Origin of the sequence: Marinimicrobium sp. ARAG 43.8, from assembly GCF_050113635.1 — a bacterium.
In the GTDB taxonomy this organism is placed as follows: Bacteria; Pseudomonadota; Gammaproteobacteria; order Pseudomonadales; family Cellvibrionaceae; genus Marinimicrobium.
This window is the reverse complement of the sequence record NZ_JBNJLT010000008.1, coordinates 1-54585: the sequence shown is the minus strand read 5'-3', so window position 1 is coordinate 54585 and position 54585 is coordinate 1. Positions and strand designations below refer to the sequence as shown.

The 54585-nt window shown below is 56.6% G+C and carries 58 protein-coding genes and 3 tRNA genes (1 of these 61 only partly in view); 43 read left to right on the top strand and 18 right to left on the bottom strand.

What is annotated here, in order from left to right; translation table 11 throughout:
- The 6 genes from rfbA to ACQCLF_RS14355 all read left to right on the top strand — a co-directional run.
- Positions 1-418, top strand: partial view of a glucose-1-phosphate thymidylyltransferase RfbA gene (gene rfbA / locus ACQCLF_RS14380; protein WP_426988480.1) — the 3' portion only. It extends 506 nt beyond the left edge of the window; only the last 418 of its 924 coding nucleotides appear in the window; its start codon lies beyond the left edge, outside the window; it ends in the stop codon at positions 416-418.
- A 1-nt stretch (position 419) separates the two neighbouring features.
- Positions 420-965 carry a dTDP-4-dehydrorhamnose 3,5-epimerase gene (gene rfbC, locus ACQCLF_RS14375; protein WP_426988478.1) on the top strand — a complete coding sequence of 182 codons (546 nt, stop codon included), beginning with the start codon at positions 420-422 and terminating at the stop codon, positions 963-965.
- Between the two features lie 8 nt (positions 966-973).
- Positions 974-2035 carry a dTDP-glucose 4,6-dehydratase gene (gene rfbB / locus ACQCLF_RS14370; protein WP_426988476.1) on the top strand — a complete coding sequence of 354 codons (1062 nt, stop codon included), beginning with the start codon at positions 974-976 and terminating at the stop codon, positions 2033-2035.
- Between the two features lie 22 nt (positions 2036-2057).
- Positions 2058-2843, top strand: coding sequence for a sulfotransferase (locus tag ACQCLF_RS14365; RefSeq protein ID WP_426988474.1), 786 nt, complete (start codon positions 2058-2060; stop codon positions 2841-2843).
- A 12-nt stretch (positions 2844-2855) separates the two neighbouring features.
- Positions 2856-3719 carry a dTDP-4-dehydrorhamnose reductase gene (rfbD, locus tag ACQCLF_RS14360; RefSeq protein ID WP_426988472.1) on the top strand — a complete coding sequence of 288 codons (864 nt, stop codon included), beginning with the start codon at positions 2856-2858 and terminating at the stop codon, positions 3717-3719.
- A gap of 90 nt (positions 3720-3809) precedes the next feature.
- Entirely contained in the window at positions 3810-4346 is a 537-nt protein-coding gene (locus ACQCLF_RS14355) for a hypothetical protein (protein WP_426988470.1), read from the top strand.
- 37 nt (positions 4347-4383) lie between these two features.
- On the opposite strand, the gene ACQCLF_RS14350 is transcribed toward ACQCLF_RS14355, so the two are convergent.
- Complete coding sequence (locus ACQCLF_RS14350) at positions 4384-5169, bottom strand: glycosyltransferase (RefSeq protein ID WP_426988468.1); 786 nt, start codon at positions 5167-5169, stop codon at positions 4384-4386.
- A complete protein-coding gene (locus tag ACQCLF_RS14345) occupies positions 5166-6116 on the bottom strand; it encodes a glycosyltransferase family 2 protein (RefSeq protein WP_426988466.1) in 951 nt (316 codons plus the stop codon). Before ACQCLF_RS14345 ends, ACQCLF_RS14350 begins: the two co-directional genes overlap by 4 nt.
- 121 nt (positions 6117-6237) lie before the next feature.
- Between ACQCLF_RS14345 and ACQCLF_RS14340 the strand changes: the two genes are divergently transcribed.
- Positions 6238-7140, top strand: coding sequence for an NAD-dependent epimerase/dehydratase family protein (locus tag ACQCLF_RS14340; RefSeq protein ID WP_426988465.1), 903 nt, complete (start codon positions 6238-6240; stop codon positions 7138-7140).
- A gap of 13 nt (positions 7141-7153) precedes the next feature.
- Here the strand turns inward: ACQCLF_RS14340 and ACQCLF_RS14335 are convergent, their stop codons facing one another.
- Positions 7154-7633 (bottom strand): hypothetical protein, encoded by a 480-nt coding sequence (locus ACQCLF_RS14335; RefSeq protein WP_426988463.1) that lies wholly within the window; start codon positions 7631-7633, stop codon positions 7154-7156.
- Between the two features lies 1 nt (position 7634).
- A complete protein-coding gene (locus tag ACQCLF_RS14330) occupies positions 7635-7934 on the bottom strand; it encodes a nucleotidyltransferase domain-containing protein (protein ID WP_426988585.1) in 300 nt (99 codons plus the stop codon).
- A gap of 471 nt (positions 7935-8405) precedes the next feature.
- On the opposite strand from ACQCLF_RS14330, the gene ACQCLF_RS14325 reads away from it, so the two are divergent.
- Both ACQCLF_RS14325 and ACQCLF_RS14320 read left to right on the top strand, forming a co-directional pair.
- Positions 8406-8678, top strand: coding sequence for a hypothetical protein (locus tag ACQCLF_RS14325; RefSeq protein WP_426988461.1), 273 nt, complete (start codon positions 8406-8408; stop codon positions 8676-8678).
- Between the two features lie 5 nt (positions 8679-8683).
- Positions 8684-9700 (top strand): MraY family glycosyltransferase, encoded by a 1017-nt coding sequence (locus ACQCLF_RS14320; RefSeq protein ID WP_426988459.1) that lies wholly within the window; start codon positions 8684-8686, stop codon positions 9698-9700.
- Here ACQCLF_RS14320 and ACQCLF_RS14315 read toward each other — a convergent pair.
- Both ACQCLF_RS14315 and rlmKL read right to left on the bottom strand, forming a co-directional pair.
- A complete protein-coding gene (locus ACQCLF_RS14315; protein WP_426988457.1) occupies positions 9697-11616 on the bottom strand; it encodes a polysaccharide biosynthesis protein in 1920 nt (639 codons plus the stop codon). The genes ACQCLF_RS14320 and ACQCLF_RS14315 overlap by 4 nt on opposite strands.
- A gap of 141 nt (positions 11617-11757) precedes the next feature.
- A complete protein-coding gene (gene rlmKL / locus ACQCLF_RS14310; RefSeq protein ID WP_426988583.1) occupies positions 11758-13941 on the bottom strand; it encodes a bifunctional 23S rRNA (guanine(2069)-N(7))-methyltransferase RlmK/23S rRNA (guanine(2445)-N(2))-methyltransferase RlmL in 2184 nt (727 codons plus the stop codon).
- A gap of 282 nt (positions 13942-14223) precedes the next feature.
- On the opposite strand from rlmKL, the gene rmf reads away from it, so the two are divergent.
- Positions 14224-14436 (top strand): ribosome modulation factor, encoded by a 213-nt coding sequence (gene rmf, locus ACQCLF_RS14305; protein WP_426988455.1) that lies wholly within the window; start codon positions 14224-14226, stop codon positions 14434-14436.
- A 118-nt stretch (positions 14437-14554) separates the two neighbouring features.
- On the opposite strand, the gene ACQCLF_RS14300 is transcribed toward rmf, so the two are convergent.
- Positions 14555-14631, bottom strand: a tRNA-Val gene (locus ACQCLF_RS14300).
- 176 nt (positions 14632-14807) lie between these two features.
- On the opposite strand from ACQCLF_RS14300, the gene ACQCLF_RS14295 reads away from it, so the two are divergent.
- Positions 14808-15245 carry a hypothetical protein gene (locus ACQCLF_RS14295; protein WP_426988453.1) on the top strand — a complete coding sequence of 146 codons (438 nt, stop codon included), beginning with the start codon at positions 14808-14810 and terminating at the stop codon, positions 15243-15245.
- Between the two features lie 6 nt (positions 15246-15251).
- Entirely contained in the window at positions 15252-15500 is a 249-nt protein-coding gene (locus ACQCLF_RS14290) for a hypothetical protein (protein WP_426988451.1), read from the top strand.
- A gap of 32 nt (positions 15501-15532) precedes the next feature.
- On the opposite strand, the gene ACQCLF_RS14285 is transcribed toward ACQCLF_RS14290, so the two are convergent.
- Positions 15533-17362 (bottom strand): ABC transporter ATP-binding protein, encoded by a 1830-nt coding sequence (locus ACQCLF_RS14285; protein WP_426988449.1) that lies wholly within the window; start codon positions 17360-17362, stop codon positions 15533-15535.
- A gap of 97 nt (positions 17363-17459) precedes the next feature.
- Between ACQCLF_RS14285 and ACQCLF_RS14280 the strand changes: the two genes are divergently transcribed.
- Positions 17460-17852, top strand: coding sequence for a hypothetical protein (locus ACQCLF_RS14280; protein ID WP_426988447.1), 393 nt, complete (start codon positions 17460-17462; stop codon positions 17850-17852).
- A 28-nt stretch (positions 17853-17880) separates the two neighbouring features.
- Here ACQCLF_RS14280 and ACQCLF_RS14275 read toward each other — a convergent pair whose 3' ends face one another.
- Complete coding sequence (locus tag ACQCLF_RS14275; RefSeq protein ID WP_426988445.1) at positions 17881-18732, bottom strand: pirin family protein; 852 nt, start codon at positions 18730-18732, stop codon at positions 17881-17883.
- Between the two features lie 49 nt (positions 18733-18781).
- Complete coding sequence (locus tag ACQCLF_RS14270; protein WP_426988443.1) at positions 18782-19387, bottom strand: FMN-dependent NADH-azoreductase; 606 nt, start codon at positions 19385-19387, stop codon at positions 18782-18784.
- Positions 19388-19538: 151 nt separating this feature from the next.
- On the opposite strand from ACQCLF_RS14270, the gene ACQCLF_RS14265 reads away from it, so the two are divergent.
- The gene (locus ACQCLF_RS14265) at positions 19539-20426 is read left to right on the top strand and encodes a LysR family transcriptional regulator (RefSeq protein WP_426988441.1); all 888 of its coding nucleotides are present in this window, start codon (positions 19539-19541) and stop codon (positions 20424-20426) included.
- Between the two features lie 13 nt (positions 20427-20439).
- Here the strand turns inward: ACQCLF_RS14265 and ACQCLF_RS14260 are convergent, their stop codons facing one another.
- Positions 20440-21828, bottom strand: coding sequence for a class II fumarate hydratase (locus ACQCLF_RS14260; RefSeq protein ID WP_426988439.1), 1389 nt, complete (start codon positions 21826-21828; stop codon positions 20440-20442).
- 65 nt (positions 21829-21893) lie between these two features.
- Complete coding sequence (locus tag ACQCLF_RS14255) at positions 21894-22739, bottom strand: fructosamine kinase family protein (RefSeq protein ID WP_426988437.1); 846 nt, start codon at positions 22737-22739, stop codon at positions 21894-21896.
- A 111-nt stretch (positions 22740-22850) separates the two neighbouring features.
- Between ACQCLF_RS14255 and uvrB the strand changes: the two genes are divergently transcribed.
- The 4 genes from uvrB to uvrC all read left to right on the top strand — a co-directional run bounded on the left by uvrB (position 22851) and on the right by uvrC (position 28114).
- Positions 22851-24854, top strand: coding sequence for an excinuclease ABC subunit UvrB (gene uvrB / locus ACQCLF_RS14250; RefSeq protein WP_426988435.1), 2004 nt, complete (start codon positions 22851-22853; stop codon positions 24852-24854).
- A 1-nt stretch (position 24855) separates the two neighbouring features.
- Positions 24856-25482 carry an alpha-ketoglutarate-dependent dioxygenase AlkB family protein gene (locus ACQCLF_RS14245; RefSeq protein WP_426988433.1) on the top strand — a complete coding sequence of 209 codons (627 nt, stop codon included), beginning with the start codon at positions 24856-24858 and terminating at the stop codon, positions 25480-25482.
- Positions 25483-25563: 81 nt separating this feature from the next.
- The gene (locus ACQCLF_RS14240; RefSeq protein WP_426988431.1) at positions 25564-26217 is read left to right on the top strand and encodes a response regulator; all 654 of its coding nucleotides are present in this window, start codon (positions 25564-25566) and stop codon (positions 26215-26217) included.
- Between the two features lie 67 nt (positions 26218-26284).
- On the top strand, positions 26285-28114 hold the full coding sequence (gene uvrC / locus ACQCLF_RS14235) for an excinuclease ABC subunit UvrC (RefSeq protein WP_426988429.1): 1830 nt from the start codon (positions 26285-26287) through the stop codon (positions 28112-28114).
- Positions 28115-28375: 261 nt separating this feature from the next.
- Here the strand turns inward: uvrC and ACQCLF_RS14230 are convergent.
- The 4 genes from ACQCLF_RS14230 to ACQCLF_RS14215 form a co-directional block, all read right to left on the bottom strand.
- Positions 28376-28463, bottom strand: a tRNA-Leu gene (locus tag ACQCLF_RS14230).
- A 29-nt stretch (positions 28464-28492) separates the two neighbouring features.
- Positions 28493-28566 (bottom strand) — tRNA-Cys (locus ACQCLF_RS14225).
- 89 nt (positions 28567-28655) lie between these two features.
- Complete coding sequence (pgsA, locus tag ACQCLF_RS14220) at positions 28656-29201, bottom strand: CDP-diacylglycerol--glycerol-3-phosphate 3-phosphatidyltransferase (RefSeq protein ID WP_426988428.1); 546 nt, start codon at positions 29199-29201, stop codon at positions 28656-28658.
- 79 nt (positions 29202-29280) lie between these two features.
- Positions 29281-29772, bottom strand: coding sequence for a MarR family winged helix-turn-helix transcriptional regulator (locus ACQCLF_RS14215; RefSeq protein ID WP_426988581.1), 492 nt, complete (start codon positions 29770-29772; stop codon positions 29281-29283).
- Positions 29773-30069: 297 nt separating this feature from the next.
- Here ACQCLF_RS14215 and ectA point away from each other — a divergent pair, with 297 nt between their 5' ends.
- The 18 genes from ectA to ACQCLF_RS14125 all read left to right on the top strand — a co-directional run bounded on the left by ectA (position 30070) and on the right by ACQCLF_RS14125 (position 47138).
- The gene (ectA, locus tag ACQCLF_RS14210) at positions 30070-30579 is read left to right on the top strand and encodes a diaminobutyrate acetyltransferase (RefSeq protein WP_426988426.1); all 510 of its coding nucleotides are present in this window, start codon (positions 30070-30072) and stop codon (positions 30577-30579) included.
- Positions 30580-30667: 88 nt separating this feature from the next.
- Complete coding sequence (locus ACQCLF_RS14205; RefSeq protein WP_426988424.1) at positions 30668-31066, top strand: ectoine synthase; 399 nt, start codon at positions 30668-30670, stop codon at positions 31064-31066.
- A 107-nt stretch (positions 31067-31173) separates the two neighbouring features.
- Complete coding sequence (locus ACQCLF_RS14200) at positions 31174-32622, top strand: aspartate kinase (RefSeq protein WP_426988422.1); 1449 nt, start codon at positions 31174-31176, stop codon at positions 32620-32622.
- A complete protein-coding gene (locus ACQCLF_RS14195; protein ID WP_426988420.1) occupies positions 32610-33503 on the top strand; it encodes a TPR end-of-group domain-containing protein in 894 nt (297 codons plus the stop codon). The genes ACQCLF_RS14200 and ACQCLF_RS14195 overlap by 13 nt, the downstream gene beginning before the upstream one ends.
- A gap of 1 nt (position 33504) precedes the next feature.
- Positions 33505-35139, top strand: coding sequence for a BCCT family transporter (locus ACQCLF_RS14190; RefSeq protein WP_426988418.1), 1635 nt, complete (start codon positions 33505-33507; stop codon positions 35137-35139).
- A complete protein-coding gene (locus tag ACQCLF_RS14185; protein ID WP_426988416.1) occupies positions 35136-36116 on the top strand; it encodes a quinone oxidoreductase family protein in 981 nt (326 codons plus the stop codon). Before ACQCLF_RS14190 ends, ACQCLF_RS14185 begins: the two co-directional genes overlap by 4 nt.
- 15 nt (positions 36117-36131) lie before the next feature.
- The gene (locus ACQCLF_RS14180; RefSeq protein WP_426988414.1) at positions 36132-37037 is read left to right on the top strand and encodes a 5'-nucleotidase; all 906 of its coding nucleotides are present in this window, start codon (positions 36132-36134) and stop codon (positions 37035-37037) included.
- A gap of 238 nt (positions 37038-37275) precedes the next feature.
- Positions 37276-38250 carry an HTH-type transcriptional regulator CysB gene (cysB, locus tag ACQCLF_RS14175; RefSeq protein ID WP_426988413.1) on the top strand — a complete coding sequence of 325 codons (975 nt, stop codon included), beginning with the start codon at positions 37276-37278 and terminating at the stop codon, positions 38248-38250.
- 397 nt (positions 38251-38647) lie between these two features.
- Positions 38648-39616, top strand: coding sequence for a YbgA family protein (locus tag ACQCLF_RS14170; protein ID WP_426988412.1), 969 nt, complete (start codon positions 38648-38650; stop codon positions 39614-39616).
- Positions 39617-39636: 20 nt separating this feature from the next.
- Positions 39637-40554: a MerR family transcriptional regulator gene (locus ACQCLF_RS14165; protein WP_426988411.1), complete on the top strand. Its 918-nt coding sequence runs from the start codon at positions 39637-39639 to the stop codon at positions 40552-40554.
- Positions 40551-40976, top strand: a complete 426-nt coding sequence (locus ACQCLF_RS14160) for a nuclear transport factor 2 family protein (RefSeq protein WP_426988409.1) — start codon at positions 40551-40553, stop codon at positions 40974-40976. Before ACQCLF_RS14165 ends, ACQCLF_RS14160 begins: the two co-directional genes overlap by 4 nt.
- A complete protein-coding gene (locus tag ACQCLF_RS14155; RefSeq protein ID WP_426988407.1) occupies positions 40976-42442 on the top strand; it encodes a cryptochrome/photolyase family protein in 1467 nt (488 codons plus the stop codon). Before ACQCLF_RS14160 ends, ACQCLF_RS14155 begins: the two co-directional genes overlap by 1 nt.
- Positions 42439-42807, top strand: coding sequence for an SDR family NAD(P)-dependent oxidoreductase (locus tag ACQCLF_RS14150; RefSeq protein WP_426988405.1), 369 nt, complete (start codon positions 42439-42441; stop codon positions 42805-42807). The genes ACQCLF_RS14155 and ACQCLF_RS14150 overlap by 4 nt, the downstream gene beginning before the upstream one ends.
- Positions 42807-44081: an NAD(P)/FAD-dependent oxidoreductase gene (locus ACQCLF_RS14145; RefSeq protein WP_426988404.1), complete on the top strand. Its 1275-nt coding sequence runs from the start codon at positions 42807-42809 to the stop codon at positions 44079-44081. The genes ACQCLF_RS14150 and ACQCLF_RS14145 overlap by 1 nt, the downstream gene beginning before the upstream one ends.
- Positions 44081-44857, top strand: a complete 777-nt coding sequence (locus ACQCLF_RS14140; RefSeq protein ID WP_426988403.1) for a DUF1365 domain-containing protein — start codon at positions 44081-44083, stop codon at positions 44855-44857. Before ACQCLF_RS14145 ends, ACQCLF_RS14140 begins: the two co-directional genes overlap by 1 nt.
- A gap of 16 nt (positions 44858-44873) precedes the next feature.
- On the top strand, positions 44874-46139 hold the full coding sequence (locus ACQCLF_RS14135) for a class I SAM-dependent methyltransferase (RefSeq protein WP_426988401.1): 1266 nt from the start codon (positions 44874-44876) through the stop codon (positions 46137-46139).
- Between the two features lies 1 nt (position 46140).
- A complete protein-coding gene (locus ACQCLF_RS14130; RefSeq protein ID WP_426988399.1) occupies positions 46141-46419 on the top strand; it encodes a DUF2878 family protein in 279 nt (92 codons plus the stop codon).
- Positions 46407-47138, top strand: coding sequence for a hypothetical protein (locus ACQCLF_RS14125; protein WP_426988397.1), 732 nt, complete (start codon positions 46407-46409; stop codon positions 47136-47138). The genes ACQCLF_RS14130 and ACQCLF_RS14125 overlap by 13 nt, the downstream gene beginning before the upstream one ends.
- On the opposite strand, the gene ACQCLF_RS14120 is transcribed toward ACQCLF_RS14125, so the two are convergent.
- Complete coding sequence (locus tag ACQCLF_RS14120; RefSeq protein ID WP_426988395.1) at positions 47139-47420, bottom strand: EscU/YscU/HrcU family type III secretion system export apparatus switch protein; 282 nt, start codon at positions 47418-47420, stop codon at positions 47139-47141.
- Entirely contained in the window at positions 47417-48913 is a 1497-nt protein-coding gene (locus tag ACQCLF_RS14115; RefSeq protein WP_426988393.1) for a flagellar hook-length control protein FliK, read from the bottom strand. Before ACQCLF_RS14115 ends, ACQCLF_RS14120 begins: the two co-directional genes overlap by 4 nt.
- A gap of 175 nt (positions 48914-49088) precedes the next feature.
- On the opposite strand from ACQCLF_RS14115, the gene ccmA reads away from it, so the two are divergent.
- The 7 genes from ccmA to ACQCLF_RS14080 are packed head-to-tail and all read left to right on the top strand — an operon-like array spanning position 49089 to position 54473.
- Entirely contained in the window at positions 49089-49745 is a 657-nt protein-coding gene (gene ccmA / locus ACQCLF_RS14110) for a cytochrome c biogenesis heme-transporting ATPase CcmA (protein ID WP_426988391.1), read from the top strand.
- Positions 49735-50427, top strand: coding sequence for a heme exporter protein CcmB (gene ccmB, locus ACQCLF_RS14105; protein ID WP_426988389.1), 693 nt, complete (start codon positions 49735-49737; stop codon positions 50425-50427). Before ccmA ends, ccmB begins: the two co-directional genes overlap by 11 nt.
- Before the next feature lie 43 nt (positions 50428-50470).
- Positions 50471-51229: a heme ABC transporter permease gene (locus tag ACQCLF_RS14100; protein ID WP_426988387.1), complete on the top strand. Its 759-nt coding sequence runs from the start codon at positions 50471-50473 to the stop codon at positions 51227-51229.
- On the top strand, positions 51229-51432 hold the full coding sequence (ccmD, locus tag ACQCLF_RS14095) for a heme exporter protein CcmD (protein WP_426988385.1): 204 nt from the start codon (positions 51229-51231) through the stop codon (positions 51430-51432). Before ACQCLF_RS14100 ends, ccmD begins: the two co-directional genes overlap by 1 nt.
- A gap of 59 nt (positions 51433-51491) precedes the next feature.
- Positions 51492-51962, top strand: coding sequence for a cytochrome c maturation protein CcmE (gene ccmE, locus ACQCLF_RS14090; protein ID WP_426988383.1), 471 nt, complete (start codon positions 51492-51494; stop codon positions 51960-51962).
- The gene (locus ACQCLF_RS14085; RefSeq protein WP_426988381.1) at positions 51952-53940 is read left to right on the top strand and encodes a heme lyase CcmF/NrfE family subunit; all 1989 of its coding nucleotides are present in this window, start codon (positions 51952-51954) and stop codon (positions 53938-53940) included. The genes ccmE and ACQCLF_RS14085 overlap by 11 nt, the downstream gene beginning before the upstream one ends.
- A complete protein-coding gene (locus tag ACQCLF_RS14080) occupies positions 53940-54473 on the top strand; it encodes a DsbE family thiol:disulfide interchange protein (protein WP_426988379.1) in 534 nt (177 codons plus the stop codon). Before ACQCLF_RS14085 ends, ACQCLF_RS14080 begins: the two co-directional genes overlap by 1 nt.
- Positions 54474-54585 lie beyond the last annotated feature (112 nt).

The window sequence follows — 54585 nt, the reverse complement described above, 5'->3', positions numbered from 1 at the left end:
TAAGTCCAACTATGCGGTAACCGGTCTTTATTTTTACGATAACAATGTGTGTGATATTGCGAAAACCATTAAGCCGTCTCCTCGCGGGGAGCTTGAGATTACTGACTTGAATATGGAGTATTTGCGAGCGGGGAAGCTCAATGTCGAAATCATGGGGCGGGGCTACACCTGGCTTGATACCGGTACTCATGCCAACTTGCTCAATGCCGCCCATTTCGTGCAGACCATTGAACAACGGCAGGGTTTACGTATTTCTTGCCCGGAAGAGACAGCGTATCGACAGGGCTTTATTGATGATGCCCAACTGGAAAAATTGGCGACCGAGCAAATGAAGAGCGGCTATGGCCAGTACCTGTTCAAAATTCTGAAAGACAGTCGTCGTCCATGCGGTGACTTGATGAAGCGGTTTAGTGATTGATATGAAGATTATTGAAACAGCCATTGCTGATGTCAAGCTTCTCGAGCCCAAAGTGTTTGGGGATGATCGAGGCTTTTTTATGGAAACCTTTCGCGATAGTTGGTTTCGTGAAACGGTGGCGAATGTGAGCTTTGTGCAGGACAACCACTCAAAATCCAAAAACGGCATTCTTCGGGGGCTTCACTACCAGGAGCTGCAGACTCAAGGCAAGTTGGTCCGCGTGGTGTCGGGTGAGGTTTTTGATGTGGCGGTGGATATTCGTAAAGGCTCGTCTACGTACGGCCAGTGGGTTGGTTATCACCTGAGCGCTGAAAACAAGCGCCAGTTGTGGGTGCCGGCCGGTTTTGCCCATGGGTTTTTGGTTACTTCTGAGTCGGCCGAGTTCGTGTATAAGTGCACGGACTACTACCACCCGCAGTCGGAGAAGTCGATTTTGTGGAATGACGAAACCCTGGGAGTTCGGTGGCCGCTGGAAAATGTGGCGAAGGTTCTCGTCTCAGAGAAAGATGAGCAAGGCCAGGCATTTAACAATATTTCTGGTTTATAGGGTACGGTATGAAAATTCTGGTAACAGGCGGTGCGGGGTTTATCGGTTCTGCCGTGGTGCGTCAGTTGATGGCAGCCAACGAACACGAGGTGTTGGTGCTCGATGCACTCACTTATGCGGGTAATCTGGAATCGATTCCGGGTTACGATCAACACAAGCGAGTTAGCTTTGCCAAAGTGGATCTGCGTGATGCGGACGCCACTCGTCAAACCGTGCTGGAGTTTCGGCCAGACGTGATCATGCATTTGGCGGCCGAGTCCCATGTGGACCGCTCCATTGATGGGCCGAGGGAATTCCTCGAAACCAATATCATGGGGACTTTTAATCTCCTTCAGGCGGCGCGTGAGCTGTTTGATTCGTTAGATGCTCCCAAAAAACAGCGTTTCCGTTTTCACCATATTTCAACCGACGAAGTCTATGGTGACCTCGAAGGCACCAGCGACATGTTCACTGAGCAGACCTCTTACGCCCCAAGCTCTCCATACTCCGCGTCGAAGGCGGCGTCTGACCACTTAGTCAGGGCTTGGGGCAGAACCTACGGGTTACCGGTGTTGCTGACGAACTGTTCCAATAATTATGGGCCCTACCACTTCCCGGAGAAGCTGGTTCCTCATATGATTCTGAATGCGTTGGCGGGCAAGCCGTTGCCCGTTTATGGCGACGGGTCGCAAATTCGGGACTGGTTATATGTAGAGGACCACGCCAAAGCGTTGATCCTTGTCGCTACCACCGCGTCGGCTGGTGAGACTTACAACATCGGTGGACACAACGAAGTTCGTAACTTGGACGTTGTTACCACGATTTGCGCTATATTGGAGGAGTTGGCGCCTGAAAAACCGGCTGGCGTTAACCGGTACGAGGACCTTATTACCTTCGTCAAGGACCGCCCGGGGCACGATATGCGTTATGCGATTGACGCATCCAAGATTGAGCGAGAGCTGGGGTGGAGCCCGGAGGAGACCTATGAGTCAGGGTTGCGCAAAACCGTGGAGTGGTATCTGAGTAGTCGCAACTGGTGGGAGCGTGTACTAAGCGGCGATTACCAGCTCACTCGTTTGGGTGGGGTTTAGGGTCGGTTACTCAGAGAGTGATATGAAGATATTTGTCATTGGTTTCAATAAGTCGGGGACGACATCGATACATGATTTCTTCCAGGAGAACGGTATCGAGTCTATTCATTGGGACCACAGTAACCTATCGAGAGCGATTGCGAAAAACCACAAGCAGGGAAATCGGTTACTTGAAGGTTATGAAGAGTGGCAAGCGTTTTCCGACCTGGAACATCCGGTAAAAGGGGGCGGTTATTACTATTCCGCCGAGAAGCATTTTCAGACCATTGATAAGCAGTATCCCGGGTCTTTATTCATTCTCAACTATAGGAGTTTCGACTCCTGGGCTAATAGCCGGCGCAACCACGGTAATTACCTGCTTAAAGCAATGCTTGGTGACGGTTTGTCTTCCTGGGAGGAGGTGAGGGAATTGTGGTTCAGGGAGTATAGTGACCACATTTCAAAGGCATCGGATTATTTTGAAGGGAAAGATAATTTTCTATTGTTGGAGATGGACAAGGAAGCAGGAACGAAACTTTCTGAGTTTCTCGAGCGCCACGGTTTCAACTTGTCAGTTAGGGATTTGCCAGTCGCCCATAGAACTCACAAGAACGCTGTGGATGACCAGCAAGCCGTGAATTATGCATTAGAACTAGCGAAATTCTTTGAAGTGGTAGATATCGTCAAAAGTATGAAGGTTCTTGAGGCTGTTCATCCGGCGGTGTCGCAGCTTGAGGGCGTCAGTGAAGCTCAGGCGCATGAGGTGAGTGACAGGCTTTCTTATTATTACAGCGTATTGGGTAAATCATTAGCCAAACGTAAGCAATAGAGCTCTGAACTTATGAATGTATTGGTAGTTGGTAGTGGTCAATTGGCGTCGGACCTGGTTCAAACGGCGCCTGCGGAGTTTGCTGTTCGAATGGTGGGGCGAGCCGAGCTGGATATTACTCAGTCTCAGGAGTGTTATGCGACCCTGGAGCGCATTAAGCCGAATGTCGTCATCAATGCTGCAGCCTACACGGCGGTGGATAAAGCTGAAAGTGAACCTGAAACCGCTTATGACGTCAATGAGCAGGGCGTGGCGAATTTAGCTGATGCTTGTAATGTGGTGAACGCAAAGCTGTTTCACGTATCCACTGACTTTGTGTTTGATGGTCAAGCAAGCTTTCCGTATAAGCCGGGTGATCCCACGAACCCGCAATCAGTTTACGGGGCTTCAAAGCGTGCTGGTGAAATTTTGCTACAACGCAAGATGGCTGATGCGGTGATTGTCCGAACGAGCTGGTTGTATTCTTGCACTGGGGCCAACTTTGTCAAAACCATGTTAAGGTTAATGACCGAAAAACCCCGGTTGAATGTGGTAGTTGATCAGCTGGGGACGCCAACATGGTCTGCGGGTTTGGCCCGTGCATTATGGGCAGGAGTTGGCAAGGAGGTGCCGGGTGGCGTGTATCACTGGTCTGACGCGGGTGTGGCTTCATGGTATGACTTTGCTGTCGCTATTCAGGATGTTGCTGTTGAGTTAGGTCTTTTAGAGACAGTGGTTCCGGTACGTCCCATTCCTGCTTCCGAGTTTCCCACGCCGGCTAAACGTCCTGCATACAGCGTGCTGGACAAGCGCGCCACGGAGGAGGTCTTTGGTGTCGAGTGTGTTCACTGGCGGAGGCAGTTACGTGCAATGCTCCGAAAGCTTTCGGAAATTTAGGTATTGTCGACTTGGCGGTGGCGGCACAATCAGGTCCGTATGATCCATGTCTTCGCACATTTCTAGTTTGAATTTACAGGTGCTCACTCAATGAAGTTACGACCTCCGGCATCAGCCGCCAGTACTCTTCAGAAGGGTTTTATCAGTTGCAGTCTTCCAGTGATCTCTTTGGGGTTGGTGTTGTTGCTGGGGATAGCCTACGCTGTGCTTCAGTATGTTGTTATCCCTAAAATTGGTGATGGAGTTGGTGAGGAGACTTCGTCATACACGTTAGGTCAATGGGAGGGTGTTATAGAGTGTGAGGCGACTGGACCCAGTTCAGCACTCGAGCAACCGAGAACCATTTTGGTTGAGGATGGCTCCATAGTAATGGAACGAGGAGATATTGAGGAATTTTACCGCGTAACCGATGATGGAACGACAATCCCCAGAGATATGTCGTTACGCTTTGAGTGGTGGCACGGCGTTGTTCGCGGCTCCAAGGTCATAGTGCAAGGATGGTATACCGAGGGAGGAGATCGTGTTAAACCGATTTCTTTTGACGGGGCGTTTGAAGAGGGAGGGCTGTACATGGAGGGCAAGCGCGGGCCCAGAAAATGTACGATATCAGCCCACCCTGTAGGTTAGGTGAGTCCCTCGAATCAGGGGTAAACATCCGGAGCGGTTAGCGAAGGGAGTCGGAGCCGAACAATGCGGTTTTCAACCTTACCGAAGAAAATCGGAAGGCACTTTTCAAATGCCACCACAAGTGGCGACTGTTAAGTGTGTGGCTTTTGCGTTTTCCGGGGTGGATGACTTTTGCCTCAGGGAAATAGTAAACCGTTTGACCTAGTAAATGCCTTGCGCGCCAGCAGATGTCAACATCCTCGTAATATAAAAAATAGCGTTTGTCGAACCCATTTAATGCTTCAAAAGTGTCTGTTTTGAACGCTAGGCACGCACCTGAAGCCCAGTCTACCTCGCAAGGGCGCAGTGTTGTTCGCTTAATACCGGTTCGATTTTTCTTGAACATAAAAGATGTCGCAAGCTCCCATATGTAAGGGAATTTCCTGACTGACTCTTCATGCACTTTCAAAGCGTGGTCTTTGAAGATGTTAGGTGCACCAATCGTTGCGTCCGTCTGAGTCATGCCCTCTATGAGAGCTTTTAGTGCGTCAGGAGTGCACTCAAGGTCCGGGTTGAGCACAACGAAATAGTCTTCCGATATGTCCATATCCAGGTTTGCTAGGCAGAACTCAAAAACCTGGTTGTGGTTCTCTCCAAATCCTTTGGTCTCTTTGTTGCTTAAATAGCTAAGTGTGTGAGAGCTTGCATAGGTGTGAAGCCTTGGGTCCGGAATATTATCCAGAATTACGATGTTTACATTCGAAGCCGTTAAAAGGTGAGGTTTGAGCCCCTCTATTATCTCTTTCGTGTTGTTGTGAGAAACGACTGAGCAGAAAATATTCATAGCGGGGGGGTATCAACTCTCTGCGCCATAATCATTCCCCATAGGGCGAGTGTGATAAAACAGTTTCGTTTGCGTGGGAAAAATTTGAGGATGAACCAAAACCGTCTGTGCGGGCCTTTTGTTAGGGAATGTGACAAAGCATTGAAGAACGGCCGATATTCCGTTTTTAATTGACCCTCAAATTGGTTCGCAAAAGCGACGGCTTGGCGAATACTTGCGAGAGAGGTTTTGAACTTTCTTAGTAGAGGGTTCCGTTGTTTACCTCCAAGCTGTTCTCGAGCTCCGACTTGGTTGTCGTTGTGCTGCCGGTATAGCAGAGTCGGTTCGGCAATAGGCTCAATAAGGCCGGTGCCGCTGGCTATTAAGGCGAGCCACCAATCATGCATTACAATATCGGAGTGGCACGCGGTATTCTGCATAGCCATAATCAACGCTCTGTTTACGCAGGCTGATGCTCCTTGCACAGTGTTATGGAAAGCAAGCCGACGCGGGTCAGAAGCATTTCTGGGGTTGAGTTGATCCAGTTTCCAGAATGATGTCTTTTCGTTGCTCTCCGGGTGCCACACCCAAGCATCGGAAAATATCAAGTGAGGCGCGTCGTCAGTGCGCATTTTTTCGTAAAAAAGAGAAGCTTTGTTGTCCAGCCAGATGTCATCCTGATCGGCAAGAAAGACGTAGGGAGCAGTCGTTTTCGGCAGGGCAGTGAGTACATTCTGAATTACGCCTTTGCCGGGGCCGTCGATAAGGGCGACAGAAATGGATGAGGAAGCCGCAATTTGCTTTACAATAGTCCGTGTCTGGTCAGTGGAGCCATCGTCGCTTACTAATACTCCGGCGGGCGCTGGTTGCTGTTTAAGAATGCTTTCCAGTTGGTCTGCAATGTAGCGTTCGCCGTTATAGGTACATACTAGGACTTCGTAGGCGGAGTGCTGGGGATCGCTGCTCATGACTGACTCTGATTGTTCGTAGTTCGACGGAGTATACCTGAAAACACCGCCTACAAGGAGGACACCATGTGGCCGTTGGTCGCATGAAAACACACAAAGAAACGCCTGAAGGATTCTAACGATGACGATTTGGATTCCCGGTGCATCCGGCTTTGTGGGACGTGCCTTGACGTCGCGTTTGCAGGCTGAGGGGCAGGGCTTTTACAGAGTATCCCGTCGGGCTTCTCAGTTGGCTGATGACTCAATTTTTCCAGCCGAAGCGCTGGGACAACGCCTGCAAAAAGAGGATGTTGTTATCTATTGCGCGGGCCTGGCTCATACGCAGGGAGATCCGGCTGCTTTTCATCAGGCCAATTGCGATGAACCGTTGGCGGCGGCTCGCTTGGCGGCGTCACGCGGTGCGAAGCGCTTTGTGTTTGTGAGCAGTGTGAAGGTGAACGGCGAGCGGACGACCGGTGTGCCGTTTTCCGAACACGATGCACCGGCACCCGTGGATATGTATGGCCGTTCAAAGCTCTTGGGTGAACAGGCGCTGTGGCAGCAGGCACGGCAAAGCGGTATGGAGCTGGTGGTGGTGCGTCCGCCGCTGGTGTATGGCCCCGGTGTTCGCGCCAATTTCGCCGCCATGGTTAAAGCGGTGCGGCGCGGTATGCCGTTGCCGCTGGCTTCCATTCAGAACAAGCGCAGCCTGATTTACGTGGAGAACCTGGCGGATCTGCTGGTGTTGTGTGCGCGCCATCCTGCGGCGGTGAATCGCGTGGTGATGGCCTCTGACGGGCAGGATTTGTCGACGCCAGCGTTGCTTCGTTTAACGGGGGAAGCGCTGGGTAAACCGGCTCGGCTTTGGCCTTGCCCCGAGTCGGTTCTGAAGCGCGGGGCGGCTTTGCTGGGTAAGCGCGCAGTGGCAGATCGGCTGTGTGATTCGCTGCAGGTCAACGATGACTTCGCGCGGGATAAACTAATGTGGCGCCCCCCGTTTTCAGTGGAGGAAGGGCTGCGCCGAACGGTCGGTGGACTAGCCTAAGGTGTGGTAGCGCCTAAGGTGGTGACGGTACACGTTGATTTACGGTATTTGATAGTCGATGTGCGATGTCTACCATTGGAGAAACCCAGAGTCGTGCAGTTTCCAAGGCGTCAACGAGCACAGTCTCGTCCTCAATATACTCGTGGATCATTTGATTCCGGAGTTTTCTATGCGCTATCCAGTCATCTGCAGAGTCAATCCAACCGAACTTCTCGGCTTTGTCAAGATTATCAATGGCAGGGCCAAGGGACTCCCCTAGAAAACTCAATAGTCTGGGGATAAGTTTGTCTCCAATAGTATCTTGTAATCGGCCAAACCTTGCGACAAAAGCGTCAAGGCGCTCTGCCATAATAGAATCCGTAACCCAACTCCTTACCGTGGAAGTAGTGACGCTTTCATCGCCGAAGAGGCGCCCTGTGGTCTCGGTAAGGTATAGAGCTTCTTTTTGGACAACTCGAGTGAGAAATAGTAAGCGAGAAGTTTCATTTTCCATGCTACAACCTTTCTCCGGAATCCAAGGCAAAGCGGTGAATGGGGAGCTCTTTAAGGGTTGGTGAGTGGATTAAAACGTCCACTTTTCGACCATCAAAGACGCGACTGAGTTTGGTGGCTAGCTTGGCGGCGGATAGTGCCGGGCGTGCGACGGGTTGTTGCGTGCTCACGATTAAGTCAATATCGCCACCCTTGCTAGTGTCATTAAGGCGAGAGCCAAAGACTCGTACCTCAGCGCGTTCGCCGAACAAGGCTTCTGTCTCTCGCTTAATTGAGGCGCATTGGTAGGGCGTCAATCTCATCATTTAAGGTCCGGCGGATGGTTTTAGTTATACTACGGCGCTCGGTAATTGTATGCAATGGCTGGAGGAGGATGCAGGCTGCGCCAACGGTCGGTGGACCGGTCTAAGGCACGTATCGAGATTGGGTCATTACATAAACGCTTAAACCCCCAAAATTTTGAGTACAAAAAGCACACAATGTGCTATCATCCACTTCATGAAATCATTTACATGGAATCCTGAGAAGAACAAGCTTCTCCAAAAAGAGCGGAATATCTCTTTTGAGGATGTGGTCCTACACGTCTCAATCGGAGGGATTATAGATACGCTCGAGCACCCAAACCAGGAACGTTACCCAGGTCAACAAATACATGTGATTGAAATAGAGGGGTATGCTTACCTGGTGCCTTTTGTGGAGTCGGATGATGAGGTTTTTCTGAAAACGATTATCCCGAGCCGGAAAGCGACCAAAACCTATTTGGGAGGTCCAAAATGAGAAAGCTGGACAAAGAAGAGCAAGACATTCTTGAAACGTTCGAAGCCTCTGAGTTGCAGCGAGCGCCGGACTTTGAAAAAAGAAAGGTGCGGCACCAGCACTATGCGGAGGCAATGTTTAAAAAAGATGCCAGAATTAACATCCGGCTGTCTTCAAAGGATCTTCGGGGACTTCAAAAAAGAGCTCTGTCAGAGGGCATTCCCTACCAAACACTGGTTGCCAGTATCCTTCATAAATATGTGGAAGGTCGGCTGCACGAAGACCGGTAATTAGAATGTATGCCCGTTGGCTCGTTTTGGCGTTGGTGGCGTTTGGGGTGAGCGTTGCGCTGACGGGCGTGTTGCGTGGTTATGCGGTGCGCCGCAAGCTGCTTGATGTGCCGAATGCGCGCAGTTCACATGACGTTCCAACGCCACGGGGCGGTGGGGTGGCAATTGTGACCACCGCTTTGCTGGGTCTGGTGGCGTTGGGCTTGTCAGGCGTGGTTACGGCCAAGGTTGTGTATGCGTTGGGCGGCGCTGGGCTGCTGGTGGCGGCGGTGGGCTGGCTGGATGACCACGGGCATGTGGCGGCACGCTGGCGGTTATTGACGCATTTTGCAGCGGCATTATGGGGCACTGGTTGGTTGGGTGGTTTGCCGGACTTGCCGGTGTTGGGCGTGATGATGCCCGGTGAATGGCTGTGGGTACCGCTGCTGCTGTATGTGGTGTGGCTGCTGAACCTGTACAACTTTATGGACGGGATTGACGGCATTGCGGGTGTAGAAGCTGTGACGGTATGTCTCGGCGGGGTGTTGCTGGCAGCGTGGGGGATGCCTGAGGTTAGTCTGGCCCTGCCTCTCCTGTTGGCCGCGGCGTCCGCAGGGTTTCTGGTGTGGAACTTTCCCCCCGCGCGTATTTTTATGGGGGATGCGGGCAGCGGTTTTGTCGGGCTCTGGCTGGGACTGCTATCCGTTTTTGCAGCGACTCAGGCGGCGGTGCTGTTCTGGGGCTGGGTGATTCTGCTGGGTGTGTTTGTGACGGATGCCACGGTGACGCTGGTGCGGCGCTGTTTACGCGGTGAGAAGGTGTATGAGGCGCACCGCAGTCACGCCTATCAACGTTTGGCACGGCGTTTTGGGCACCGGCCCGTGACGTTGCTGTGTGGTGCTGTGAATGTATTGTGGTTGTTTCCTGTCGCCGCGTGGGTGGTCGTCGGCGGACTGGAACCGGTCTCGGGCGTTTTGTTGGCGTATGCCCCGTTGGTCGTGGCGGTGTGCTGGCTGGGAGCCGGGAGCCGCGAACGGCGTTAATTCACCACTCGCAGCTTGCCGGTATTTTGTTTTTGACGCCAGACGGAGTCACTGATGAGCATACTGGCTTTGTAGTCGGTGGGGGCCTCGACCAGCAGTTCTTTAACGCGGTCGCACTGGTAGGCGTGGCAGGCGACGTCCAGTTCATCCAGTAGATACTTGGTTTTCTCCCAGCTCAGGTGCTCTTCCTCGGCGCGGAGAATGCCTGGATGCTGGGTGCCCGCTACGTTGGTGCCGATCAGCAGTTCTTCGTACAGTTTTTCGCCGGGGCGCAGGCCACTGAATTCGATTTCGATGTCGCCGTTGAGGTGGTCTTCGTCTTTCACTTCCAGGCCGGACAGGTGGATCATGCGTGTGGCCAGGTCTACGATCTTGACCGGTTCTCCCATATCCAGCACGAACACATCGCCACCGGTGCCGATGGCCCCGGCCTGAATGACCAGCTTGGCCGCTTCCGGGATGGTCATAAAGTAGCGCACCATTTCCGGGTGGGTCACGGTGACGGGGCCGCCATTCTTGATTTGCTCGCGGAACAGAGGCACGACGGAGCCGGATGAACCGAGCACGTTCCCGAAGCGCACCATACTGAACACGGTATTGCTTTGGCGTTTGGCGAGGCCTTGCAGGACCAGTTCGGCCAGCCGCTTGGACGCGCCCATGATGTTGGTGGGGCGCACGGCCTTGTCGGTGGAAATGAGCACGAAGGATTCCACCCCGGCCCGAATGGCGGCTTCGGCGGTATACCAGGTGCCGTAGACGTTGTTGCGCACGCCTTCCACGATGTTGTGTTCTACCAGCGGCACATGCTTGTAGGCGGCGGCGTGGTACACCGTCTGTACGCCGAAGCTGCGCATGATGGTTTCCACGCGGTGTTCTTTCTGGACGGAGCCGAGAATGCTGTAGAGATTAATATTCTGGCTGCGATATTCTTCGGTCTCGTGCAGCTCGCGCTCAATCTGGTAGAGACTGAATTCATTCAGTTCGAACAGGACGATGGCGCGGGGCCGGTGCTGAATAATCTGGCGACACAGTTCGCTGCCGATGGAGCCGCCAGCGCCGGTGACCATGACCACTTTGTCGGTGATGCAGGCCTGCATCAGTTCCGGCTGCGAAGAGACCGGGTCACGGCCCAGCAGGTCTTCGATGTCCACATCGCGAATATGCTCGATGCGGGCCTTGCCGCTGAGAATATCGGGAATGGCGGGAACGGTTTGCACGGACACCGCCAGGGATTCCAGCCGCTTGATGACCTGGGCGCGGCGCGAGTTCGGCGTGTTACCCAGGGCGAGCAGGATTTTACTGATGCGGTGGGTGCGAATCAGGGCCTCGATCATTTTGGGATCGTAGACGGTGATGTTCGCCACCACGGTGCGGTGTAGCGTCGGGTTGTCATCGACAAAGGCGACGGGTTTGTACTGTGAGCCCTGGAGCGCGAGGGTAAGCTGGTGGCCGGTGTATCCGGCGCCGTAGACGAGTACGGGCTCTTTTAGGTCCACGCTACGGCGGCTGATCATCAGGATAACGCTGCGCACCAGCAGTCGGGGCGCGCCGATCAACAGCAGGGCGATGGTAAAGTAGATAAAGGGAACGGAGCGGGGCAGTCGTGATTGAAGTAGAAAGCTGGTGGTGGCGACAACGAGGGCGGAAATGAACACGCAGCCCACAATAGTCAGCATCGCCGGCGTGCTCATGTAGCGCAGGATCGCCCGGTACATGCCCATGCGGATAAAGATGGCCAGGCTCGCGACCAGGGTAATGACGGCGACGATCAGGTCTTTATCAAGAAATGGAGAATCGAAGCTGCCCAGCCGCAGGAAAGCGGCAGCGTAGAATGCCGTGAAGATGGCAAGACTGTCGTAGATCAACGAGATAATGCGCTTGGTTGTCCGGGAGGACTCAAACAAGGCTTCCAGCATACATCCCAGCTCCATGTGAGTGACCAAATTGTGCCCGGCAGCTGACCGATGTTCTTTAACAGGGCAACAACGGGCGTATTATAACCCAATTCGGCCTTTCTGTTACGAAAAGCTTACAAATTTGCGCCGTAACTCACAGCGCTAAGCGCTTATCAGCCAGCATTGATGGATCTTGGTGTTGCGCTGGAAATCCCGGTCGATGGTTTGCGCGGTAATGTCTTCCAGGTGCCAGCGGGAAAGGGCTTCCTGATCCATGGTGAAGCTGCGCAGGTTGGTCGAGAAAATCAGGGTGCCGCCGGGGTTCAGTGCGCTGGCGGCGGACTCGATCAGTTGGACGTGATCGCGCTGGATATCCAGCACGCCGGGCATGCGCTTGGAGTTGGAGAAGCTGGGCGGGTCCAGCAGGATCAGGTCAAACGTTTGTTCGTTGGTTTTCAGCCACTCCAAACAGTCGGCCCGCTCGGTGCGGTGCTTGGCGTCGCTCAAGCCGTTCAGTGCGATGTTGTTGCGTGCCCACTGTAGATAGGTGTTTGACATGTCCACGCTGAGCGTACTGCGTGCGCCGCCGAGTGCCGCGTGAATACTGGCGGTGCCGGTGTAGCAGAAGAGATTCAGGAAGCGGGCACCGCGCGCCATTTGTGCAATTTTCAGACGCACCGGACGATGATCGAGGAACAGGCCGGTGTCCAGGTATTGCCAGAGGTTAACTTGTAGCCGCGCTTGGCCTTCGCGCACCACCAGCGGTGCGGATTCGGGGGGGGCCGACAGCTTCTGGTACTGGCTGCCGTCGTTGTGGCTGTGACGCCGACGTTGCTTATAGCTGATGTGGTCTGCGTCAAGTTCAAGGGCTCGGGGCACCGCCGCCTGGATGTCGGCAAAGCGCTGATCGGCTCTGGCTTCGTCCACGGATTTCGGCGCGGCGTATTCCTGAACGTGCGCGTACCGCGCTCCGTCTTCGGTGTGGTACAGGTCAATGGCCGCTGAGTATTCTGGCATGTCGGCGTCGTACAGCCGATAACATTGAATCCCTTCCTTTTTCACCCATTTGGCCAGTTGCTTGAGGTTTTTTTGCAGCCGGTTGGCCAGCATCTGGGCACCGTCGCTCAGCGGTTCGTCCGGCGCCGGGCCTTCGTGCGGTAACCGTTTGGGGGCGGCGTTGACAAAAGCGCTGTCTTCCACGCGGAACATCAGCAGTTCGGCAGGCATGGGGCCGTTGAACAATTTATAGCGCTTGTGGGCACGCAGACCCATTTGCTTGCCCAGGTCCGGGTTGCCGGTGAAAACGGCGGCCTGCCAGCCGGGGAATTCGGCTTTGAGGCGCTCGCCGAGGTGGCGATACAACCCCTTCAGTGATTCCACGTCGCCCAGCCGCTCGCCATAGGGTGGGTTGGTGATGACCAAACCGGGTTCCAGCCGTTTGTGGGTAGGCTGTTTGAGATCAGCCAGCTCTTTGCGGCTGACGCGCAACCATTCATCCAGACCGGCCTGGATGATGTTGTCCTCCGCCGAGCGGATGACGGACAGGTTGCCGTCGTAACCGCGGACTTCGGGTTGAGGCCGCGCCAGTCCGGCGGCTTTGCGTTGCATGGCCTCTTCGCGCAGCGCCAGCCATATATCGTTGCGATGGTTGAGCCATTGTTCAAACCCAAACCGTGAGCGCCCAAGACCCGGAGCGATATCGGCGGCCATCATGGCGCCTTCGATCAATAGGGTAGCGGCGCCGCACATGGGGTCGATCAGCGCTCCACCCTGGCGCGCCATCGCGGGCCAGCCAGCACGTATCAAGACGCCGGCCGCGAGGTTTTCTTTCATGGGGGCCACGCCCTGACGGGTGCGGTAGCCACGACGGTGGAGGCTGTCTCCGGACAGGTCCAGGCTGAGCGCCAGGCGGCCTTTGTTCAGGCGGGCATTAATGCGCAGGTCCGGCTGCTGTTTGCTGACCGAAGGGCGACTGCCGGTTTGTTCCCGCAGGCGGTCGACAATGGCGTCCTTGATTTTCAGGGCACCGAACTGGGTATTGCGGATGGCGCCGGTGGTGCCGGTGAAGTCTACGACGAAGGTGCTTTGTGGCCCGAGGTGTTCTTCCCAGGGCACGGTAACAGCGCCTTTATAGAGCGTGTCCTGATCCCCCACGGGGAATTCCGCCAGCAGGAGAAGGACTTTGTTGGCCAGGCGTGACCACAGGCAGGCTCGGTACGCCAGTTGCAAGTCGCCGGAGAAGCTGACGCCCGCCACGGTTTCCTTGAGGTCATTGGCCCCGAGGCTTTCAAGCTCCCGATAGAGCAGGGCTTCCAGGCCTTTGGGGCAGGTGGCGAATAGGTTCATCACGTTTTGTCAAACCTCTGGCTAGAGCAATGTGCCATATAAACGACACAACCTATAAGAATAAATTCGTTCACAGACGCGAGTGCTTTTGCTGTACTGAACGTTCGCCCCTTAAGTTCACTTCTAAGGAACCGGTGTTCGATTTACGGGTCCGCCTATATAGGGGGGCGATCTCCCAACGCGCAGTGGCGGGGTTTGCGAACCCTTTGCGTGTTCCCCGATCCGGCGTCGTGCAAATGGCCCGGTTCGCAAGATTAACGGCTACAAAGAGGTACATCCAGTATGAAACGTCAAAAGCGTGATCCATCCGCTCGTGCTTTCGGAAAAGGGTATCAGGCCGGTATTGCGGGGCGTTCCCGCAGCTTTTGCCCCCACGGGGACGGAGATGCCCGCCAGCAATGGCTTTCCGGTTGGCGCGAGGCGCGCACGGACCACTGGGATGGTCTTAATCTGGCCGCTCATGTTCAAAAATTGAACAATTTTCACCATCCCTGAGGGTCATCTTTGACGATCAACCCTATTGGCTATTCATGTCTCAACAGCCCGCTGCGTGCGGGCTTTTTTTTGCATAAAAAAACGGCTTGGGCGCGAAGCTCAAGCCGTTTTCGATATGTGGTAGGACTAACCAGATTCGAACTGGTGACCTCTACCATGTCAAGGTAGCGCTCTAACCAACTGAGCTATAGTCCTGCTGCGTCGAGGCGCGAACTTTACCAAAAGCGCGAAGTTTTGCAACCCTTTTTATGAATCCGGGCGCATTTTTTGTGACGCAGAAGTGAACGTTTTGAAGGGGGCCAACGTAGTGCAAGGGGCTGTGTTATAGTTTGTAACGCTGTACCCTTTTCCAAACCAGAGAGGAAAACTGTATGCGCATCAATCGCTTGAGCAAGACCATCGCCACAGGACTGTGTGCTGGCCTGATTCTGCAAACCACCGCTTGCGGGACCATCCTGTACCCCGAGCGTAAAGGGCAGACCGAAGGTCGCCTGGACCCGGCTGTCGTAGCGCTGGATGCTGTTGGCCTGCTGCTGTTCCTGATCCCGGGTGTTATCGCGTTTGCCGTGGACTTTTCCAACGGTACGATTTATCTGCCCGGCGGCAGTGCACAACTGTCGGAAGAGCAGATGGAACAGATTGCCCGTGAGGACGGTCAGGTAGACGAGCAAGCCCTGGAAGAACTGTTGCAGGACGAGCTGGAAATGTCCGTGGATCTGCAAGCCAGTGATGTTCAGGTGCGCAGCATGCAGTCCATCGAACAGGCTCGTGCCATGATCAACAGCCAGACGGCGATGGCCGCTCTGTAAAAGTTGATGAAACTGAAAAACCCCGTTACCGCCATCTGGCGCAGTGAGGCCTCTCGCGGGTTAAAGGTGATTGCCTATAGCCTGTTATTACTGTTCGCGACATCATTGCCGTTTATCGGCTACATGATGTTCGGGCCGGAGGGCGGTAACCCCGTGGCACTGAGCTGGCTTTTTGCCGGTGGTGCCATGCTGGCGCATGTGGGGTTTTTCGTCGGGCTCTTACTGTTGATCGTTGATCACTATTTACGACGATAAGAACCGCGACGATAAGACCGGGATCGTGTCCGTCATTCTTCTCCCAGAAAACCACCGGATTGATGAGACCACAGTTGGGCGTACAGTCCTTTGTGGGTAATCAGTTCGCTGTGGGTACCCTGTTCCACAATCTCTCCCTGATCGAGCACAATCAGTCGGTCCATCGCGGCAATGGTGGATAGACGATGCGCAATAGCGATAACGGTTTTGCCTTCCATTAAGCGGCTCAGGTTGCTTTGAATCACGCTTTCCACTTCTGAATCCAAAGCCGATGTGGCTTCGTCCATAATCAGGATCGGTGCATTCTTGAGCAGTACGCGGGCAATGGCAATGCGCTGGCGTTGCCCCCCGGAGAGTTTTACGCCGCGCTCGCCGACGTGGGCGTCGTAGCCGGTGCGACCCTCGGCGTCACTCAACCCTAAAATAAAGTCGTGCGCTTCGGCCTGTCGGGCGGCTTCGATCATTTCTTCTTCCGTTGCGCCGGGTTTTCCGTACATCAGATTGTCGCGTACGGAGCGGTGGAGCAGGGCGGTGTCCTGGGTAATCATACCGACGTGGGCGCGCAGGGTTTCCTGTTGCACGGCGGAGATGTTTTGTCCGTCCACCCGAATTTCGCCGCCGTGAATATCGTAGAAACGCAACAAAAGATTAACCAGAGTGGATTTTCCGGCACCGGATCGTCCGACGAGGCCGATTTTTTCTCCGGCTTTGATGTGCAGGGAGAAGTTATCCAGCACGGTTTCGGCGTCGTTGTATTTAAACGTGACGCGGTCGAACTCAATGTCGCCGCACTGAATGGCAAGCGGCTGGGCGTCTGGTTGATCACTGACGGCGCGGGGATTGGACAGGGTGTTGATGCCGTCTTTGGCGGTGCCGATATTTTCAAACAGTGAAGACACCTCCCACATGATCCACTGGGACATCCCGTTCAGGCGCAGGATTAAACCCATGGCGGCAGCGATGGCACCGACAGAGAGCGCGCCGGCGCCCCACAGCCAAATGGACAGGGCGGCGCTGCTGAAAATCAACAGGGCGTTGATTGTCCATACGCCGCTGTTTAGCAGGGTGGCCAGTCGCATTTGAGGGTGTACGGTATTGAGAAAACGCTCCATGCCGTTGCGGGCGTAATCGGATTCGCGACGGGAATGGGAGAACAGTTTAACGGTGGCGATGTTGGTATAGGTATCGACGATGCGACCGGTCATGTCCGCCCGTGCGTTGGCCTGGCGCGTGGCGACCGCCGACAGGCGGGGCAGAAAGAAACGCAACAATCCGGCGTAGGCGATGAACCACACGGCGAGTGGCAGCATCAGTCGCCAGTCCAATGAGCCGAGCAGGGCGAGCATGCTGGTGAAATACACCAGTACGTACACAGTAATGTCCAGCAGCTTCATGACCGTTTCGCGCACGGCCAGGGCGGTTTGCATCACTTTGGTCGCGATGCGTCCGGCGAATTCGTCCTGAAAGAAACCGACGCTTTGTCCGAGCAGGTAGCGGTGCGCCTGCCAGCGGATGATCATTGGGTAATTGCCGAGCAATGTCTGGTGAATGAGCGTTGAATGCAGAAATACGGTGACCGGTATCAGCACCAGTACGACGACGCCCATTAATAGCAGTTCGGTGCCGCGTTCAGCCCACAAGTCGGCGGGATTAAAATGACCGAGCCAGTCCACCACCAGGCCAAGAAAGCGAAACAGGGCCACTTCCATTACGGCGATACCAGCGGCGAGAACGGCCATGGTTAACAGAAAGGGGGTGGCGCCTTTGGTATAGTGGCGGCAAAATGCGAGCAGGGTGGCTGGCGGTTGCTGCGGCTCTTCCGGTGGGAACGGTTTGAGCAGGCTTTCAAAAAAAGCGAACATGGGGTGGGCTCGATTCGGTTCTAAAACGGCGCGTAGTGTACTCGGTTTTTGTGGCCTGAACCATGTGGGTTTGTTAAACGGTGTAAGCGAGGAAAACATGAAAAAAATATTGATGACTTTTGGGGCGGGCGCGCTTGGAGGACTGGGCAAGTGTCTGGTGATGTGGCTGTTTGGCTTGTACGGTATCAGCCAGATGTTGGGCGTCAGTATCGCTCCGGGGTTGTCTGCGCACTGGTTGTATCCGCACATTGTGTGGGGTGGCTTGTGGGGTTTTTTGTTTTTGCTGCCAGTGCTTCATGGCCGGCTGCTGCCGCAAACGCTGGTGCTGAGCCTCTTTCCCACGTTGGTTCAATTGTTCGTGATTTATCCGTATCAAACCCGCTATGGCATTGCCGGGCTGGGGCTGGGCACGTTGACCCCGGTACTGGTGTGGTTTTTCAATTGGGTGTGGGCACTGGTCGCGGCGATTGCCTTGCGCATGGCGCGGTAGGGGTATCCTTACCCCTCCACTTGAAGCCTTATCCCGCTAAGGTGCCCGCCCGGTAATCGTTGATGGCTTGCTCGATTTCCTCGGACGTGTTCATCACGAATGGCCCGTACTGAGCGATGGGCTCGCGGATCGGCTTGCCCGCCAGGACTAACGCCCGGGCGCCACCGTCTCCGGCGGTGAGCGTGATCTCGTCACCGTCGCTCAGAATGCCCGCCGCGCCACGTTCAACGGGGCGGGGCGGTTCGCCAATGGTGAGATCGCCCTCGAACACATACACAAAGGCGTTCAGACCTTTGGGCAACGCCTGCTCGAACGACGCGCCAGCGGGCAATTGAACATCCCAGTAGCGGGGTTCGGTGCTCAAACCCTGAATGGGACCGTTGAGAGTCTCGCCATTGACGGTGACGCTACCGGCGATGACGTTGACTTGCCCACCGTTGCCCAGTTTGGCCACGGGAATGTCACTGGCCGGAATGTCGCGATAGTTGGCCGGTTTCATTTTCTCGGCGGCGGGCAGGTTCAGCCACATCTGGAAACCGCGCATGCGGCCTTCTTCCTGCTGGGGCATTTCCGAATGAATAATACCCCGGCCAGCGGTCATCCATTGCACGTCACCACTTTTGAGATCGCCCCGGTTGCCCATGTGGTCCTCGTGCAGCATGTGGCCTTCGAGCATGTAGGTGACGGTTTCGAAGCCCCGGTGCGGGTGGGACGGAAAACCGCCGATGTAGTCATCCCGGCTTTCGGAGTTGAACTCGTCGAGCATCAGGAAGGGGTCCAGGCGTGCCTGCTGGCTTTGCCCCAGGCTGCGCCGGATTTTTACACCGGCGCCATCGCTGGTGGCGAGGGCCGGGATCAGTTGGCGAAGTTGGCGTTGCATAAAACACCCCCTTAGGTTAAGTGGTGACCGTGCTGAGTGATAATCGACTTCAGGCAACGGCCAACCGGTTGATTTCGTTGTTGGCGCTGTCGAGTGCCTTTTGCTGGTGCTCGCCGCCCATGTTCAAGCCTTCCGCGTAAATGAAATGTGTGTCTTTTAAGCCGAGGAAAGCGAGGAACGTATTCAGGTAGCCGGTTTGAGAGTCCGCCTCGGTGCCCTGATAAATTCCGCCCCGCGCGGCAACAATATACACCGGCTTGTTGCCGAGCAATCCTTCCGGCCCATTACTGGTGTAGCGGAATGTCTCCCCTGAGCGCGCGATATGGTCGAAATACGCCTTCAGGGTAGACGGAATGCCGAAGTTGTACATCGGCACGCCCAGTACGATGACATCGGCACGGCGCAGTTCATCGATCAACTGATCGGAGTATTCCACGATGTCCCGCTGAGTGGCTGTGCGTTTATCCGCTGGGGTAATCATGGCGTGCATGCGCTCGGCATCCAGATGCGGAATCGGGTGGCGGGCCAGATCGCGCACGATCACCTTGCTGCCCGGATTGTTTTTCTGCCAGCGCTGAACGAACTCGTTGCTCAATGCGGATGAATGTCCGTTGTCGCCGGACAGGCTGCTGTTGATTTGAAGCAGGGTCGCCATGTTGCGTACTCCTTGAATGTGAGTGTTGATGCGATGACTCTATTAAACGATTTGACAGTCCAATGATAAATAGCGATATTTGAGGAAGTTTGATCAGTTTTTTCGATGTTTTCCCGATGGCGATCCTGAAATGAGGAATCGGAGGTAACTTATGGACCCCAAGGTCTCCCTGGATCAGTGGCGTGCCTTCCTGGCGGTGATTGATGCCGGAGGTTACGCCAAGGCCGCCGAAGCATTGAGCAAAAGCCAGTCCGCCGTTTCTTACGCGGTGTCCCAGTTGGAGTCCGCGCTGGGTGTGGCGGTGTTTCAGCTCCAGGGACGTCGTGCCGTGCCGACCGAAGCGGGAGAGGTGCTGGCCCGCCGTGCCCGTCACTTATTGCGAGAAGCGGAAAGCCTCGAAACCACGGCGGTGCGGTGTCACGAACGTGTTGAAGCCCTGGTGAGCCTGGCGGGGGATATGATCGTGCCTCCGGATATCATTCTTTCCTGCCTGGAGCGTTTTTACGACACGTTCCCCGATACTCGGGTGGAGATCTTTGAGTCCGCCATGAGTGGAACGGAGGATGCGTTGCTGCAACGCCGGGTAGAACTGGCGATCGCCGGGCGGGTGCCACCGGGTTTCAGTGGTGAGTATCTGACAACGGTGGTGTTTCGCGGCGTGACGAGCCCGGACCACCCGTTGCAGCACTTGGATCGCCCGGTTGGCTACGATGATCTGCGTCATTACCGGCAGTCCATTGTGATGGATTCCGGGGTTCATCGTCGCTACAGCGAGGGCTGGCAGGAGGCGGAGCAGCGCCTGACGGTCAGTCATATCCAAACGTCCCTGCAAGCCATTCGCCGGGGGCTGAGTTACGCCTGGTTGCCCGAAGCCTACTTGAAAGCGGATTTGGACGCCGGGACGCTAAAACTCATTCCCATGCAGACCGAAAGCGCCCGCGTTCACGCCATCTATCTGGTGTACACCGACCGGGAACTCGCCGGCCCCGCGACCCGGCATCTGGTCGAGGTGCTCAAGGCGCAATTGGGCGATTCCTAATCGTTTTTTAGTGTCAGCTTTCGCCGGGAAGACCGCCCCGGGTCAGTTTGGCCGGGTCGAGCAGACGCTCCAGTTCGTCCCGCGCGAGGTCGGTTTCCTCTTCAGCCACATCAATAATCGGACGGCCTTCGGCGTAAGCCTTCTTGGCGATACTAGCCGCCTTGTTATACCCGATGATGGGATTGAGCGCGGTAACCAGGATGGGATTTCTGGCCAGCGCTTTTTGGAGGTTGTCTTCGCGCACGGTGAAGCTGGAAATGGCGCGTCCGGCCAATGCCTCTGAGGCGTTGGCCATCAGCTGGATGCTGCCGAGCAGGTTGTGTGCCACCAGCGGCAGCATGACGTTCAGTTCAAAGTTTCCGGATTGGCCGGCGACGGTGATGGCGGTGTCGTTGCCCATCACCTGGGCGGCCGCCATGGCCACGGCTTCAGGAATGACCGGGTTGACCTTGCCAGGCATGATGGACGATCCCGGTTGCAGGGCTTCCAGTTCGATTTCCCCCAATCCCGCCAGCGGGCCGGAGTTCATCCAGCGCAAATCGTTGGCCATTTTCATCAGCGTGACGGCCAGGGTTTTGAGCTGGCCCGAAGTGGCTACGGCGACATCCTGGCTGCTTTGCAGGGCGAAGAAGTTCCCGGCAGTGTGGCAGGTGAGGCCGACATTTTCGCTCAGCTGGCGGTTGAACAGGTCGGCGAAATCCGCATGGGCGTTAACGCCCGTGCCGACGGCCGTGCCGCCCTGCGGGAGCGTGCAGAGTTCGTTCAGGCAGTGCTTGAGACGCTCGATGTTGCCCTCGACCTGTTGGGCCCAGCCGCGCAACTCCTGCCCAAACGTCACCGGCATGGCATCCATTAAATGCGTCCGCCCGGTTTTAACGACGCCGTCCAGCGCCTGCGCTTTTTCCTTGAGCGTGGTGTTCAGGAAATTCAGTTCGGGCAGTAGCTGGTTGTTCAGGGCCAAAGCGGCGCTGAGGTGAATGGCGGTGGGGATGACGTCGTTGCTGCTTTGGCTCATGTTGACGTGGTCGTTGGCACCCACGGTCTTTCCGCAGCGCTCGCTGGCAAGGTGGGCGATCACCTCGTTCACATTCATGTTGGTGCTGGTGCCCGAGCCGGTTTGAAAAACATCCACCGGAAACTGCCCGGTGTGCTGCCCGGCGATCACCTCGTCGGCCGCCTCCATGATCGCTTTGGCGATGGGCTGCTCCAGCAAGCCCAGGGCGGTGTTGGCCTGGGCGGCAGCTTTTTTGATGTGAGCTACCGCCTGAATGAAGGCCGGGGGCAGGGGGGTGCCACTGATGTGGAAGTTGTCGACCGCCCGCTGTGTCTGGGCGCCGTACAGGGCCTGGACGGGCACTTTGATCTCGCCCATGCTGTCTCGCTCAATTCGGTAGTCAGTCATGCCTTCTCCTTTAAAACCGGCGCCTGGCCGCGACTGTGAATATAATTCACTTTAATGAATCAAGATTAAGAAAACTCTCTAACTATTTGAATTACTTGAGGGTAGTAGCTGCTCCCAAACAGGTTTAAGTGGTTCAGCAGGTGGTACAGGTTGTACAGGGGCACTCGCTCTTCCCAGCCGGGTTCCTTGGGGTTGGCCAGCCAGTAGTGGCTGTAGAACGTGTCGTCGAAGCCACCGAACAGCCGTGTCATGGCCAGGTCGGCTTCGGGCCACCCCCAGTGCGCGGCGGGGTCGAGCAGCACCGGTAATCCGTTACCATCACAATGTATATTACCGCCCCAGAGATCGCCGTGGATCAGTGCCGGTGGCTGCTCGGGGATCAGTTCCGGCAGGCGTTGGCACAGTGAAACCAGCGCTTTCAGTTCGGCGGCGCTCAGGTGCCCGTTAGCCTGGGCGAGCTCTCCCTGATGGAGCAAGCGGTGTTCGATAAAAAAGTCGTGGCCACTTTGTGTGGCCGGATTGGGTTGCAGGGAGCGCCCGCAGTAGTTGTCACGGGTAAAGCCGAAATGGGGCGCGGGTTGCGAGTGCAGTGCGGCCAGCCCTTCGCCCAGCCGCCGCCAGTAATCCGGTGCGGGGTGGGCCGACGGGATGAATTCCATTAGCAGGAAGGTTTCCTCGGCCGCGAACACGTCGGGTACGCGCAGCGTGCCACTGTCTTTGAGGGCTTCCAGGCTGGTGGCCTCCGAAGGAAAGAAGTCTGGCGGCGCCGCTGAGTGCTGTTTTACGCACAGCTGGCGACCGTCCTCGGTGGTGAGGTGCATGGTGTCGCAGATATCGCCGCCCGACAGTCGGTGGGCCTGCGCGATGGCGGTATTCAGGTGGGCTTTCAACCAGCGTTCGATCGCGTTCATGGGTTCACCGTGGACGGAGTGGGTTGATTGAAGCGCGTGGCGTCACCACCTTTACCGCCTGGGGTACAATAGTGTTTCTGTGATATTTCTGAGCGGTCAAAAGGCGTCCTCATGTCCAAGAAGTTTGTGGTTCAGAGCGAATTTCAACCCGCCGGGGATCAGCCCACGGCCATTTCGGGTCTGTGCAAAGGGCTGGATGCCGGCCTGGCGCACCAGACGTTGCTGGGGGTCACCGGGTCGGGCAAAACCTTCACCATGGCCAACGTGATCGCGTCGGCTCAGCGGCCCACCTTGATTATGGCACACAACAAGACGCTGGCCGCGCAACTCTACGGTGAGTTCAAGGAGTTCTTTCCGAGCAACGCTGTTGAATACTTTGTGTCCTACTACGATTACTATCAACCAGAGGCCTATGTGCCGTCGTCGGACACGTTTATCGAGAAAGACGCCTCGGTTAACGACCATATCGAGCAAATGCGGCTGTCCGCGACCAAGGCGCTGATGGAGCGCAAGGACGCCATCGTGGTGGCCACGGTATCGGCGATTTACGGCCTGGGCGATCCCGATTCCTATCTGAAGATGCTCCTGCACATTGTGCGCGGGGATGAAATTGACCAGCGGAAAATGCTGCGCCGTCTCGCGGAGCTGCAATACACGCGGAACGATATGGATTTTCAGCGCGGCACTTATCGGGTGCGCGGGGACGTCATCGATATTTTTCCGGCGGACTCCGAATACGAGGCCTATCGCATAGAGCTGTTCGATGAAGAGGTCGAACAGATTTCGGTGTTTGATCCGCTCACTGGCGAAGTGAAGGGCAAGGTTGCCCGCGCCACTATTTATCCGAAGTCCCACTATGTGACACCGCGCAGTCGTGTGTTGGAGGCGATTGACCAGATCAAGGAAGAGCTGGATGAGCGCCTGAAAAATCTGCGCGATAACAACAAGCTGGTGGAGGCGCAGCGTCTCGAGCAGCGCACCCGGTACGACATCGAAATGATGCAGGAGCTGGGCTACTGCAACGGCGTGGAAAACTATTCCCGTTACCTGTCCGGTCGGGACGCCGGTATGCCGCCACCGACGCTGTTCGATTATCTCCCCTCGGAAGCGCTGCTGATTATTGATGAGTCCCACGTGACCATTCCGCAAATTGGCGCGATGTACAAGGGGGATCGCTCCCGCAAGGAGACACTGGTGGAATACGGTTTCCGGCTGCCGTCGGCGCTGGATAACCGGCCTTTGCGTTTTGAGGAGTGGGAGCGGTTGGCGCCGCAGATGATTTTTGTATCGGCAACGCCGGGCGTTTATGAGCAGGAGCATGCGGGGCAGGTGTTGGAGCAGGTGGTGCGCCCGACCGGCCTGGTGGACCCGGAGATCGAAGTGCGCCCGGCCACGACCCAGGTGGACGATGCGCTGTCGGAAATTCGTTTGCGGGTGGAGCGCGACGAGCGGGTGCTGTTAACGGTACTGACCAAACGCATGGCCGAGGACCTGACGGAGTATCTTGCCGAGCATGGTGTGCGGGTCCGGTATCTGCATTCGGACATCGACACGGTGGAGCGGGTGGAGATTATTCGCGATCTGCGCCGGGGCGAGTTCGATGTGCTGGTAGGCATCAACCTGTTGCGTGAAGGGCTGGATATGCCTGAAGTCTCTTTGGTAGCCATTCTGGATGCGGACAAAGAGGGGTTCCTGCGTTCCGAGCGTTCGTTGATCCAGACCATTGGTCGGGCGGCGAGGAACCTGCATGGCAAGGCCATCCTTTACGCCGACCGGGTGACCGGCTCCATGCAGCGGGCCATTGATGAAACCGAGCGCCGCCGGACCAAACAGATAGAGCACAACAAAGCGCACGGCATTACGCCGATGGGCATTCGCAAGAGCATCAAGGACATCATGGAAGCGGGCGTGGTGCCGGGTGCCGGTGGACGTTCGCAGCGCAAAGCCGCTGTGGCGGAAAAACGGGCCAGATACGAGGTGGAGCAAGAAGGTGATGTGCTCAAGGCCGTCGCTAAGCTGGAGCAGGCGATGTATCAGGCCGCCAAGAATCTGGAGTTTGAGGAGGCGGCCCGCCTGCGGGATCAAATCGAAAAATTAAAACATCGGGTGGCCTGACGTGGGGCAGGCTTCCCTGTTTGGTGCTGTAGAAGATACACCGGAAGTATTAATACGTGAGGATGGCGATGTCCGCCTTTATCGCGAATGGTGGCCGCAGGCCCAGCGAGCAGAATTGTTTTCCCGCTTGAGGGCGGAGCTGGCCTGGCAGCAGACCTGGATTCGGATGCACGGCAAACCGGTGGCCGTTCCCAGGCTGGACGTGTGGTACGGGGATGGTGGCCGCCACTATCAGTATTCCGGCGCGGCGTTTAGCCCCAGGCCCTGGACACCCACGCTGAAGCGCATCAAAGAGGCGCTTGAGGACAGAGAGGGCTTGACCTTTAACAGCGTGTTAGCCAACCTCTACAGAGACGGTAATGATGGGGTCGCATGGCACAGTGACGATGAGCCCGAATTGGGTAACCGTCCCCTCATTGCGTCAATCAGTCTGGGGGCGGAGCGTCGTTTTGCGTTACGGCACAAGCAGCGGGGGCTGCCATCGGTGCGGTTGGACCTGCCCGATGGTTCCCTCTTGGTTATGGCCGGTGACACCCAGCACTTCTGGGAGCATGAATTGGCCAAGACTTCCCGCCCCGTCGGCCCACGAATCAATCTGACCTTTCGCACTGTGTTTGATTCGCTATAATGTTTAAAGTGTCAGTCATGGAGAGCTCGGGCGTAATAACAACAAGAGATTGGGAATACCACGCGGAATTGGGAGTTCAACTTGACAAAGGTTCTGGTAGTCGATGACCACGATCTGGTGCGGATGGGGATTGTCCGCATGCTTTCGGACGTGGATAGCTTTGAGGTGGTTGGGGACGCCAAAAGCGGTGAGGAGGCGGTCGCAAAAGCGCGCGACCTCATGCCTGACGTTGTGCTGATGGATGTAAAAATGCCGGGCATGGGTGGTCTGGAGGCCACCAAGAAACTCCGCCTGATCAATCCTCTGGTCAAAATTATCGCTGTCACCGCTTGCGATGACAGTCTGTATCCCACCCGGTTGATGCAGGCCGGTGCGGTGGGCTATGTGACCAAAGGGGCGGCGTTCACCGAGATTACCGATGCCATTCACAAGGTGATTGCCGGTGATCTTTATATGAGCAACAGCATCGCGCAGCAGTTGGCGTTAAAGAATTTCGCGGGTGAAGATGAGGGGACCTCGCCGTTCGAACGTCTCTCCCAGCGCGAGCTGCAAACGGCCATGCTGATCGCCAACGGGCAAAAGGTGCAGGATATTGCGGATATCTTCTGCGTGAGTCCGAAAACCGTGAACAGTTACCGCTACCGCATTTTTGAGAAGCTGGATATCAACAGCGATGTGGAGTTGACGTTGCTGGCGGTCAAACACAAATTCCTGGACCCGGAAGCGGTGGTGTAAGTCTTATTTCAGCAGGACAGAGCCTTCAGCAAGACATAGCCCCTGCGCAATGATATTCTCCCGTCTCATGAGTACCGCCGAGACGTTCGACCACAAACGCTTTCTTGCCAATACCACTCGCCAGCCCGGCATCTACCAGATGTACGATGGCGAAGGGGTATTGCTGTACGTAGGGAAAGCCAAAAACCTGAAGAATCGTCTGTCCAGCTACTTCCGCACCAGCGGCCTTTCGCTGAAAACCCAGGCGCTGGTGGAGAAAATCCGACAGATTGACGTCACGGTAACGGCGAGCGAGACCGAGGCGCTGATTCTCGAACAGAATCTGATCAAATCCCACCGTCCGCCGTACAATATTCTGCTGCGTGACGACAAATCCTACCCCTATATTTTTCTGTCCAGTGGCGAGACGTATCCCCGCATCAGTTTCCATCGCGGTTCGAAGAAAAAACGCGGGCATTACTTTGGGCCATACCCCAACACCGGTGCGGTGCGGGACAGTTTGAACTTCCTGCAAAAAACCTTTCAGGTGCGCCAGTGCGAAGACAGCGTGTTCCGCAACCGCTCGCGGCCCTGTTTGCAGTACCAGATCCGGCGCTGCACGGCACCCTGCGTGGACTACATCAGCCCCGAGGATTACGCCGAGGATGTGCGCCATACCCAAATGTTCCTCAGTGGCCAGAGCGATACCCTGATGAAGGAACTGGCGGACCAGATGGAGACCGCGTCCCAGGCGCTGGAGTTTGAACGCGCCGCCGCGTTGCGAGACCAGATTACGGCACTGCGTACGATCCAGTCCCAGAACCTGATTGAAGAAGGGCGGGGCGACCTGGACGTGGTGGCCGCGGTGTTGCAGGCGGGCATGATCTGCGTGCATGTACTGTTCGTGCGTCAGGGCCGTATTCTGGGCAGCCGTAGCTTCTACCCGCAGGCCAACCTGGCCGAGTCGGCCAGTGAAGTGCTGGCGGAATTCGTGCCCCAGTTTTACTTGGCCAGCGAAGGGCGGGAAATTCCGAGAGAAATTATCGTCAGCCATCCCATTGAAGACAGCGAACTGCTGTCAGCGGCGTTGAAAGAAGCCTCGGGCCGACAGATTCAGGTAACCGACAAAGTGCGAGCGCACCGTTCCCAGTGGGTGCAGATGGCGACGACCGCCGCCGAACAAAACCTCACCAGTCGCATCAACAGCCGCAAAAGCAGCCTCGACCGATTCCTGGCCTTGCAAGAAGCGCTCGGTCTTGACGAAATGCCGCAACGTCTTGAGTGTTTCGATATCAGTCACAGCAGCGGCGAACTCACCCAGGCTTCCTGCGTCGTGTTTGACACCAACGGCCCGCTCAAGTCCGACTATCGTCGTTTCAATATCGATGGCATCACACCGGGCGATGACTACGCCGCTATGGAGCAGGCGCTCCAGCGCCGCTACACCCGGTTGCAAAAAGGTGAGGGCAAATTGCCGGACATCCTCGTGATCGACGGCGGCAAAGGACAGCTCGGAAAAGCCAAAGCCGTGCTTGCCGAACTGGGCGTCAACAACGTTCAACTGCTCGGCGTCGCCAAGGGCACCACCCGAAAAGCCGGTTTTGAAACCCTGTATTGGGCAGAGGGTGGTGAAGAAATCGTCATGTCCAGCGATTCGTCGGCACTGCACCTGCTGCAACACATCCGGGACGAAGCCCACCGCTTCGCCATCACCGGCCACCGCCAGCGTCGGGACAAAAAACGCCGTACTTCCACCCTGGAAGGCGTCCCCGGCGTAGGCGCGACGCGCCGACGCGAACTGCTGCGACACTTTGGCGGTTTACAGGAAGTGCAGAAAGCGAGCATCGCCGATTTGGCCAAAGTCCCCGGCATCAGTAAACGCCTGGCCGAAGACATCTACGGCCACTTCCACGATTAACGGTTTAATGCCAGAGTCCAGGGTGAGGCGAGGCAGGACCACTGGTTCGAGACACGCCGTAAACCCGTCCATGGGGGCTTCATGTCGGCATCCATGCCTCCAAGAGTCTCGAACCAGTGGTCCTGCCTCGCATCGGACTTCAGGCGACAATGCGAAAATAGTGCCCCAATGAAACGAGAGAAAGGAGCGCGGCGTGTCTCAAACGGGTAGTCCTGCCTCAGACCGGATTCCGGGCAATAAATGAAGGTAAGCAATGATGAATGGTGCCCGGAGCCGGAATTGAACCGGCACGACTGCAATAGTCGGCAGATTTTAAGTCTGCTGTGTCTACCAATTCCACCACCCGGGCAACGAAAAAGGGCGATTCATCAGGAAAAATGGAGGCGCGAGCCGGAGTCGAACCGGCCTAGCTGGATTTGCAATCCAGAGCATAACCGCTTTGCTATCGCGCCTTGCGTGAAGAGGGCGGCATTCTAAAGGAATCCTGAAAAAAATCCTAGGGCTTGATGCCGCAAATTTTATCCGGCTCTTTACCTACGCCTTAATGCGTCTTCATAAATGGCCAGGCGGCGCGCAAATAAAGAATCATCGACCACAACGTCAGAGCGGCCGCACTGTACAACGTCAGATAGCCCACCCAGTCAAAAAAGGCAAAAGGCAGATTGGCCAGCAGCACGATCAATGCCGTCATTTGCAGCGTGGTTTTAACCTTGCCGATATAAGATACCGCCACGCTGGCTCTCTGACCCAGCTCGGCCATCCACTCGCGCAACGCGGAAATAACAATCTCACGACCAATAATGACAATCGCGGGTACGGTAAACCAGGGGGTGGAGTGCAACTCAACCAGCAGCGCCAGGGCGATCACCACCATGAGCTTGTCGGCCACCGGGTCCAGGAAGGCGCCAAAAGAGGTGGTCTGGTTGTATTTGCGAGCGACGTAACCGTCGGCCCAGTCGGTGATTGCCGCGATACTGAAAATCAGTGCCGAGACGAAGTGAGCCCAGACGAAGGGTAGATAGAAGACCACCACAAACAGCGGAATCAAAACAATGCGGATCAGGGTCAGCTGGTTGGCCAGAGTCATGGAGTCACTCGATCTCTCGGATTGCGTTGGGCGAATCATACAGCCCGCCGCTGAGAGTGAACACCCCCAACGGGGGTGTTCACGAGGGAATCGCGCGGTCCAGGGCGCCTACATCGAGGAAGGGGGAGGCGTCCAGTTCCTTGGCATCCATCATCTCCGCGACCCGTTGCAGCGCCGCGATGATCATGCTTTGCTCCCATTCATCCAGCTCGCGAAACCGGCGGACGAAGTTGTCCTGCAATGCCGTAGGGGCGCTCTCGAGAATCTTTCGGCCGTGGTCGGTCAGGCGCGGATGAACCTTGCGCTTGTCGGTTTCCGAGCGGATGCGCTCAACCAGCTCCCGCTTCTGAAGCCGGTCCAGAATGGTGGTTACCGTGGCCTGGCTCAGGCTCATATCCCGCGCCAACTCGCTGATGGTCATGTTGTCTTTGGCGTGCACAATTTGCAGCAGCAACAGTTGCGGGCCGGTCACACTGGCGGTTTTTACCAGTTTCTTGGAGTGCAGGTCAGTGGCGCGAATGACCCGGCGCAGGGCGATCAGGACTTCCTCGATTTTATCCGAGGTGCTCATGGTTTTCAGTGCGCTCAGGTTTCGCTCGGCCCGGGACGCCAGTCCTTGGGATTTCCCGTCGAGATTGGCCAGTTCCTCTTTCAGCCCTTTGACATCGTTGGTCATGCAGGTTCCTCCGCGGTGGACTCTTCGATTCTCTTAGTGTACTATAGATTTTTCTTTAGTTCTCTAACTATTTTAGTGAGTATCCAATTAATGAGTGTCCAATTTACGGCGCTGGCCTTGAATTTTGTGGGTTTCGGGGTCATACCCTAGGGATTCCATATCGGGCACTTACTAACAGGGGAAGGATCAGCTATGAGCGACGCACCTCAAGACAGTCTGGAATTTCGCAAACCTACCGCCGAAACCGGCTATTTGCTCAACCGCCTGGTGGCCGACAGCCCACCACTGGACCCGAATTCTATCTACTGTAACCTTCTGCAATGTTCACATTTTGCGGATACCGCCGTGGCCGTTCACGATGGGGACACACTGGTCGGTTTTGTTTCTGGCTACGTAGAACCCAATAAACCCGATACGCTCTTTGTCTGGCAGGTGGTGATTGCGGAGGCGGCTCGGGGCAAAGGTCTGGCCAAGCGCATGCTCAAGCATCTGTTGGGTCGTCCGTCCTGTGCCGAGGTGCGCTACATTGAAACAACCATCACGCCGGACAACGAAGCCTCTTGGGCGTTGTTCCGCAGCTTATCCCGCGATCTGGATACCGAGCTGAACAGCGAAGTGTGGTTCAAGCGCGATGAACACTTCGGCGGGCAGCACGATGACGAGCATTTGCTGGTGATTGGGCCTTTTCAACGCCAGCGGTAACACAGTGCCCGCGGGCAGCCTGTCAATGCAATGCCCGAGTGGTGTCTAGGCGCCAACCGTTTATCAATGAGAGATGGAGTAGTAACCTATGATCGTTCGCAAATTGAAAGAAGCGGAAAAAACCGAACGTAAAGTCCAGTCCGAAGGGTTTGACACCACGCGCCTGTTGCTGAAAAACGACAACATGGGCTTCTCCTTTGGTATTACCACTATTTATCGCGATGCGGAATTGCATTTGCATTACACCAACCACCTGGAGGCGGTGTACTGCGTCTCCGGTTACGGTGAGATCGAAAACCTGAAAGACGGCAAGAAGTACGCCATCGAGCCGGGCACCCTGTACGCGCTGGATCAGCACGATGATCACATGCTGCGTGGCTTTGAAGAAATGAAGCTCGCCTGTGTGTTCAACCCGCCGCTGCACGGTAAGGAAAAGCATAACCCGGATGGTGCTTATGAGCTGGATGCGGAAGAAGTGAAAGACTGAATGAGTGGTGTCACCACTACCGGGTAACCCTTGCTAAAGCGGAGCCCACTAACCGGAAGCCGGGGTGACAGCCGGCTTTTGGAGCCATGTTCCACAACGGAGGATTTATGTCACACACAGTCGAAAAAATCGGCGGCACATCCATGAGCGAGTACGAAGCCGTGCGCGACAATGTGGTATTAAACAATGCTAAGGATGATGGTGAGGGGGAAGGTCTTTATAACCGAATTTTTGTCGTCTCCGCTTACGGCGGTGTGACGGATCTGTTGCTTGAAAACAAAAAGAATGGCCAGCCCGGCGTCTACGGGTTGTTTGCCAGTACCGATGACGATGACCCCTGGATGGAAGCGTTCGACAAGGTCCGCAAGCGGATTCTTGAGCTGAACAAAGAATTTTTTGGCGATACCGACCTCCAGAAGGAGGCCAATGCCTACATTAAAGAACGCCTGGACGATGCCGAGCGGTGCCTGAGCGACTTGCAGCGCCTGTGTCAGCACGGCCACTTTGAGCTGGGCGCGCACCTGTTCACGGTGCGTGAGATGCTGGCGAGCATTGGTGAGGCGCACAGCGCCTGGAACATGGCGCGGCTGCTCCAGCGGGACGGGGTGAATGCACGTTTTGTGGATCTGTCCGGTTGGAAAACCGACGGTGCCAAGCCGTTGGATGAGATGATCAAAAGCAGTTTTGACGGCATTGACTTTGATAAAGAGCTGCCCATCGTGACGGGTTACACGCACTGTAAAGAAGGCCTGATGGCCAGCTTTGATCGTGGCTACAGTGAAATGACCTTCAGCCGCATTGCGGTAATCACGGGCGCTCGCGAAGCCGTGATTCATAAAGAGTTCCACTTGAGCAGTGCGGACCCGCGTCTGGTCGGCGCGGACAAAGTGGTGCCGATTGGTCGCACCAACTACGACGTGGCCGATCAGCTCGCGAACCTCGGGATGGAAGCCATTCACCCTCGTGCGGCGAAAGGCCTGCGCCAGAATGGTATTCCGCTGCGCGTGAAAAACACCTTTGATCCGGAGCACGCGGGCACCTTGATCACCGGTGATTACGTGAGCGAACAGCCGCGAGTGGAAATTATCGCCGGTCGCAAAGGACTCTATGCCATCGAATTGTTCGATCAGGATATGATGGGCAATATCGAGAAGTACGACTCCGGTATTCTGCACCAGATCTCCCGCTTCAAAGCCCATGTTGTGAGCAAGGACATTAATGCCAACACCATCGTGCATTATGTGGCCGGTAACCTGAAGACGGTGAATCGCATTCGTCGCGAACTGGAAGAAAAATACCCCGAAGCGGAACTGGATGTTCGTAAAGTGGCCGTGGTCTCGGCCATCGGTAGCGATATGAAAGTGTCTGGCATGCTGGCCAAAACAGCCACCGCACTGTCGTCGTCGGATATCAGTGTGCTGGCGGTGCACCAATCCATCCGCCAGGTGGATATGCAGTTCATCATTGATGAGGACGATTACGACCTCGCGGTGAAAAGTCTGCACAAGGCGCTGGTGGAAGTGCATAACCACGGGGACGCCATATGCGCCGCCTGATCAGTGCGGCCCTCCTGCTGCTGATTGCCGCTACGCCGGTTTCGACGCTCGCCCAAAGCGAGCGCGAAACCGAGCAGCGGCAACGCGTGGCGGAGGAAATCGAAAAACTGGAAGAGCCGATGTACAGCCCGTTCATCGAGCGTTATATGCTCGATGAACTGAAACAGTTGCGCGTGGATATGGCGAATCAACGCACGGAGTTGATTCAGCAAGTAGTGGATCGCGAAATTGAATCGATTGACCGTGGCGTGACCTATGCGACCAATACGGTCACCTATTTTTTCTATCTGATTGCGGCGGTCAGCTCCATCCTGGTACTGCTGGGCTGGAACTCTATCCGCGACATCAAGGAAAAAATGAGTCACCTGGCCGACGAAGAAGTGGGCAAGCTGGTGAACGCCTACGAAGTGCGCCTGCGCGGTATCGAAAAACAACTGCGCCAGAAAACCCAGCACATTGATGCCAACCGCGAAGAGATTGAACGCACCCAGGAGATCCACTCCTTGTGGTTGCGCGCCAATCTGGAGCACACCCCCGCCAATAAAATTGCCATTTATGACCAAATCCTGAACATAAAGCCGGACGATTGTGAGGCTTTGACTTACAAGGCCGATGTCGTGCTGGAGCTCGGCGAGCCGCAATGGGCGGTTAATTTGTGCCAGCAGGCGCTGGGCATCGATTCCGATAACGCTCACGCGTTTTATCAATTGGCCTGTGCGCATACGTCTCTGGGTAACCATGAAGACGGGGTACATTTTTTGCGTGAGGCTTTGAGCCGGGCTGAGAGCTATCGAGAATCGTTGCTGCAGGATCCGGCGCTGTTCCCCCTTCATGATATGCCCGCGTTCAAGGAATTGGCGGGTACCCGCGAAGAGGATTAAAATGTTTGACAGACTTGCCCGTCGTTTGGGCATCAGTGCCATTCCCCAGGTTTTCTTTATCGCAGTCGGCATTGTGGTCGTGTTCGTCGGTTTCGCAATTCCCTTCAATGAGCCATTTGCGGCATTTTTTGAACAGCTGGGCGGCTTTACGTTCAGCAAGCTGGGCTGGTTTTATGTGCTCAGTGTCAGTGGCTTACTGTTGTTTCTTATCTGGGTTGCCAGCAGCCGTTATGGGCAGATTCGGCTCGGGCCGGACGGGCAGGGGCCGGAGTATGGCACGACCACCTGGTTCTGCATGCTGTTCGCCGCCGGTATTGGCACTATCCTGATGTTCTGGGGTGTGGCCGAACCGATGTACCATTTCGCCGAGCCACCGCTGGCCAGCGTTGAGGGCTATACCAGTGACGCCGCCAAGCTGGCGATTAACATTTCCATGTTTCATTACGGTCTGCATACCTGGACCATTTTCACGCTCCCGGCGCTGGCCATCGGCTATTTCGCCTACCGTCAGGGGCTGCCGATGCGAATCAGCAGCGTGTTCTATCCGGTGCTGGGGGATCGCGTGTGTGGCCCTATCGGCTGGGCGATTGATATTGTGGCACTGCTCGGTACCTTGTTCGGTGTGGCGGTGTCTGTCGCGCTCGGCACGCTGCAATTGAATACCGGTTTGAACTATCTGTTCGATGTCCCGAAAGGGCAGCTGCAAGAGCTGGTGATTGTCGCGGTGATTACACTGGTGGCGTCCACCTCGGTGGCGCTGGGACTGGATAAAGGCATCAAGCGCCTGTCGGAATTCAACATCGTGCTGGCGTTGCTGATTCTGTTGTTCGTGGCGATTGCGGGGCCCACTCTGTTTATTGTGTCCGGCACCGTACAAAATTTTGGCGGTTACCTGCAAAATCTTCCGTGGCTCTCGTTCTGGACGGAAGCCTACAGTGACGGTAACTGGCAGCGGCAATGGACGGTGTTCTACTTTGCCTGGACCATTTCCTGGGCGCCTTATGTGGGTATTTTTATCGCCCGAATTTCCAAGGGAAGAACCATTCGCCAGTTTGTGTTTGGCGCTTTGGGAGCACCGCTGATCTTTACACTGGTCTGGTTTTCGGTGTTCGGGCTGGCCGCCATCGACCTGGATATGAATCACGGCCGGAATATTGCCGCCCAGGTGCGGGCGGATGAATCGGAAGCGCTGTTCAGCTTCTTGTCGCAATTTCCGTTGGCCACGCTTGTGTCCGCCGTGGCGGTCATCGTGATCGTGGTTTTTCTAACGACGTCGGCCGACTCTGCGGCACTGGTCGTGGACCTGCTCTCCCGGCGTGATGATCAGCCGTCACGCACGGCGCAGCGGGTATTCTGGACCTTGCTGCTGGGGCTGGTCGCTGCGACCTTGCTGCTCGGCGGAGGGCTGGACGCGCTGAAAAATGTCATCACCTCGTTGGGCTTCCCGTTTTGTGTATTGCTGGTGTTTATGGCGTACTCGCTGACACGCGCCCTGCATGCGGATTACCTGGGGTATTCTATGCGGGAGCTGGCCCGGGGCGAGGCGCCCCGCATGGACCCAATGGGCTCCACACCCAGTGAAGAAAAGCCGCTGCCGCCCCGCGACAAAACCAATACAGGAACTTCCGATCCATGACTGACGAACGGCGCTACCGGGTGTACACCCCCGGCGATGAATCGGCTCTGACACTGGAGCAGGCCCCATCGGCTGAGCCCGGCCGAGGCCAGGTGAGAGTGCGTCACACTGCGATCGGTTTGAATTTTATCGATATCTATCACCGCTCGGGGCTGTATCCGCTGGACGCACCGTTCGGTCTCGGACTGGAGGCCGCAGGTGTGGTGGACGCGATTGGTCCCGGTGTTAGCGGTTGGCGGGAAGGCGACCGTGTGGCGTATTGCAGCGGACCGCCCGGCGCCTACGCTGATTCCCATGTGGTGCCTGCCGACCGCTTGCTGGCGTTGCCGGACGGCCTGGAGGATGAGGTGGCCGCTGCGACGTTGCTGAAAGGTCTGACAGCCGCTTATTTGTTGCACCACACCTATCCACTGAAAGCGGGTGAAACCCTTCTGTGGCACGCCGCGGCCGGTGGTGTGGGGCTGTTGGCGTGTCAGTGGGCCAAACATTTGGGCGCACGGGTCATTGGCACTGTCGGCAGTCAGGCAAAAGCTGATCTGGCGATGGCCAGAGGCTGTGACACGGTGATTCTGTACCGTGACGAGGATGTGGTGGAGCGGGTACGTGAGTTAACGGCTGGGCAGGGTGTCCCCGTGGTTTACGATTCGGTGGGCAAGGATACCTTTGAGGCGTCCCTGGATTGTCTCGCGCCACGGGGTCTGATGGTCAGTTTCGGGAATGCCTCGGGCGCGGTTCCGCCGTTCAGTCCGCTGTTGCTGTCGCAGAAGGGCTCGCTCTTTTTCACCCGTCCTACGCTGGCACACTACACTACCACTCGAGACGAGCTGGTGGCACTGGCGGACCTGTGGTTTGATGCGGTACTCTCCGGGGCGGTGCAAGTGGATATTAATCAGCGTTACGCCCTCAACGAGATACCCCGCGCTCACCGGGATCTGGCCGGACGCAACACCACGGGTGCCAGCGTCATTATTCCCTAGGTCGAGGACAATGGTATGCCGTCAGGTTTCGGCGAAAAACTGGTCATTGCGATTTCATCCCGGGCACTGTTTAACCTGGATGAAAGCCATCGCGTGTTCGAGAGCGACGGGCTTGGCGCCTATGCACAATACCAGATTGAACATGAAGACGAACCGCTGACACCCGGCGATGCCTTCCCAATGGTGAAAAAGCTTCTGCGCCTGAACGAAAGCCTGGAAGGGGACCCGAGGGTGGAAGTAATTCTGCTGTCGCGAAACAGTGCTGACACTGGTTTGCGCGTGTTCAATTCCATCGAGCATTACGGCCTGAGTATCACCCGCGCGGCGTTTTGCAGCGGCAACAGCCCCTACCGTTATATCTCCGCCTTCGGCTGCCACTTGTTCCTGTCTACCGATGGAGAGGACGTGCGCCAGGCATTGAATCAGGGCGTTGCGGCGGCGACGCTGATGGCGGCCAAAAACAAATCGGAAAACGAGGATGAGCTGCGGTTCGCCTTCGACGGTGATGCGGTGCTGTTCTCTGATGAAGCCGAGCAGATTTTCAAGTCCAAGGGCTTAAACGCCTTTGCGGAAAGCGAGAAAGCCTCCGCCCGCACGCCGCTCAGCGGTGGTCCGTTCAAGGCGTTTCTGTCCGCTTTGCAGGGGCTGCAGGCCGAATTTTCCAGTGAGACCTGTCCCATTCGTACGGCGCTGGTCACCGCGCGCTCCGCACCGGCTCACGAACGCGTCATTCGCACGCTGCGTGCCTGGAATGTCAGGATTGATGAGTCGCTGTTTCTCGGCGGGCTGCCGAAAGGGGAGTTTCTCAAAGCTTACGGTGCCGATGTCTTTTTTGACGACCAGCAACAACACGTGGATTCGGCGAGTGAGCACGTGGCGGCAGGGCATGTGCCTCATGGTATCGCCAACCTGCGGGAATAGGCGCTGGGTCAAAACCCAGAGTCAAAACCGGAGCAAAAGAGGTATCGCAGAACCGGTTTTTATCGTCTACAGTTATAGCGCAGGCTACTATTTGATCAGGGGGCTGGTAATTTGCCGTATCAGGCTCTATTCTAGAAAAGAATAATTATCGAGCTTTTTATAACATCGTCCTTCAGGCTGCCGGTTTACCTTGAGGATGCCGGAGCCTGCCGTTAAGGAGCCCCACACGGAGGGCATTATGAAGCTGCAACAATTGCGTTATATCTGGGAAGTGGCGCATCACGACTTGAATGTGTCAGCGACAGCTCAGAGTCTTTACACCTCACAGCCGGGCATTAGTAAGCAGATTCGCTTGCTGGAGGATGAGCTGGGCGTGGAAATATTTTCACGCAGCGGAAAACACCTCACGCGCATTACGCCAGCGGGGGAGGCGATCTTGAAAACCGCTGGCGAGATTCTGCGCAAGGTCGACAGCATCAAACAGGTCGCCCAGGAGTTCAGTAACGAGCGCAAGGGCAGTCTCTCTATTGCAACGACGCACACACAGGCCCGATACGCCTTGCCCCCGGTCATACAGCCCTTTATCCAGCAGTATCCGGACGTCGCACTGCATATGCATCAGGGAACCCCGATGCAGATTTCCGAAATGGCGGCGGACGGCACCGTGGATTTCGCCATCGCCACTGAGGCCATGGAGCTGTTCAGCGATCTGGTGATGATGCCGTGCTACCGCTGGAATCGCTGCATCGTGGTGCCCAGGGATCATCCGTTGACGCAGGTTGAACCCCTGACGCTGGAATCCGTAGCGAAGTACCCGATTGTGACCTACGTGTTTGGCTTTACCGGGCGCTCCAAGCTGGATGAAGCCTTCATGAACCGCGGACTGGCCCCCAAAGTGGTATTTACCGCAGCGGATGCGGACGTGATCAAAACCTACGTGCGCCTTGGGCTGGGTATTGGGATTGTGGCCAAAATGGCAGTGGACGAACAGCTCGACCCGGATCTGGTCGCCCTGGACGCCAGTCACCTGTTTGAAAGCAGCGTGACCAAAATCGGCTTCCGGCGCGGAACCTTCTTGCGCGGCTTTATGTACGACTTCATCGAGCGCTTCGCACCCCACCTGACGCGGGACGTCATTGATGAAGCCTACAACCGCCATTCCCGGGCGGAGCTGGATGAGCTGTTCGAGCACGTCGAACTACCGTCCTATTAGTTTGGATACTCGATTAGATACCCCGTCAAATAATGAGTTTGTCTCCCTTAAAGCCTGGTTTTAGCCAGGCTTTTTTGGTTGTGGGGTAGGGGCGCTGTAGGAGAGCTTGGGAGCCTGCCAGTGAGGGGGTTGAAAACCCGCCGTAAATACATCCATGTAGGCTTCATGTCGGCATCCATGCCTCCAAGAGTTTTCAACCCCCTCACTGGCAGGCGGCAGCCCCCAACTTCAACTCGCAGGCCACGCCCCGCCCAACCACCAATTGGTGGACACTATCCCCTCCAAAGTGCATTTAAGCAGAACGGCTAACATCAAAAGTTATACAAACGCCCTTGATTTGTACAATAAACGCCTCTATAACTTATACAAGTCGCAAAATATTGTACAAGGGGCGTCTATGGAAACCGCTGTGCAGGAGAAAATTCCCGTGGGTATCAGCGAGTGCCTGCTGGGAGAGCCGGTTCGTTTTGATGGTGGTCACAAGCGCAATCGGTTTTTGACCGATGTGATGAGCCAGTATTTCGAGTATAGACCCGTATGCCCTGAAGTGTTGATCGGGCTGGGTATTCCCCGAAAGCCCATTCGTTTGGTGGCGACCGATAACGGCACCCGTGTTCGTGGCGTGGAGAATGAGGCGCTGGATGTGACGGAGGCTCTGGCGGCGGAGGCGGATAAGGCGCTGGCGCGGATGCCGGATATCTGCGGGTATATTTTCATGCAGAACTCCCCCAGTTGCGGCGCATTTCGAATGAAGCGATACCGCGAGAACGGCTATCCCCAGGATAACGACGGTGTCGGCGCTTACGCCGAGCGCCTGATGGCGTTGCACCCGTTGCTGCCGGTGGAAGAGGCGGGTCGGTTAACGGATGCGGGCTTGCGGGATAACTTTATCACCCGCGTGTTTGCCTATCAGGACTGGAAGCAGTCTGTGGCGTTCGAGCCAACGCCAGCACGGCTGGTGGATTTTTACTCCCGTTATAAATATCAGGTGATGGCCCACCACGTGCCGGGCTATCAGGCGCTGGGACGGCTGGTCGCGAAGGCCGGGGCGACGAATATCGACACGCTCTGCCAGACGTTCCTGGAAACATTTATGGAGGCGTTGAGCCATCACGCCACCCGCAAGGGAAATACCAACACCATGATGCATTTGCGGGGCTATCTGAGTGATCTGCTCAGCGGTTCGGAAAACGAGGAATTGTCGGAGGTGATTGAATCTTACCGGCAAGGTGAGGTGCCTCTGGTCGTGCCGTTGACGCTGCTGAAGCATTATTTGCGCAAAGTGGATAACCCTTATTTGCAACGCCAGACGTTCTGGGCGCCTCACCCGGAAAAGCTGGGGCTGCGTAATGCCAATGTGAGTTAAGAAACATGAGTTCATCAGACATGAGTTCATCGGAGGAGCGCCTGCCGATTCGTTGTGTGGCCGAGCGCACCGGCGTTAACACCGTTACCTTGCGTGCCTGGGAGCGCCGTTATGGGCTGCTTAAGCCGGAGCGCACATCGAAAGGGCATCGCTTGTATCGGCCCTCGGACATTGATCGCGTCGAAGCCATACAGCTCTGGCTGAAGCGCGGGGTATCCGTGGGGCAAATACGGGCATTGCTGGAAGGCGAGGACGCTCCACAAGCGATGGATGATCGCTGGGCTGATGTGCTGAATCGGCTGGGGCAGGACATTCGTGCGTTAAATCGTCGGGCGCTGGAGAACTGGTTGATGCAGGCCACGGGGGAGTATCCCCTGGAAGTACTGGCCGACCATAGCCTGCGGCCAATGCTGGATCAGTTACGCGATGAACGTGATCGCCGTCAGCCAACGTTTGGCAGTGCGGCCCGGCTGGAACTGTTCGAACGTGTACTGACCGGGCATTTTGCGTCGGCGTTCTATCGTCGCCCGCCATCGCCGCGTCTGCCGCGTGTGTTACTGATTGATACCGGGCAATCGACTGACCGTGTAGTGTCGATGATCCTGGCCTGCGCGCTTAGCGTAAACACAGCCGAGGTGGACTGTTTCAGCTCGCTGCCACAGGCTGAATGGGTGTATGTCGTGGAGCAATATTCACCCTCGGCGTTGGTACTGCTGTCGGACACTCCTCCTGCGGCTGGGTTGGAAGGCCAGCTTCGGGAACTGACTCGCCAACTTGATGTGCCGATCTGGCTTGCGGGACGTCAAGTCAGGTTGGCGTCAGCTGATCTTGCGGGGCGGTGTCTTGGGGAGCGTGTTGGTGAGGTATGTGGCGCCTTGTCCGCCCGCCTGAAATCAAACAGTTCGAGTATTAACGGTGATGGAGTAGAGAGAACATGACGATGTCCGTGGTTGATCGCTTGATGAAGCATTATGAACATTTTGACCCGGCGCTGATCGAGTCTCTCGAGGAAATTTACGATAAAAATATCGTGTTTCAGGACCCGATCCACAAGGTGGAAGGACTACCGGATTTGCGCCGGTATTTCGGTGGATTAATGGAGGGGCTGGAGGAGTGTCGTTTTGCATTTAATGACCGCATTGAAGTGCCGGGAAAAGTGGTGCTGGTGTGGACCATGACCTATCGCCACGCCCGACTGAAGGGCGGTAAAACCCTGACCCTCGATGGTAGCAGCCATTTAAAAGTGGATGAGAAGGTTGTCTATCACCGCGATTATTACGACGTCGGGACAATGTTGTATGAGCATGTGCCGGTCCTCGGCTTTGTGATTCGTCAAATCAAGTCGCGTTTGGAGGGATAATGACAAGCGCTCGGGGGCGAACACTGGTGTGGCTGCGCAACGATTTGCGGCTTCGGGATAATCCCGCCCTGTTTCACGCGGCAGAACCTCGCTGCGGGGTAGTGGCGGTTTACGTATTGTGCGAGCAGTTCATCAAGCAACACATCACTGGCGCCGCACGCCTGGATTTTATCCGGCGACATCTCGAGCTATTGAATCGGGACCTGGGGAAACGACACATTCCGCTGGTGCTGTTGCGGGTAGCCAAACCCGACAGCATTCCATCGAAGCTATTGAAGCTTGCTCAAAAGGAAGGCTGTGAGCAGTTGTTTTTCAATGCCGAATATCCGGTGGACGAGCTGGCGCGGGATCGTGCGGTGGCGGAAGCGTGTCGCCGTGAGGGGATCCGCTTTAAACGGTTCCACGACCGGGTGATCTTGCCGCCGGGCAAGGTTCGCAACGGACAGGGTGAACCCTATCAAGTGTTTACGGCCTTTAAGCGCCGCTGGTTGGAATTGGCATCCTCCCAATTGGCTCAGCCGCATGGCTTGCCCGCCCGTCAGCCGGAGGAAACCGGTGAGGTGAAAGATCGCGGCCACCGCCCGGATACGTTATTCACAGATCTGGCGCTACGGGATCTGTCCAGTCTGTGGCCGGCGGGAGAAGATGTTGCCCTCAAACGTTTGAAAACATTTACGGATGGCGCGATTCACGACTATAACGCGATTCTTGACTACAAAAAGACCAGAGACTTTCCGGCGCAATCGGGAACCTCTTTATTATCCCCTTATTTGGCCGTGGGCAGTCTGTCACCGCGCCAATGCCTTAATGCCGCTCTGGCGGCCAACGGAGAGAACTGGCAAGGCGATGAAGGCGTGGAAACATGGATTAGTGAACTGGTCTGGCGGGATTTCTACCAGCACGTCACCGTGGACTTTCCTCAGGTTTGCCGTCACAAACCCTTGCAACCCCACACGGATCGATTCCCCTGGAGAAGCAGCGATGAAGATCTGGATTGCTGGCAGCAGGGCGATACCGGTATCCCGATCATTGACGCCGCCATGCGGCAGCTTAAGGACACTGGCTGGATGCACAACCGCCTGCGCATGGTGGTGGCCATGTTCCTGACCAAGAATCTGCGTATTGACTGGCGCAAGGGAGAGGCGTGGTTTATGTCGCAGCTCATCGATGGAGACTTCGCGGCGAATAACGGGGGTTGGCAGTGGAGTGCGTCCACCGGTACAGACGCAGCCCCGTACTTTCGCATATTCAACCCTGTCACGCAGTCTGAGCGGTTTGACCCGAAGGGTGAATTTATTCGCCGGTACGTTCCGGAGCTTGCTGGGTTATCCGAGAAAGAAATCCATCAGCCGCCTCCCACGAAGGGTTACCCCGAACCTATGGTGGATTTGAAAGCCAGCCGGAAGAAAACCATAGAACTGTTCAAGTCACTTAACTCGGAAGCGCCGAGTGGAGAACGATCATGAATGAGTCACGGTGGATCTGGGTTACCGGCGCGTCATCCGGTATTGGTGCCGCGCTCGCCCGTCGCCTTCTCGCGGACGGGCACAAGGTCATTGTATCGGCACGATCAGAGCAAACGCTGGCCGACGTTGTCAAAGATTACCCGGAGAACGGGTTTGTTCTGGCGGCGGATCTGACGGATCGCAACGACTTCGAGATGCCTTTTTTGCAGGAGGCGGAGGCCGCCGCGGATTATATTGCCGATGGTATGGCCCGTGGCCGGAATGTTATCCAGTTTCCATGGCAACTGGTCTGGCTGATGCGGGTTATTGGCTGGTTGCCAAAAAGCGTTCAAACTCATTTGTTGAAAAAAATGGTGAAAGGTTGATGGATAACGATTGGGCGACGCCCAGACATATTGCCGTAATCGGCTCCGGTATCAGCGGATTGACCACGGCGCATTTGCTGGCTAAACGTCATTCGGTCACCGTATTTGAAGCCGGTCCCGAAATAGGGGGACACACAGCCACCAAAGAGGTGGAGGTGGCGGGGCGTCGCTGGGCGGTCGATACGGGCTTTATTGTCTTTAATGATCGGACGTACCCCAATTTCATCAAGTTGCTGTCCCGGCTCGGTGTGCTCAGTCAGCCCACCGATATGGGGTTCAGTGTGTCGGTGCCGGACACCGGTTACGAGTACAGTGGAACGGGCCTGCGTGGGCTGTTTGCGCGAAAAAGTAATCTGTTCAGCCCATCTCACTGGCGAATGCTGAGAGAAATTCTGAGATTCAATCGCCGCTGCACGGAACTGCACGAGCAACGGGACATTGACCCGGACCTCACGCTGGGCGATTTTCTGGAGCGTGAGCAATACAGTGAGTTCTTTCGGCAGCATTACATTTTACCGATGGTATCCGCCATTTGGTCGTCCGGGCTAACCGGCGCGGCGGACGTTCCGCTATTGTTTTTTATCCGATTCTTTCATAACCATGGCTTGCTGACCGTCAATGATCAGCCCCAGTGGTATACCGTCGCGGGCGGGTCACGCGCCTACCTCGAACCATTGACCCGGCGCGTGATCGGACAAATGTTTACCAACTGTCCGGTCGAACGCATCCAGCGGGTTGACGGCGGGGTGTCGGTGCGTACTGAACGCTTTGGCGACCAGCATTTTGACGAGGTTGTGCTCGCCTGCCACAGCGATCAGGCGTTGAAAATTCTGGCTGACCCGAGCACCAGTGAATATGACATTCTGTCTTCAATTCCCTACCAGGAAAACGATGTCACTTTGCATACCGACGCGCGTATTCTGCCGCACGCCAAGGCGGCGTGGGCCAGCTGGAATTACCGCATGGTACCGGGGCAGGACGAACAGGCCGTGTTGACGTACAACATGAATATCCTGCAGCAACTGAATTGCCCGGAGACGCTCTGCGTCAGTGTAAACGCCACGCCGTGGATTGATACGTCCCGGATTCTGGGCCGTTACGCCTACAGTCATCCCGTTTTCAACCAACGCAGCGTCGCCGCACAGGCGCGCTGGAGCGAAATCAGCGGGATTAACCACACGCATTATTGCGGCGCCTATTGGCGCAACGGTTTCCACGAGGATGGTGTGGGTTCCGGGATTCGGGTGGCGGAAGCAATGGGAGTTCCTTTTTAATGAACAGCGCCATCTATTCAGGTTGGGTGCGTCACCGGCGCTTTTGGCCGACGGAGCACGCGTTTGGTTATCGTTCTACGCTGTTTTATCTGGACCTGGACGAATTGCCGACGCTGTTCGAGGGCATGCGGCTGTGGTCTTTTAATCGTCGCAATCTCGGATGGTTTCGACGGGAGGATTATCTAGCCCCCACCACTGAAAACCTGAAAGAGGCGGTTAAAACCGAGGTGTTGCGCCAGGGCGGAGAATGGCCGGGCGGTGCCGTTCGGCTGTTGACGAATCTGCGGCAATGGGGGTTTTGCTTCAACCCGGTGTCGTTTTACTACTGCTTCGCGCCCGACTCGGAGAAGCCATCCTGTATTCTGGCGCAAGTGAATAATACCCCGTGGAACGAGCGGCAGTGCTATTTGATTCCCTGTAATCCGAAGACCGGTAAAAGCCGGCTCGGGTTCGATAAAACGTTTCATGTTTCGCCGTTTAACCCTCTGGATATGCACTATCGCTGGGTCAGCACCGCGCCTGCCAATCACTTGCTGGTGCATATGGAAAATGAGAAGGATGGATTAACGCATATGGATGCCACACTTTCCCTGAATCGCACCGACTGGTCGGCGGCGTATATGAACCGCTTGTTGTGGCGTCAGCCCTGGTTGACGCTCAAAGTGCCGGTGTTGATTTACTGGCAGGCTTTGAAACTCAAATTGAAGGGCACTCCTTATTATCCGCATCGCCGGGCCTCCGATGAGCGGACGGCCACTACTCATATTACGCTCTGATCAAGAGGTATTTTTTGTGTCGCATGATTTCAGTATTGACCGGCTAAAAGGACACCGCAGAACAGGTCTGGGGTGGCGCCTCTCACTGGCGAAGCGAATGGTGCTGAAAACCCTGGGTCAGCTTCGGGTCGGCGCTCTGACGGTTATTGATGGTCAGGAACGTTACGTGTTTGGTGAATCTCCAGCGCAAACCGATCTGGTGGCCGAGTTGCGCGTACACGACCCGGTGGCCTATGCCGAGGTTGCTTTTGGCGGCTCCGTGGGGTCTGGTGAAGCCTACATGAGCGGCTACTGGAGTACACCGGATTTAACTGCCGTTACGCAATTGTTTGTGCGCAATATGGACGCGCTGGACGCGATGGATGAGAGCCAGTCCTTATTTGGGCAGTGGTTGCTCAAATTGTTCGCGCGGATGAACCGGAACTCCAAAGAGGGCGCGAAACGAAATATCGCGGCACATTACGATCTGGGCAACGATTTTTTCCGTTTATTTCTCGATCCCCGGATGATGTATTCCTCTGCTGTTTATCACCATAAAGGTGCGTCACTGGAGGAGGCGGCGCGTTACAAATTGCAGAGGATTTGTGAGAAGTTGGCGCTTTCCGAGCAGGATCACTTGCTGGAAATCGGCACCGGGTGGGGTGGCCTGGCGTTATATGCAGCGGAGCAGTACGGCTGCCGGGTGACGACCACAACCATTTCGCACGCCCAGTGGCAACACGCGACCGAACAGGTGAAGCGCCGGGGGTTACAAGGGCGGGTAACCGTGTTGTTCGAGGATTACCGCGAGCTGACCGGGACGTTCGACAAACTCGTCTCGGTGGAGATGATTGAGGCGGTGGGGCACGAGCACTTTCGAGAGTATTTTGCGCAGTGCAGCCAGCGCTTGAAAGATAACGGGCTGATGCTGTTGCAGGCCATTACGATTGCTGACCAGCGCTACGAACGGGCCCGCAAAACGGTGGATTTTATCCAGCGCTATATTTTCCCGGGCGGTGCGCTGCCCTCGGTGGATTTGATGACACGACTGACCGCTCGCCACACGGATCTAAACCTGATTCATATGGAAGATATCGGACTGCACTACGCACGCACATTACGTGATTGGCGAATGGCGTTTGAAGACAACCTGAGCAAGGTCAAGGCCATGGGCTTTGATGACCGTTTCGTGCGCATGTGGCGTTATTACTTGTGCTATTGCGAAGGTGGTTTTATGGAGCGCAGTATTGGCACGGCACAACTATTACTCGCAAAACCGGCTTATCGGCCAGCAGGTATATAGTATGCGCGGAGCGCTCTGTTTCTTGCACAAGCACTACGCGGTGGTTAATGCCGTGGCCGCTCAACACGCCTTGAAACCCGTGTATGAGCGCCCCTGGTTGTTGGCCGTCATGGGCGCGGTAGCAGGGCCCATGGCGTACTGGGGCGGCATTCGTTTGTCTGACGCCGCCTGGGGAATGACAATGCCTCAGGGCTTTCTAATCATGATGCTGATCTGGTGCTGGCTGTTGCCACTGCACCGCTGGTTGACACTGGAAGGAGGAAAACGATGGTTCGATTAATCCCATCTCAGCTGTTATGCGGTGCCTTTATAATGGTGATGTCGGTGGTCAGTCGCGCTGAGGATACCGCTTACGATATTGTCGGGTCCGCCTACGATGCCGACTCTGGCGAGACACTGTTGTACGAGGAACGATATACGCCGGTGGGTGAAGACGGTAGTGCGGAAGTGCATTACTTTAACCCGGAAGGGGACCGCATCGCGCATAAAATGCTTGATTACTCGCCTGGTGAGATCCGGCCCGATTATCGGTTGGTGGACGAACGTCATGGTCTGGTCTGGGGGGCGCGTGCGCTAGAGGATGGGCGTATTGAATTGACGAGAGGTCCTGAAGACGACGCGGACACTAAAGTGGTGTTGGTTGAAGATCCACAAGTGGTTGATGCCGGTTTTGATCCGTTTATTCAGTCAGCCTGGGAGCAGCTGGTGGCGGGCGAGCGGGTAACGTTTCATTTTGCGTTCCCCAACCGCTTAACCAATGTGGCGTTGCGGGTTGAGCAAATTAGACAGAAAGACTCTCCCATCGTGCGTCAGCAGGACAATTGGGTGTATTTTCGCCTGCGAGTAAACAGTGCACTATTGTCATTGTTTGCTGACAATTTATATCTTGCCTATGAGCCTGAGCAAAAACGCCTCGCGGTGTTTCGTGGCACCTCCAATATTCCTGACGAAACAGGCGAGGGCAGAGAGGTGGAGGTTCATTACCGCTACACGGAATAGTTAATTGGGCTCCTTGCCTTGCAGCTCGTAGGCAAAGGCGATGATATGGGCCACGGCGCGATACAGGGTTTCGGGGATTTCATCGCCCAACTCCAATGTCACCAGCAGTTCCACCAGTTCCCGATTGTCGCATAGCGGAACGCCCTCCGCCTCAGCGATGGCCATGATTTCACGGGCGATGGCCCCTTCGCCTTTTGCACTGACATGAGGCGCGTTTTCCCCGTCATAAAACAGGGCGACGGCTTTTTCCAGCTCCTCGGCGGTAAAGTCGTCGTGGTTCATGTTCTGATGTCCACCAGTGAATAGTGAATGCGCGAGCCCGCCGTGGGTGGCTGCCCCACGTGGCATTCCAGGCGGGTCACGTTAATACCCTCGCGCTCGAGTTTTTGCTGCAGTTCGTCGAGGCGGTTGCGGACGGTGGCGGCCACATCAGGGCGCTCCACCCAGAGTCGCGTAGCCACTTGCGGGTCACGCACCGTAATCAAGGCGTGAAACGCGCCGACCCCGGGCAGCTCAAATCCGAGCTGGACCTGCCACTGACGAATGCCACCGGAGCTGTCGTTGTCGCCCTGGTTCTCCTCTTCTTCAATCCGTAAAGACAGTGTTTGTATATCCTGCCCCCAGCGCACCGGTAATTCCAGTATCCAGGGTTGTGGTGTGAGTTGCTGTGCGGGATCGGCCGGGGCCCACGACTGGGCGAGGCTTTGCTGTTGTTGTACCTGAACCCGGGCAAGGCTGTGCAGCGTAAGCTGTTGTACCAGTTGCAGCAGTTGGGTGCGTAACGTCTGGGGTTCCGCACTGGTGGACGTGTTGGACTGGGTCATCAAAGCGGTCAGCAATGGACCGAGATCGGGCGGGGTGGCGCGATTAAATTCGGCGGGTGCGCCGAGCCGTGACAATTCGGCGCGGGTGCGTGCCAGTACACTCAGCAGCGCCGCTTTCCAGTCGTTGGCAAGGACTGTGGCCACTGAACTGGGGCGGGCATTGTCGCCAGCCAATGGTTTTCGGCCCTCCTGAGTGGTTGTGCGCAAGGCCTGCAACAGCCGCTGCTCCAATTGCACGCCGTTTTCGGCAAGGGCTTTTTGCAGGGCGCCGGGCTGCGTGAGTTGCGAGGGCTGACGAAGCTGTTGCGCCGCTGAACGCAGCGCCTCTTGCAGACTGGTCCCGAGCAACTGGCGCTGCACCGTGGCGGGCAGCGTGTCGAGTTGGCTGAGGGCGGTGGCCAGGTCCGGACCGTCGCGTAGCGGCAGGCTGCGCCGCAACGCCTGAGTGGCTTGCGAGAGTGCCTGCTCGCGTGCGCTGTCGGTGCCAGAGGGCGTTGCGAGGTTAAGCCGTCCCTCATTCAGCACCAGCGCCAGGCGCTGCCCGGTTTTGACGGGCTGATCGGTATACACCACCAGGGATGGCTGTGGCGCCTTGGCGTCCTGTCGGACACCCTCGATGCGCACGCGCACCAATTGCAGGAGCGGGGAGTTCAGCAGGCGTTGTTCGTTGGCGAGCCGGGTGAGTTGTTGGTCGCGTTGAGGGCTGGCTGGCAATTCCCGCGACTGGGCCAGGGCGGCGAGCAGCCGGTCCAACAGCTGGCTGCGTTGTTCAACGCTGGCTGGTGCCGAGTGTTGTACCTCACCGAAGACCTGGATGGGTGATGGGCTGGATCGGTTGGCGGAAAGTCCCAGCAGGTTCATCAGCCCCTCGGGCGCGGCTGGCCGTTCGCCACCCGCCGTGGGTCGCAGCAGTGGGGCAAGGGCAGTGATGGGTGAGAGTTTTTCCACCATACGTTAAAGGGCTCTCATTAAAAGGCTCTTTACCAGAGAATGGCAGCGCCGTTCTCCATACGTTGTCTTACCGTGCATTGTGGCGCTCTGGTAACACCGTTATAATCCCCGCGCACCAGTTCCTCCCAGTATAACGGCCAGCTCGGCTGTTTCTTTGGCAAGTGGCGGCAATATTTTGGCGGAGCGTCTCCTGACACTTGAACAATTGACCTGCGAGCGCGATGAGCGCCCGCTGTTCAGTGGTCTGAACCTTGACCTCTGCACTGGCCAGGCGTTCCAGATTCTTGGGCCTAATGGGTCCGGCAAAACGACGTTGTTACGGACGCTGGCCGGGTTATCCACCCCCGCACGCGGCCGGATTTTGTGGCGGGGTCGCCCGCAGCGTCGCTGCCTGTGGGATTTCCGTCAATCGCTGCTGTATATCGGCCACGCCCCGGGCGTGAAAGCCGCGCTCACGCCCCTGGAAAACCTGCGCTGGTACGAAGCGCTAAGTGCCGGTCGCCAGCAAGGCGATCCACGCGAAGCTCTGGCGCGTGTCGGTCTGGCCGGGTATGAAGAGCAGCCCTGTTACCAGCTCTCTGCCGGACAATTGCGTCGGGTGGCGCTCGCCCGGCTCTATCTCTCAGAAGCCCCCCTTTGGATTCTCGACGAACCCTTTACCGCCATTGACCGGCGCGGCGTCGCCGAGCTGGAAGAGAGAATGGCAGAGCATACGGCACGGGGAGGGGCTGTAGTGTTGACCTCTCATCAGACTGTCGACGTATCGGGCCTGCAAACCCTGGATCTGACCGCGTATCCGCCCGTTTGGGAGGAGGACGCTTATGTCGACTGAGCGCAGCGTCGGCGGCGCCTTCCTTGCCACTTTGCGCCGGGATTTGTTGCTGGCCGCCCGCCACCCGGGCGAGTGGGTCAATCCGCTGGTGTTCTTTCTGATAGCGATCACGCTGATCCCCCTGGGGGTAGGGCCGGAGCGCGAGGTGTTGACGGCGCTCGCTCCCGGTATTCTCTGGGTGATGGCGTTGCTGGCTACGCTGCTGTCCCTCGACGGCCTGTTCCGTTCGGATTTCGACGATGGGGCGCTGGAGCAGTGTCTCGTCAGCCCCTCGTTGCTCTATTTCACGGTCCTCGCTAAAGTGTTGGCTCATTGGCTGGTGGCTGGTTTACCGCTGACGCTGATGGCACCGCTGCTGGGCATGACGTTGGGGCTGCCAGATGGGGCGTACCTCGTACTGTGTGCCTCTCTGCTGATTGGCACGGCCACGATGAGCTTGATGGGTGCCGTAGGCGCGGCGCTCACCGTGTCCCTGCATCGCGGCGGGCTGCTGTTGTCACTGATTGTCATGCCGCTTTACATACCGGTGCTAATTTTTGGCGCCGGGGCGGTCACTGACGCGGCGCTTGGCGGCAATGCGACGGCCCCGCTGGCCGTGCTGGGCGCTCTCGGCGCCCTGGCTTTGATGTTGGCACCGCTGGCAGCGGGCGCCGCGCTGCGGATTTGTGCGGACAGTTACTGATCACGACCACTGATAACGACAATAGAGAGGAGCAAGCGGCCCGATGGCATCCTGGCAATGGTTCCACCGACTCGGTTCACCCCGCTGGTTTTACGAGAAAACCGGGGCCTGGCTTCCCTGGCTGAACGCTGTGGCGTTGATTCTGCTGGTGGTGGGCACCAGTTGGGCCCTGGCGTTTTCGCCCGAAGACGCCAAGCAGGGCAACAGTTACCGAATCATACATATTCATGTGCCGGCGGCGTTTCTCGCGCTGGCCGGTTACTACGTCATGGCCATTTCCGGGGCCGTGGGGCTGATCTGGCGGATGAAGCTGGCGTTTATGGTGATGAAGTCGGCGGCGCCGATTGGCGCGGCGCTGACCTTTGTCTCTCTGGTGACCGGAGCGATTTGGGGAAAGCCGACCTGGGGCACCTGGTGGGTGTGGGACGCGCGTATTACCTCCATGCTCATCCTGTTGTTTCTGTATCTGGGCATCATGGCGCTGCAAAGCGCGCTGCAAATACGGGAAACGGCGGATAAAGCCTGCGCCATCCTGGCGCTGGTAGGGACGGTGAACATTCCGATCATCTACAAGTCCGTGGACTGGTGGTATACCTTGCATCAGCCAGCAACGCTGAAGCTCACATCCGCGCCGAGCATCCACGCCAGTATGTTGTATCCGCTGTTGACGATGATTGTGGCGTTTTACGTATTCTACGCGGCCGTGCTGATCGCCTACACCCGGTACGAGATCCTGCGCCGCGAAGCGCGCACTGGCTGGGTGCGGGATTTGGTGGCATCGCGAACCGGGGAGGCACGCTAATGGCTTTTTATTTCGATTCCTGGGCCGATTTTATGGCCATGGACGGGCACGGCGGCTATGTCTGGGCCTGTTACGCCATCACCTGGGCGGTGCTGCTGTACCTGTTGATCAGCCCTTGGGTACGTCGCCGCCGCTGGGTACGACGACAGGCGATCGCAAGGCAGCGCATGTCGCACGCGACCCAAAAACGGGCAGGGCAGTGACAATCCTGATACACTGCGGCCTCCTTTGGCCCCCGGCTTGAGTGAAGGTGAAGCTGCCTATGCATCCTGTCCGCCGACAACGTTTGTTTTTGGTTCTATTCATTGTCGTGTTCTCCACCATTGCGGTGGGCCTTATGGCCTACGCATTGCGCGCCAATATCAACCTGTTCTATCCCCCCGGGCAAATCGTCTCCGGCCAGGCTCCGGTCGATACGCGCATACGGGCTGGCGGTTGTGTTCGCCCCGGCAGTGTCCAGAGGGCACAGGGAGAAAACCTGGAAACCCGCTTCGAGCTGACCGATGGCATTGTCGACTTCACGGTGACCTACTCGGGCATTCTTCCGGACTTGTTCGCAGAGGGTGAAGCCGCCGTGGTGAACGGTACGCTGGACAGCGACGGGGTGTTCCACGCGACCCAGGTGCTGGCCAAACACGATGAGGAATATATGCCGCCGGAGGTGGCCGAAGCCATGGCCCAGGCGGGCGGTGATCACGGGGAGAGCTGCGGGGTAATGAATTATGGTCCCTGAGCTAGGACACTTTGCACTGATTCTGGCGCTGGTAATGAGCCTGGCGCTGACGATTCTGCCGCTCACCGGTTCGCTGGTGGGCAATCAACTGCTGATGTACACCAGCCGCTCGCTGGCCACCGGACTGTTTTTCTTTGTTGCAGTGGCTTTTGTGTGCCTGTCGATTGCCTTCGTGCAGGACGATTTTTCCGTGGCCTATGTGGCGGGTCATTCCAATTCCCTGATGCCGGTGTACTACAAAATCAGTGCCGTGTGGGGCGGCCACGAGGGCTCGCTGCTGCTGTGGGTATTGATGTTGTCCAGTTGGACGCTGGCGATTGCTCATTTGAGCAAGAGCCTGCCCTTGAGCCTGAGGGCGCAGGTGCTGTCCGTGATGGGTTTTGTCGCGGTCGGGTTTCTCCTGTTCATGCTGTTCACCTCCAATCCCTTTGATCGCCTGCTGCCGATTCCGCCGGAAGATGGCAGTGACCTGAATCCGTTATTGCAGGATTTTGGCCTAATTGTTCACCCGCCCGTGTTGTACATGGGGTATGTGGGCTTTGCCGTCAGTTTTGCGTTTGCCATTGCCGCACTGATCAGTGGTCGGCTCGACAGTGCCTGGACCCGCTGGGCGCGCCCCTGGACCAACACCGCCTGGGCGTTTTTGACGCTGGGCATCGCGCTGGGCAGCTGGTGGGCCTACTACGAGCTGGGCTGGGGCGGCTGGTGGTTCTGGGACCCGGTGGAGAATGCCTCCTTTTTGCCCTGGCTGGTCGGCACGGCGCTGATCCACTCTCTGGCCGTTACCGAAAAGCGGGGGTTGTTTAAAAGCTGGACGCTGCTGCTGGCGATTTTCACCTTTGCATTGAGCCTGCTCGGGACGTTTCTGGTTCGCTCCGGGGTGCTGACGTCGGTGCATGCGTTCGCCAATGACCCGGAACGCGGGATTTTTATCCTGTTTTTCCTGCTGTTAGTGGTGGGCGGCTCCTTGACGTTGTACGCGCTGCGCGCGCCCGTGGTACACCAAAAGGTCGGCTTTTCCTGGCTGTCCCGGGAAACTTTTCTACTGCTGAATAATATCCTGCTGATCATTATCATGATCAGTGTGCTGCTCGGTACGCTGTACCCATTAATTGCCGATGCGCTCAAGTGGGGCAAGATCTCGGTCGGCCCCCCGTATTTCAACCTCTTTTTCATGCCGTTGATGGGGCTTATCTGTCTGTTGATGGCCCCGGGTATTTCCACGAACTGGAAGCGCACCACCTGGAAACAGCTGCGTGAACTGTTGTGGAAACCCCTGACGGCTGCCGTGGTGGCCGGGGCGTTGTTCCCGGCCCTGTACGGTGATGCGTATGAACCCTGGGCGGGTGTAGCGGTTGCGGTCGCGGTCTGGGTTCTGGCAGCGGGCGCGTTTGACTTGATTCACCGGCTGCGCCACAGCGAGCGTTGGCAGAGCGGCCTGAAAAAGCTGACGCTCAGCTACTGGGGTATGCAATTGGCCCACGCGGGTATCGCCGTGACGGCGATCGGGGTGTGCTTGAACACGATTTACACCGAGCAGCGCGATGTTCGTATGGCCCAGGGGCAGGCGGTGACCACCAGCCACTACGAATTTATATTGGAAAGCGTCGAGCAGGTGCGAGGACCGAACTACCTGGCGGACGAGGCGACCATCAAGGTCTCCAAGGATGGGCGTTATCTACGACATATGACGCCACAGAAGCGCCGTTACCTGGCCGGTGGTAATGTCATGACCGAGGTGGCGCTGGATCCGGGCCTGTTCCGCGATTTGTACGTCGCCATGGGTGAACCGCTGGAAGACGACGCCTGGGCTATGCGCGTCCATATCAAGCCCTTTGTGCGGTGGATCTGGCTGGGAGCCATTTTCATGGCCATCGGTGGCGGGCTCGCCGTGGCGGACAAGCGTTATCGCAAGCTGGCGCGTCGGGAGGCGGCTGAGTTGGACGCAGGTAACGGTTGGGCGGAGGATCGTGTCTGATGCAGCGCCTCAAGCTTTTTATTCCTCTGGCTGTCTTTGCCGTGCTGGCGTTGTTGTTCTGGCGCGGACTTTACCTCGATCCGAGCGAGATGCCTTCCAGTCGACTCGGTGACCCGGTGCCGGCGTTCAGCTTGCGCACAGTCCGTGATGCCGACGTCCGGATTACCGAGGATATCTTCCAGGGCGAGGTCAGTCTGCTGAACGTGTGGGGCACCTGGTGCGCCGCCTGCCGAATAGAACACCCTTTTCTGGTTGAACTGGCGGAGCAGGGCATGCCGATATACGGCGTAAACTATAAAGACCCGCAGATCAGCGATGCGCAGCAATGGCTGGAGCGGTTGCACGATCCTTACCGGCTGAGTGTGGTGGATCAGGACGGTCGACTGGGGATGGACCTCGGCGTGTTTGGCGCGCCGGAAACCTATGTGGTGGATAAGCAGGGGATTATTCGCTATCGTCATGTGGGTGTGGTGGATCAGCGGGTATGGGATGAGAAGCTGGGGCCGCTGGTGGAGCAGTTGCGCGGGGAGTAGGGAGCTGGCGCGCTGTGCCAAACGGCTGTCCTGCCGTTTGGTCGAACCCGGATGCGGTTTCTCGCCCACCCAAACCACGATACAAACAAAAACGGCCCACACTTTCGTGTGA

What these genes read in the sequence shown, in the direction of transcription:
- rfbC (WP_426988478.1), top strand. Translation starts at nt 420, where the DNA reads ATGAAGATTATTGAAACAGCCATTGCTGATGTCAAGCTTCTCGAGCCC.
- rfbB (WP_426988476.1), top strand. Translation starts at nt 974, where the DNA reads ATGAAAATTCTGGTAACAGGCGGTGCGGGGTTTATCGGTTCTGCCGTG.
- ACQCLF_RS14365 (WP_426988474.1), top strand. Translation starts at nt 2,058, where the DNA reads ATGAAGATATTTGTCATTGGTTTCAATAAGTCGGGGACGACATCGATA.
- rfbD (WP_426988472.1), top strand. Translation starts at nt 2,856, where the DNA reads ATGAATGTATTGGTAGTTGGTAGTGGTCAATTGGCGTCGGACCTGGTT.
- ACQCLF_RS14355 (WP_426988470.1), top strand. Translation starts at nt 3,810, where the DNA reads ATGAAGTTACGACCTCCGGCATCAGCCGCCAGTACTCTTCAGAAGGGT.
- ACQCLF_RS14350 (WP_426988468.1), bottom strand. Translation starts at nt 5,169, where the DNA reads ATGAATATTTTCTGCTCAGTCGTTTCTCACAACAACACGAAAGAGATA.
- ACQCLF_RS14345 (WP_426988466.1), bottom strand. Translation starts at nt 6,116, where the DNA reads ATGAGCAGCGATCCCCAGCACTCCGCCTACGAAGTCCTAGTATGTACC.
- ACQCLF_RS14340 (WP_426988465.1), top strand. Translation starts at nt 6,238, where the DNA reads ATGACGATTTGGATTCCCGGTGCATCCGGCTTTGTGGGACGTGCCTTG.
- ACQCLF_RS14335 (WP_426988463.1), bottom strand. Translation starts at nt 7,633, where the DNA reads ATGGAAAATGAAACTTCTCGCTTACTATTTCTCACTCGAGTTGTCCAA.
- ACQCLF_RS14330 (WP_426988585.1), bottom strand. Translation starts at nt 7,934, where the DNA reads ATGAGATTGACGCCCTACCAATGCGCCTCAATTAAGCGAGAGACAGAA.
- ACQCLF_RS14325 (WP_426988461.1), top strand. Translation starts at nt 8,406, where the DNA reads ATGAGAAAGCTGGACAAAGAAGAGCAAGACATTCTTGAAACGTTCGAA.
- ACQCLF_RS14320 (WP_426988459.1), top strand. Translation starts at nt 8,684, where the DNA reads ATGTATGCCCGTTGGCTCGTTTTGGCGTTGGTGGCGTTTGGGGTGAGC.
- ACQCLF_RS14315 (WP_426988457.1), bottom strand. Translation starts at nt 11,616, where the DNA reads ATGCTGGAAGCCTTGTTTGAGTCCTCCCGGACAACCAAGCGCATTATC.
- rlmKL (WP_426988583.1), bottom strand. Translation starts at nt 13,941, where the DNA reads ATGAACCTATTCGCCACCTGCCCCAAAGGCCTGGAAGCCCTGCTCTAT.
- rmf (WP_426988455.1), top strand. Translation starts at nt 14,224, where the DNA reads ATGAAACGTCAAAAGCGTGATCCATCCGCTCGTGCTTTCGGAAAAGGG.
- ACQCLF_RS14295 (WP_426988453.1), top strand. Translation starts at nt 14,808, where the DNA reads ATGCGCATCAATCGCTTGAGCAAGACCATCGCCACAGGACTGTGTGCT.
- ACQCLF_RS14290 (WP_426988451.1), top strand. Translation starts at nt 15,252, where the DNA reads ATGAAACTGAAAAACCCCGTTACCGCCATCTGGCGCAGTGAGGCCTCT.
- ACQCLF_RS14285 (WP_426988449.1), bottom strand. Translation starts at nt 17,362, where the DNA reads ATGTTCGCTTTTTTTGAAAGCCTGCTCAAACCGTTCCCACCGGAAGAG.
- ACQCLF_RS14280 (WP_426988447.1), top strand. Translation starts at nt 17,460, where the DNA reads ATGAAAAAAATATTGATGACTTTTGGGGCGGGCGCGCTTGGAGGACTG.
- ACQCLF_RS14275 (WP_426988445.1), bottom strand. Translation starts at nt 18,732, where the DNA reads ATGCAACGCCAACTTCGCCAACTGATCCCGGCCCTCGCCACCAGCGAT.
- ACQCLF_RS14270 (WP_426988443.1), bottom strand. Translation starts at nt 19,387, where the DNA reads ATGGCGACCCTGCTTCAAATCAACAGCAGCCTGTCCGGCGACAACGGA.
- ACQCLF_RS14265 (WP_426988441.1), top strand. Translation starts at nt 19,539, where the DNA reads ATGGACCCCAAGGTCTCCCTGGATCAGTGGCGTGCCTTCCTGGCGGTG.
- ACQCLF_RS14260 (WP_426988439.1), bottom strand. Translation starts at nt 21,828, where the DNA reads ATGACTGACTACCGAATTGAGCGAGACAGCATGGGCGAGATCAAAGTG.
- ACQCLF_RS14255 (WP_426988437.1), bottom strand. Translation starts at nt 22,739, where the DNA reads ATGAACGCGATCGAACGCTGGTTGAAAGCCCACCTGAATACCGCCATC.
- uvrB (WP_426988435.1), top strand. Translation starts at nt 22,851, where the DNA reads ATGTCCAAGAAGTTTGTGGTTCAGAGCGAATTTCAACCCGCCGGGGAT.
- uvrC (WP_426988429.1), top strand. Translation starts at nt 26,285, where the DNA reads ATGAGTACCGCCGAGACGTTCGACCACAAACGCTTTCTTGCCAATACC.
- pgsA (WP_426988428.1), bottom strand. Translation starts at nt 29,201, where the DNA reads ATGACTCTGGCCAACCAGCTGACCCTGATCCGCATTGTTTTGATTCCG.
- ACQCLF_RS14215 (WP_426988581.1), bottom strand. Translation starts at nt 29,772, where the DNA reads ATGAGCACCTCGGATAAAATCGAGGAAGTCCTGATCGCCCTGCGCCGG.
- ectA (WP_426988426.1), top strand. Translation starts at nt 30,070, where the DNA reads ATGAGCGACGCACCTCAAGACAGTCTGGAATTTCGCAAACCTACCGCC.
- ACQCLF_RS14205 (WP_426988424.1), top strand. Translation starts at nt 30,668, where the DNA reads ATGATCGTTCGCAAATTGAAAGAAGCGGAAAAAACCGAACGTAAAGTC.
- ACQCLF_RS14200 (WP_426988422.1), top strand. Translation starts at nt 31,174, where the DNA reads ATGTCACACACAGTCGAAAAAATCGGCGGCACATCCATGAGCGAGTAC.
- ACQCLF_RS14195 (WP_426988420.1), top strand. Translation starts at nt 32,610, where the DNA reads ATGCGCCGCCTGATCAGTGCGGCCCTCCTGCTGCTGATTGCCGCTACG.
- ACQCLF_RS14190 (WP_426988418.1), top strand. Translation starts at nt 33,505, where the DNA reads ATGTTTGACAGACTTGCCCGTCGTTTGGGCATCAGTGCCATTCCCCAG.
- ACQCLF_RS14185 (WP_426988416.1), top strand. Translation starts at nt 35,136, where the DNA reads ATGACTGACGAACGGCGCTACCGGGTGTACACCCCCGGCGATGAATCG.
- ACQCLF_RS14180 (WP_426988414.1), top strand. Translation starts at nt 36,132, where the DNA reads ATGCCGTCAGGTTTCGGCGAAAAACTGGTCATTGCGATTTCATCCCGG.
- cysB (WP_426988413.1), top strand. Translation starts at nt 37,276, where the DNA reads ATGAAGCTGCAACAATTGCGTTATATCTGGGAAGTGGCGCATCACGAC.
- ACQCLF_RS14170 (WP_426988412.1), top strand. Translation starts at nt 38,648, where the DNA reads ATGGAAACCGCTGTGCAGGAGAAAATTCCCGTGGGTATCAGCGAGTGC.
- ACQCLF_RS14165 (WP_426988411.1), top strand. Translation starts at nt 39,637, where the DNA reads ATGAGTTCATCGGAGGAGCGCCTGCCGATTCGTTGTGTGGCCGAGCGC.
- ACQCLF_RS14160 (WP_426988409.1), top strand. Translation starts at nt 40,551, where the DNA reads ATGACGATGTCCGTGGTTGATCGCTTGATGAAGCATTATGAACATTTT.
- ACQCLF_RS14155 (WP_426988407.1), top strand. Translation starts at nt 40,976, where the DNA reads ATGACAAGCGCTCGGGGGCGAACACTGGTGTGGCTGCGCAACGATTTG.
- ACQCLF_RS14150 (WP_426988405.1), top strand. Translation starts at nt 42,439, where the DNA reads ATGAATGAGTCACGGTGGATCTGGGTTACCGGCGCGTCATCCGGTATT.
- ACQCLF_RS14145 (WP_426988404.1), top strand. Translation starts at nt 42,807, where the DNA reads ATGGATAACGATTGGGCGACGCCCAGACATATTGCCGTAATCGGCTCC.
- ACQCLF_RS14140 (WP_426988403.1), top strand. Translation starts at nt 44,081, where the DNA reads ATGAACAGCGCCATCTATTCAGGTTGGGTGCGTCACCGGCGCTTTTGG.
- ACQCLF_RS14130 (WP_426988399.1), top strand. Translation starts at nt 46,141, where the DNA reads ATGCGCGGAGCGCTCTGTTTCTTGCACAAGCACTACGCGGTGGTTAAT.
- ACQCLF_RS14125 (WP_426988397.1), top strand. Translation starts at nt 46,407, where the DNA reads ATGGTTCGATTAATCCCATCTCAGCTGTTATGCGGTGCCTTTATAATG.
- ACQCLF_RS14120 (WP_426988395.1), bottom strand. Translation starts at nt 47,420, where the DNA reads ATGAACCACGACGACTTTACCGCCGAGGAGCTGGAAAAAGCCGTCGCC.
- ACQCLF_RS14115 (WP_426988393.1), bottom strand. Translation starts at nt 48,913, where the DNA reads ATGGTGGAAAAACTCTCACCCATCACTGCCCTTGCCCCACTGCTGCGA.
- ccmB (WP_426988389.1), top strand. Translation starts at nt 49,735, where the DNA reads ATGTCGACTGAGCGCAGCGTCGGCGGCGCCTTCCTTGCCACTTTGCGC.
- ACQCLF_RS14100 (WP_426988387.1), top strand. Translation starts at nt 50,471, where the DNA reads ATGGCATCCTGGCAATGGTTCCACCGACTCGGTTCACCCCGCTGGTTT.
- ccmD (WP_426988385.1), top strand. Translation starts at nt 51,229, where the DNA reads ATGGCTTTTTATTTCGATTCCTGGGCCGATTTTATGGCCATGGACGGG.
- ccmE (WP_426988383.1), top strand. Translation starts at nt 51,492, where the DNA reads ATGCATCCTGTCCGCCGACAACGTTTGTTTTTGGTTCTATTCATTGTC.
- ACQCLF_RS14085 (WP_426988381.1), top strand. Translation starts at nt 51,952, where the DNA reads ATGGTCCCTGAGCTAGGACACTTTGCACTGATTCTGGCGCTGGTAATG.
- ACQCLF_RS14080 (WP_426988379.1), top strand. Translation starts at nt 53,940, where the DNA reads ATGCAGCGCCTCAAGCTTTTTATTCCTCTGGCTGTCTTTGCCGTGCTG.